The following is a 57,671-nucleotide window of genomic DNA, read 5'->3' as shown; positions in this document are numbered from 1 at the left end:
GGACAGCTTCGGTCCTCCTCAGCTGCCAAGGTGGGCGCATGCTCGCAACACCCGCCCGCTTCCTCCGGCTGCTGTCGCTGCTGCAGATGGGCCGTGACTGGTCCGGCACGGAACTCGCCGAACGCCTCGGAGTCACTACCCGGACCGTGCGGCGCGACATCGACCAGCTGCGCGAGCTGGGCTACCCGGTGGACGCCACGATCGGCCCGCACGGCGGGTACCGGCTCGGCTCCGGCGCCTCGCTGCCGCCGCTGCTGCTCGACGACGACGAAGCAGTCGCGGTCGCGGTCGGCCTGCACACCGCGGCGGCCGGACGCGTCACCGGAACCGAGGAAGCCTCGGTGCGCGCGCTGAACAAGCTCGAACAGGTCCTGCCGTCCAGGCTGCGCCACCGGGTGAGCACGCTGAAGAACGCGGTCGTGACGATGTCCCCCGGCACCGAATCAGGCGTGCGGGCAACGGTGCTCACCGCGATCTCGGCCGCCGTCAGGGCCGCTGAAACGCTGCGCTTCGACTACCTCGACCACCGCGGAACCGAGTCGCGGCGCAACGTCGAACCGCACCGCCTCATCTGCTGGGGCCAGAAGTGGTACCTGGTCGGCTGGGACGTCGACCGAGCCGACTGGCGCACCTTCCGGGCGGACCGGATGACGCTGCGCACCCCCAACGGACCGCGCTTCGCGCACCGCGAACCGCCGGACGGCGATGTCCTGGCCTACCTGCGCAGAACCGTGGGATTCGAGATGTGGCCGCTGCGCTCGCACCTGCTCGTGCACGCACCCGCCGCGGACGTCGAAGGCCGGATCGACGGCATCGTGACCCCGCTGGACGAGAGCACCTGCCGCGTAGAACTGGCCTCGGACTCCTACGACCTCGTCGCACTCGCGATGGGCATGCTCGATGTCGACTTCGAAGTCGAATCACCTCCAGAACTCGCCGAACACCTGCGGAAACTGGGCAACAGGTTCACCGCCGCCAGCACGCGCCGACGCTGAACCCCGGTGGGCCCGAGCGCGGCGTCGGTGGGGTTCACCGCGCTCGGGCCCCGGCGTCCTCGGACCGCGCCCGAGTGATGGCCGGATGCAACACCCTGGGAGGGAGTGGTGTTCGTCCGCTGCCGGTCGGGCCGGTCGACGCCGAGGTGGGTGGCCGCTGGTGAGCTTTTCAGCCTTGCTGGGGCCTCAGCCACGCTGAAGGACCGCCAGGAGACCGGAAACCTCAGTGGAAGTCGCGAGAGGTTGAGGGGATGCGGACTTCCAACTTCTGCAGCCGGTCAGCTCTCAGATTGATCACCCCTTCCGCTCGCTCCACGATTCCGCGCACCAGCAACGCCGCGCTGGAGCGCCCGACCTTGCGGTACCGCGCCCACAGGCCCGGAGAGCACATGACGTTGACCATGCCGGTCTCGTCCTCCAGGTTCAGGAACGTGATCCCGCCCGCGGTGGCCGGTCGCTGCCGGTGCGTCACCGCACCACCGACCAGCACCCTCGCCCCGTGCTCCACTTCGGACAGACGCGCTGCCGGGAGCGCGCCGAGCGAGTCCAACTTGGACCGCACGAACTGGAGCGGGAAGCTGTCCGGGGAAACGCCGGTGGCCCAGACGTCCGCCGCGGCCACGTCGATCCCGTCCATGCCGGGCAGGGCAGGAGCAGGAGCCGCGGCCGTGGTCCCCGGCAGCCGATCCGCTCGGTCACCGGCCGCCGCAGCCGCGTTCCACAGCGCCTCGCGGCGGGACAGCCCGAAGCAGCCGAACGCGCCGGCCGTCGCCAACGCCTCCATCTGCGCCGCGGTCAGCTCCACCCGTCGGGCCACCTCGGCCATGCCGGTGTACGGACCGTTCGCCGCCCGCTCGGCCACCAACTTCTCCGCCGCGCCATCGCCGAGCCCGCGCACCGCAGCCAGCCCGAGCCGCACCGCCTGCCGCCCCTCGCTGGCGGCATCGGGTTCCAGATCGGCCTGCACCCGACTCGCGTTGACATCCGGTCCGCGCACCCGCACGCCGTGCCGCCGGGCATCCGCGACCAGCGACTGCGGCGAGTAGAAGCCCATCGGTTGCGCCTTGAGCAAGGCGGCGCAGAACGCCGCCGGGTAGTAGTGCTTGAACCAGGCGCTGGCGAACACCAGCAGCGCGAAGCTCAGCGCGTGGCTCTCCGGGAAGCCGTAGTTGGCGAAGGCCAGCATCCGCTGGTAGATCCGGTCGGCCAGCGCCCCTGAGATGCCCTTGACCGCCATGCCCTCGAACAACCGGTCCTTGAGCCGGGCCATCCGCTCCTCGGACCGCTTGGCCCCCATCGCCCGCCGCAGCTGGTCGGCCTCCGCCGGGGAGAACCCCGCGACGTCCACCGCCAGCTGCATCAGCTGCTCCTGGAACAGCGGGACCCCGTAGGTCTTCGCCAGCGCCCCCGCCATCGACGGGTGTTCGAAGTCCCACTCCTCCTCCCCGTTGCGGCGCCGGATGTACGGGTGCACCGAACCGCCCTGGATCGGCCCCGGCCGGATCAGCGCCACCTCGACCACCAGGTCGTAGAACTCCCGCGGCTTCAATCTCGGCAGCGTGGCCAGCTGCGCGCGGCTCTCCACCTGGAACACCCCGACCGCGTCGGCCCGGCGCAACATCTCGTAGACCGCGTCGTCGGCCAGGTCCAGCCGGCCGAGATCGACCTCGCGCCCGTGGTGCTCGCGCACCATCTCGGTGGCGTACCGCAGCGCCGAGAGCATGCCCAGCCCGAGCAGGTCGAACTTGACCAGGCCGGCCTCCGCGCAGTCGTCCTTGTCCCACTGCAGGACGGTGCGGCCGGGCATCCGCGCCCACTCCACCGGGCACACCTCGCTGACCGGCTGGTGGCAGATCACCATCCCGCCGGAGTGGATGCCCAGGTGCCGCGGGAAACCCATCAGCTCACCGGCCAGCTGCCGCACCGGCCCGGGGATCTCGGACTCTTCCGGCAGCGGGCCCCAGTGCTCGATCTCCTTGCTCCAGGCGTCCTGCTGACCCGGCGAATAGCCGAGCGCGCGGGCGACGTCGCGCACCGCCGAGCGCGGCCGGTAGCTGATCACGTTCGCCACCTGGGCGGCGTGCATCCGGCCGTACGTGCGGTAGACGTACTGGATCACCTCTTCGCGGCGGTCCGACTCGATGTCCAGGTCGATGTCCGGCGGACCGTCCCGCTCCGGGGCCAGGAACCGCTCGAAGAGCAGCTGGTAGCGCACCGGGTCCGCGTTGGTGATGCGCAGCGCGAAGCACACCGCCGAGTTCGCCGCCGATCCCCTGCCCTGGCACAGGATTCCCTGGCTGCGGCAGAACTCCACGATGTCCTGCACGATCAGGAAGTAGCCGGGGAACTCCAGCTCCTCGATCACCGCCAGCTCGTGCTCGATCTGCTGGTAGGCCGCGGAGTTCTGCTGCGGCAGGCCGTACCGCTGCAGCGCGCCCTGGTAGGTCAGCTCCCGCAGCCAGCCCGCTTCGGTGCGCCCCTCGGGCACGCGGAACGGCGGCAGCTGCGGGGCCACCAGCTGCAGGTCGAAGGCGCACTCCTTGCCGAGCTCGGCGGCCCGCTGCACGGCTCCCGGGTAGCGCGCGAACAGCTCCGCCATCTCGGCCCCCGAGCGCAGGTAGCTGCCCGCCCAGGCGGGCAGCCAGCCGTCCACCTCGTCCAGGCTGCGGCGGGCCCGGACAGCGGCGACCACCCCGGCCAGCCGGGCCTGCTCCGGCCGGGCCAGGTGCGCCCCGGTGCTGGCCACGGTGGACACCCCGGCGCGGGCGGCCAGCTCGGTCAGCGCATCGTTGCGCGCGGAATCCGCGGGCAGTCCGTGGTCGGTCAGCTCCACCGCGACGTGGTCCGCGCCGAACAGCGCGACCAGCCCGTCCAGCTCCGCCGCGGCGGCATCGAAGCCGTCCGCCGCGAGCGCGGCGGGCACCGCACCCTTCCGGCAACCGGTGAGCACCTGCCAGTGCCCTCCGGCCGCGGCGGCGAGCTCCGCCAGCTCGTAGACCGGCCGCCCCTTCTCCTTCCCGGCCAGCTGCGCCTTGCTGATCTCCCGGCACAGGCTCGCGTACCCGGTGGGGTCCCGCGCCAGCACCAGCAGGTGCCGCCCCTCCGGATCGGGCACCCCGTTCTGCGGCGCGGTGAGCCCCAGGCTGAGCTCGGCGCCGAACACCGTGCGCATCCCGTGCTCGGCGGCGGCTTCGGCGAAGCGCACCACCCCGTACAGCCCGTCGTGATCGGTGAGCGCGATCGCCTCCAGACCCAGCCGCGCCGCCTCCGCCACCAGCTCCTCCGGGTGGCTCGCCCCGTCCAGGAAGCTGAAGTTGGAGTGCGCGTGCAGCTCCGCGTACGGGACCGGCGGCATCGCGGGAACGGCGTCGGACCGGCGCTCGGCGTGCTGCCGAGTCCGCGCCGGACCGTCGTTCCCGTCGTCGGGGCCCCGCTCGTCGCGGCCCCCGCGCCCGGTCGCGGAACCGGACCGGCCGGACAGCGCGGTCTCCAATTCCGACCAGGACTGGGGAGGGTTGAACCAACTCATGACAACAGTGAACTCCAGTTCGAAACGACGATGCCACCGAGAATCGGGCAAACCACTCGAACGAGTGTTCGCGCTCATCGATAGGCGCCCTGCACCCACCAGCGATCCCGCTCGTGCACCAGCAGCAGGGCCACCTCACCCGGATCGGGACCGGAATCCGGTCCGCCGGAACCCGCTTCGAGCACCACCTGGATCCGCACCGCCGACCGCGGCGGCACCTGCGTCGCCGGAGCCGTCTGCCCGGCGACCGCCAGCAGCTCAGCCCACCAGCGCTCGGTCACCGGCCATGGCCCCGCCCAGCCCGACACCGCGCGGGACCGGCCGCCCGACACCTCGACGCGGTGCGGCGCGGCGGTCAACCGATCCCGGTCGGTGATCCCCACCGGCCGGCCCTCGGCATCGAGCACCACCGCGGGCCACGGCGAATCCGGGACCACCGCGGGGGACGGCGCCGGGATCCGGCCCGGCCACGGGCGATCCGGTTCCAGCGCCGGGCGCCGCTCATCGCCCCACGGCACGAACCGCACCTGATCGCGCAGATCCCGACCGCCGTCGAGCACTCCGGTCAGCACCGCATCCGGCCCGAGCATGCCCTGCACCCGGGCGAACGCGCGGCCGGCGCGGGCATCCGCCTCACCGGTCGCGGCGCTGAGCAGGTCGAGCTGCAGCCCGCCCGCTCCGACGACTTCCTCCGGGTGCAGGCTCAGCACGCCCACCCCGGCCGTCGGGCGCTGGGACCCGCTGCGGCCGTTCAACCAACCGTCGAGCTGCCAGCGCACCCGGTCCGCGGTGGCCGACGGGGTCAGCGGCTCGGCGCACCGCCACACCCGGTGCAGCTCCTCCCCGTGCTCGGTGCTCGCCGAAATCCCCAGGCGCGTGCACGCCAGACCGAGCTCGCCGAGCCTGACGTGCAGCCGGTCCGCCAGCGCCTTGGCCGCGAAGGCCGCCCGGTCCACCCGGTCCACCGGCGGATCGAGCTGCTCGGAGACCACCAGGTCCGGCGGGGGCTGCCGCCGCAGCACCGGCCGCTCCTCCTGACCGCCCGCCGCGCGGTGCATCGTCAGCGCGAACTGGCCGAACCTCGTCGCGACGTCCGACGGGGCCAACGCGGCGAAGTCGCCCAGCGTGCGAATCCCCAAGCGCCGCAGCAGATCCACCAGCGACACCTGCTCCGCGGCCTGCCTGCCGCTGAGCCGGTCGGCGAGCTGGTCGATCTCGTCGACGGCCAGCGGCGCGAGGAACTCCGGGCTCAGCCCGGGCGCGACCAGCTGACCGCGCCGAGCGGCCAGCACCGCCGCGAACAGCCCGTCCGCGACGCCCACCTGGCACTCGACCCCGACGTGCGCGCCGATCTTGTCGATCACCCGCTCGGCGGCGCCCGCCTCGGAGCCGAAGTAGCGCGCTGGCCCCCGCGCCGCGACCGCCACCAGCCCCGGGCGGACGATCTCCACCCCCGGCATCATGTCCTCGATCGCGACCACCACCGGCTCGAACATCCGCGCGTCCCGGTCCGGATCGTGCTCGCGGACCACCAGTTCCGGGCAGCGGCCCTGCGCTTCGCGGCGGCGCATCCCGCGCCGGACCCCGCTGTCGCGGGCCGTCGCGGAGCAGGCCACCACCCGGTTGGACGCGAACACCGCGGTGGGCACCAGCGGGCCGAGTTCGGCCGCGCGGGCCGCGGCCACCACCGGCCAGTCCGGGCACCACACGACGAGTCGACGAGGCGGCATCGCTAATCACCCGCCACGGAACGCAGCCGGGGCCGCGCGCTTTCGTCCTCAGGAACCCCGAGAGCACCACCGGACCCCGGGAGCAGGAGCCGGCACGAACGCGGCCGGGACGCCGCACCGCGCCCGCCCGCGTGCACCGTGACCGCGCGTTCCCGCAGGTACCCGTGGCCCTGCCCGATCCCGCGCCAGCTGGCATCAGCGCAACGGAGCTGCACCTCGGCACCCGCCCACGGGCCGAACGGCAGCAGCACCGAACCGCGGTTGCGCGCCCGCGCCGACAGCCTCCGGGCATCGGAATCCGCGATCCGCCGAGCACCACCGACGACGACCAGGTCCACGCCGTCGAGCAGCGCGGCGACCACGCCGACCGGGTCACCGCCCGGCCGCGGAACCACCGCGAGCCTGGCGAGCTCCACACCGGTTTCGGCCGCGGCGACCAGGCTGATGCCCGCCAGCCCCACCACCGCGGCCCAAGAACCGCTGGCGGTCGCCTCGGCGAGCAGCGCGAAGAGCAACGAGACAGATCCGTGCACCGCCACCGTGCTGCCACGGCGCAAACCTGGCCATGGCAGCACGGCGGCGAGTTCTGCCCGCGTGGGCAGCACCCGGCCCGCACCAGGAACACCACCCGCTCCGACCACCGGCGCGCCCACGAACACCCCGTGAGCCGCGGACACGCCCGGCGCCGTCGAAGACGCCATCGCGGACATCGCTGCCTCCCCACATCGTGCGCGCGGATGCCCGACCCCGGAGCGGGCACCCACCAAGCCGCTGTGGGGAAGACAGCGGTGGAACCGACACTGCGCCTGCACCCGAACGCAGCGCCGGATCCAACGGATCGGTCGGCCCCGACACCTACCGATCCATCTCGAACCTCAGTTCGAACAAAGACAAGTAAACCCTGGCCCGAGCCCCCCGTCAAGGCCTGTAGCCGGATTGGGTGAACATTTGTTCGATCGCCCGAAATTCGGCTGAGGCAAACGGAAACAGCCGCTACAACTTGACCGGAGACCGCGTTCCAGGGCCGCCCCAGCAGCAGCCCGGACCCGCCTCCCGCCGGCCGCCGCGACGCCGGGCCCGACAGCCCGGTGCTCCGCACCTCCCAGCCGGGACGACCGCGCGGCGAACGAATTCCCAGACCACCGAGGAGGGCTTCCATGCGCACGTCACGACCGGACCGGTCCCACCGGCAGCTCGCCCGCACCGACCGGGAAAAGCAAGCGGTGCGGACGGCCGTGGCCGCCCGCACCGCTCGGAGTGCTCCTGGGTCAGTGCGCGAAGTGGCGCGTCCCGGTGAAGTAGAGCGGCACACCGGCCGCCTCCGCCGCCGCGATGGTGTCGGCGTCCCGGACCGAACCGCCGGGCTGCACGATGGCGCGCACGCCGGCGTCCAGCAGCACCTGCGGACCGTCGGCGAACGGGAAGAACGCGTCGGACGCGACCACCGCGCCCTTGGCCCGGTCACCCGCCCGGGAGACCGCCAGGCGAGCCGAGTCGACCCGGTTCACCTGCCCCATGCCCACGCCGACCGTGGCCCCGGCGTCGGCCAGCAGGATCGCGTTCGACTTCACCGCGCGGCAGGCGCGCCAGGCGAACTCCAGGTCCGCCAGCGTGGCCTCGTCCGCCGCGGTGCCGGCCGCCAGCGTCCAGTTGGCCGGGTCGTCGCCCTCGGCGTCGATCGCGTCGGAGCCCTGCACCAGCATGCCGCCGGAGATCGCCCGCATCTCGATCCGGCCGCTCTTGGGCGGCTGCGCGGTCAGGATCCGGATGTTCTTCTTCTTGCTCAGCACGTCCACCGCGCCGTCGGCGTAGCCGGGCGCCACGATGACCTCGGTGAAGATCTCCGAGACCTGCTCGGCCATCGCCACCGAGACCTCGCGGTTCGTCGCGATCACGCCGCCGTAGGCGCTGACCGGGTCGCACTCGTGCGCCTTGCGGTGCGCCGCGGCGATGTCGTCGGCCACCGCGATGCCGCACGGGTTGGCGTGCTTGATGATGGCCACGCACGGCTCGCTGTGGTCGTGCGCCGCCCGCCAGGCCGCGTCGGCGTCGACGTAGTTGTTGTAGGACATCTCCTTGCCGTGCAGCTGGGCCGCGGCCGCGAGGCCGGTCGCCTCGCCGCCGGAGACGTACAGCGCGGCGGGCTGGTGCGGGTTCTCGCCGTAGCGCAGCGCGGAGCGGCGCTCCCAGGTCTCCCCGATCCAGCCGGGGAACACCGAGTCGTCGCCGGTCGGCACCTTGCTCATCCAGGACGCCACCGCGACGTCGTAGGAGGCGGTGTGCCGGAACGCGGCGGCCGCCAGCTCGACCCGGTCGGCCAGCGTGAAGCCGCCTTCCCGGACCTGCTCCAGCAGCCACTCGTAGCGGCTCGGGTCGACGACGACCGCGACGTTCGCGTGGTTCTTCGCCGAGGCGCGCACCATCGCCGGGCCGCCGATGTCGATCTGCTCGATCACCTCGTCCGGCGCGGCGCCCGAGGCCACCGTCTGCACGAACGGGTACAGGTTCACCACCAGCAGGTCGAACGGGGCGATGTCCAGCTCGCGGAGCTGGTCGGCGTGCTCCGGGCGGCGCAGGTCGGCGAGCAGCCCCGCGTGCACCCGCGGGTGCAGGGTCTTGACCCGGCCGTCGAGCGCCTCCGGGAAACCGGTGAGCTCCTCGACCGGGGTCACCGGGACGCCCGCGTCCGCGATGGTGCGGGCGGTGCCGCCGGTGGACACGATCTCCACGCCGGCGGCGTGCAGCCCGGTGGCCAGCTCCAGCAGCCCCGACTTGTCCGACACGCCGATCAGCGCGCGGCGAACAGCACGCCGCTCCTGCGAGTTCGCGGTCACGGGATACTCACCTTCCGTCCCTGCACGGTCCAACCGTGCAACGCCAGCTGTTCCAGGGTGTCGACCAGCAACCGCCGCTCGACGGCCTTGATCCGCTCGTGCAAGCTCGCCTCGTCGTCATCGGGGCGCACCTCGACCGCCTCCTGCGCGAGGATCGGTCCGGTGTCCACACCGGCGTCGACGACGAACAACGTGCAACCGGTGACCCGCACCCCGTACTCCAGCGCGTCGCGAACCCCGTGCATGCCGGGGAACGAGGGCAGCAGGGCCGGGTGGCTGTTGAGGTACCGGCCGTCGAAGCGCGACAGGAAGTCCGTGCCGACGAGCTTCATGAACCCGGCGGAGACCACCAGGTCCGGCTCGTGCTCGGCGCAGGCCTCGGTCAGCGCGCGATCCCAGTCGTCCCGGCTCGGGTGGTCCTTGACGCGGCGGACGAAGGTCGGCACTCTAGCGCGCTCGGCGCGGGCGAGTCCTTCGATGCCGTCTCGATCCGCGCCGACCGCGACCACCCGCACCGGGTAGTCGGGCGAGCCGGTCGCGTCGAGCAGGGCCTGCAGCAGAGTTCCGGAGCCGGACACCAGCACGACCACGCGCGCCGGATCGGCGGTGGTGAACCGGGTGGGCGACGCGGCTGTGTTCGACTGGTCGGTCGTACTCGGGTTCAGCGTTCGCTCCTGACATGCCTGGGCACGATCTCTCCCAGAGCGTAAGCGCTGATGGCGGGGCGGACGCGGCCAGGGCCCGGGCGAGTGGCGCAGCACTCACCGGGGCGGCACCATCTGCCCGAACCGTCCGGATCCGCCGGCGCGGGCGAGCCGGTGCTAGTCGTTCCGGGTCTCCGCCGAGGAGCGAGGTTCGCTCCAGGGCTCGTCGACGGCGCCGTCGAACTCGCTGGGGTCGATCTCCGACCGTGCGGGCCCGGGTGAGCTCGGGGCGATGGGTTCACGCGCGTGCGGGATCTCCGGGCCGGAGCCCTCCGGGTCGAGCGCATCGAGCTCGTCTTCGGCATCCGAAGTGGACTGATCGGCGCCGTCCGCTTCGGCCTGGGGCTCGACGGCGTTCACCTCCGGGGCGGCGGAGCCGGCTTCCGGCTCATCGGCGTCCGGCGCGGCGACGGCGTCCTCTGCGCTCTCGGCCTCGTCCGCCTGCGTGGTCGGCGATTCGTCGAGGACGACCGGGCCGGCGAACCAGGTGACGGCGGCCGCGGGCAGCGCGATCCAGCACATCGTCGCCGCGGCCAGCGCGAGCGGCCGCAGCGTCACCGGGCTGAACGGCCCACCGCCCAGCTCACCGCCCGCCACGTACGCGAGGACCAGCACACCCAGTGCCGCGACGCAGGCCGCCACGCCGACCGCCAGCAGTCGACGGGCCGCACCACCGGGGACTCGGCGGCACGCAAGACCGACGAGCGCACCGACCGCCAGCGGCAGGGCCAGGGCCACGGCCGACCAGCCGATCCCCGGCTGCGACGGCAGGACCGCGAGCAGCGGCAGGTCGGGCAGCGGTCCAGGACCGGGCGTGCCGTGCAGCGGCTGGACCGCCAGTCCGCCCAGCGAAAGGCCGGTACCGACGGCGAAGGCCCAGCCCGCCAGCACACCGTTCGGCAGGTAGAGCAGCGACAGGAGGGAGGTCCCGAACGCGTCACCGGCACCACCGGACCGCGACATCGAGGCGACCATGTCCGGCGCGGACGCGCAGATCCCGATCAGCAGCACCACGCCACCAGCGGTGAACGCGGCGGCGAGCGCGAGGAGGCCGATGCGCAGACCCGACCACACTCCGGCCTCGACCCGTTCCCAGACCAGGTAGATCAGCCCGCAGCGGTTCGCCACACCTGCCGCCGAGGCGGCGGTGGCGGTCAGGCCGCAGCTCAGGAAGGCGTCGACCGGGACAGCGCTGAACGGGCCCGTCAGCACGAGGGCGATGCTCGCGCCGACGAAGGCGTGCACCAGCCCCATGGTCGCGATGAGCGGCCAGGCCTGGTCGGGCCGCCGCAGCCTGGAGCGCCTGGCGACCCAGGCCGAGGCTGCCGCGATCAGCACCACCACGATCGCGGTCGGGAGCAGCGGGAGCACGCTCAGCGGCGCGCCCGCGATCGTCAGCGCCGACTGGTGCAGGGCGAGCCAGCCGGGGAGAGCGGCCAGCAACACCGCGACCGGGTTGAACGCGGCGCTGGTGGCCGTGGCCGTGATCAGCGCGATCAGCCCGGCCGACACCAGGTAGCCGCAGATCAGGACTGCGCAGGTCGCGCCGACGAGCAGCCACCAGCGGAGGCCGAGCCTGCGCTCGCGGTGGCCGTCGGCGATGGCGTGGGGGATCGACTCCAGCACGGACATGCCGCCGAATGTCGCACCACAATTCCGCCGAACGGGTCACACCACGCCGCTGAATCCACCCATCGGGCGACCTCGAACGTCTACTTAGGACGTTCTGGGGCCCGCTGCACCGGCTCCCCGGCCAAAAAGAACGCACGGGCGGCCTCGGGCCGCCCGTGCGTCAACGGAGCTTCAGCGATCAGAATCCCGGCGGGTTGAGCCCGGGGTGCGGCATCTGCTGGGTGCCCTGCGGGCCACCCTGCCCGGACTGGCCCCCTTGACCGGACGAGCCGTCCTGCCCGGTCGGCCCCTGGTTCGCGGAGCCGCCCTGCCCGGCAGGCGCTTGCCCCGCAGGACCTCCCTGCCCGGCGAAGCCGCCCTGACCAGCGGGACTGCCGGGCCCACCCGGGCCGGGCTGGCCGACGGGACCGGACTGGTTCGGGGCCGGGGAACCACCCGAGGACGGGTTCCACCCGCCCGGCTGCTGCGGCTGGCCACCGGTGGCCGGGCTCCAGCCACCGCTGGCCGGCGCGAACTGCCCGGGCTGCGCGGGCGGCGCGGCGGGGCTCCACCCGCCGGGACCACCGGGCTTGCCGGGGCCGCCCTGCGGGCCGGGCTGGAACGGGCCGGGCTGCCCGCCGGGACCGGATGAGGACTTGCCGGAACCGAGGCTCTCCGGGGCGTTGATGAGGCCACCGTCGATCAGCAGGATGCCGAGCACGCCGCCGAGCTGCGCGATGGCCAGCAGCAGGAGCACCACGACGATGCCGCCGGAGCTGCCGCCGACGAGGTCCTGGAGCAGCGCGAGGGTCGCGTAAGCGGACAGCGGCGCGGCGGCGAACATCGCGTTCGGCGTCTTCGGGACGAACCGCAGTCCCGCCAGCGCCGCGGCGGTGATGAAGGAGAAGCCGGCGAGGCTGCCGAGGAGCACACCGGCGATCTCGCTGAAGAAGCCGATCAGGTAACCGACCAGACCGGCCCCGGCCGCCACCAGTGCCAGGATCTCCTTCAAACCGAGCGCGGGACCGGCCGAGCTGGACTTCCGCGACGGGGGATATGGGGCGGACATGCCTGGAGACACTCCTCAATGGACATTCGGGGACGAGGGCCGTCGAACCGACGGTATCCGATCAACCGAGCCCGGTGTACCGGCAAGAGCCGCCACCCGCCCGGGTCGGGACAGTCGTCGGGGCCGGACACCCGCAGGTGTCCGGCCCCGAGATGACCGTTCGAGATCGGGCTCAGCCCTTGATGATCTCGCGCATCAGCTTGGCGGTCTCGCTCGGCGTCTTGCCGACCTTGACGCCTGCGGCCTCCAGGGCCTCCTTCTTCGCCGCGGCGGTGCCCGACGAACCGGAGACGATGGCGCCCGCGTGGCCCATGGTCTTGCCCTCCGGGGCGGTGAAACCGGCCACGTAGCCCACCACCGGCTTGGTGATGTTGGCCTTGATGTAGTCGGCCGCCCGCTCCTCGGCGTCGCCACCGATCTCACCGATCATGACGATGGCCTCGGTCTCCGGGTCGTCCTGGAACGCCTGGAGCGCGTCGATGTGGGTGGTGCCGATGATCGGGTCACCACCGATGCCGACGCAGCTGGAGAAACCGATGTCCCGCAGCTCGTGCATCATCTGGTAGGTCAGGGTGCCCGACTTGGACACCAGACCGATCTTGCCCGGGCCGGTGATGTCGGCCGGGATGATGCCCGCGTTGGACTTGCCGGGCGAGATGATGCCGGGGCAGTTCGGCCCGATGATCCGGGTCTTGTTGCCGGTGGCGTTGGCGTGCGCCCAGAAGTAGGCGGAGTCGTGCACCGGGATGCCCTCGGTGATGACCACGGCCAGGCCGATCTCGGCGTCGATGGCCTCCAGCACCGCGTCCTTGGCGAACTTCGGCGGCACGAAGACGACCGACACGTCAGCGCCGGTCTCCTTCATGGCCTCCTTGACGGAGCCGAAGACGGTGAGCTGCTTGCCCTCGATCTCGACGGTCTGCCCGGCCTTGCGGGCGTTGACGCCGCCGACGATGTTGGTGCCGGAGCGCAGCATCCGAGCGGTGTGCTTGGTGCCTTCAGAGCCGGTGATGCCCTGAACGATGACCTTGCTGTTCTCGTTGAGGAAGATAGCCACGCCTCATGCCCCCGCAGCCAGCTCGGCGGCCTTGTCGGCCGCGCCGTCCATGGTGTCCACCACGGTGACCACCGGGTGGTTGGCCTCGGCGAGGATGCGGCGCCCCTCTTCGACGTTGTTGCCGTCGAGGCGGACGACCAGCGGCTTGGTGGCCTCGTCGCCCAGGATCTTCAGCGCCTGCACGATGCCGTTGGCGACCGCGTCGCAGGCGGTGATGCCGCCGAAGACGTTGACGAACACCGACTTCACCTCGGGGTCGCCGAGGATGACGTCCAGACCGGCCGCCATCACCTCGGCGGAGGCACCGCCGCCGATGTCCAGGAAGTTCGCCGGCTTGACGCCGTTGTGCTTCTCCCCGGCGTAGGCGACGACGTCCAGCGTGGACATGACCAGCCCGGCACCGTTGCCGATGATGCCGACCTCGCCGTCAAGCTTGACGTAGTTGAGACCCTTCTCCTTGGCCTTGGCCTCGAGCGGGTTCTCGGCGTCCTTGTCGACCAGCTCGGACTGCGCGGGCTGGCGGAACGCGGCGTTCTCGTCCAGCGTGACCTTGCCGTCCAGCGCGATGATCTTGCCCTGCGGGTCCTTGACCAGCGGGTTGACCTCGACGAGGGTGGCGTCCTCGGCGACGAAGGTGTCCCAGAGCTGAACGATGACGTCAGCGACCTGGTCGGCGACCTCGGCCGGGAACTTGGCGGCGGCGACGATCTCCTCCGCCTTCGCCTTGTCCACGCCCTGGATCGGGTCGATCGCGACCTTGGCCAGCGCCTCCGGCTTGGAGACGGCGACCTCTTCGATCTCCATGCCGCCCTCGACGGAGGCCATCGCGAGGAAGTTGCGGTTGGCGCGGTCGAGGAGGAACGAGAAGTAGTACTCGTCGGCGATGTCGGAGGCGGTGGTGACCAGCACCTTGCGGGTGACGTGGCCCTTGATGTCCAGTCCGAGGATCGCCTCGGCCTTGGTCTCGGCCTCCTCCGGGGTCTCGGCCAGCTTCACGCCACCGGCCTTACCGCGACCCCCGGTCTTCACCTGAGCCTTGATTACGACGGGCCCGCCCAGTTCTGCAGCGGCTGCCTTGGCCCCTTGGGGTTCTGTCACCACGGTGCCGGGCAGCGTCGGCACGCCGTGGGAGGCGAAGAGTTCCTTCGCCTGGTACTCGTACAGGTCCACTCGACTCTCCTGCGACGTCGGTGTCGGACTCGGTGACGATATCGACCTGCGACGAAGCATGGGGCGGCGCGTCCGGTGAACTGCCTCACCTGAGGTGGGCCATCACGCCTGGTCGAGCCGTCCGGCGCGGTGATTCGCCTGCTCGGCAGGTCGAACGTGGACGTTCGTGGTGACGAACGGAACAGCGCACCGTGACGGTGTCGGTCCGATTCTGGGCCAGGCGTGGCGGGCCGGACAAGGCGTCGATTCGGGTGATCCGGCCGTCCGCGGACGCCCTCCGGTGCGGCCGTTCGCTCAGGACGCCTTGGTCCGGATGGCCGCCACGGCGGACACGAGCAGCGCCAGCACCCCGGCGATGCCGAACCACAGCCCGGTGCCGGGCTCCGAGCCCGGCAGGCGTTCCGCGGTCAGCGGGTACTCCAGCACTCGAACGGCGACGACCACGGCCGCCCCGCAGAGCAGCGCGGCAGCTCGCGGCGGGCGGCACATCGGCGCCAGGACCGCCGCGGCCACCACCGCGGCGAGCGCGATCAGCAGGCCCCACGACGTGGTGCCGAACTCGGCGAACACGCCGGGCGCCGCGTAGTCGGGCGCGGTCACCACCGGCAGGCTGAAAGCGGCGGCGCCCAGGACCAGCGAGACCAGTGCCGGGATCAGCACCGGGCGGCGCATCGCGATCTCGGTGAGGTCCACCTCGTCGCGCTCCACCGCTCCGGCCACCGCGGCGACGATCGCGGCCGCGACGGCGAACAGCACCGCCACTCCCGCCGACCACGCACCGATCTCGGCGTCCGCACCCGCGGCTTGCACGGCGGTGAACACCGCGTCCAGCACGCTCGTCGCCGCGAGCGGCACCAGGACCCAGACCACCGGCAGCAGCGGGCGCACCCGGAGCGCGAGACGCGGCGCCAGCAGGCCCGCACCGACCAGGAGCAGCACGATCCCGGCAGGCCACAGCATCCGCGCCGGGTACGGGGAGGGGTCGCGCAGGCCGAACGGCATCTCCACCTGCGGCGCGAGCGCGGCCAGCACGGTCAGCGCCCCGGCGACCAGGGCCAGCACCGCCGAGGTGGTGATCAACCTGTTCAGCGCGGGCAGGTGCAGGTCTTCGCCCACCTCGCCGGAGCGGGTTCGCCCGCCCGGCATCGCCAGCGCCACCAGCGCGAACGCCGCGATCAGCCCCAGCATCGGGCCCCAGGAGAAGCTGACCTCGGCGAGCACGGCCGCGGCGATCAGCGGCGGGACGACGACACCGGTCAGGGCGGCGGCCAGGCCGAGCAGCCCGCCGCGCGTGAAGTCCTGGTCGACGGATCCGGCCAGGTAGCCGGCGGCAGCGGGCACCCCGACGGCGATCAGCACGCTGCCGATCAGCACCGCCACCGGAGCGTCGAGGGCGTGCTTGGGCAGCAGGTACGGATCTTCGGAGGAGAACGGGGCCATCATCACGCCGACCACGGCGGGGACGCTGACGCAGAAGACGAGCGTGAGCAGGCGCTGGTGCTGCCCGTCGGATTCCTCGCCGCCGGGCCCGACGCTGCGCACTGCCAGGAAACCCGCGGCGATCGCCGCCACGTGGCCGGTGAGCAGCAGCCACGCGCCGATCGACGGGGAGAAGACGTCGAGGCTCGCCAGCTTGAGCAGTTCCGGGCGCGCGGCCAGCGCGGGATCGGCGAGGACTTGCGCGTCGAGCGCGAGCCGTCCAGGTGCGAGCGCCGCGGGCCCGATCAGCACCGCCGCAGCGGTGACCAGCCGCCCGCGACGGATGAAGACGGCGGCGAGCCCGGCCGGGAGCAGCGCGAGGACCAGCAGCAGCGGCCAGGACAAGAAGGCGGCTGATGCGCTGGGAGCGACTAGGCCGATCAGCGGCCCGAGGCCGGTGAGCACCGCGCCGACCACGGACACCACCATCGCGGCGCGCAGAAGCGTGGGCACTGGCTGCGGATTCGTGGCCGGAGCCGAAGAACCGCCGGACGGGAGGTCGGGCCGCGCAGTCACCGCGCAGACGCTAGCAACCCCGGGGCGGCACGAGCGCACCGACCAGGGCCTGTCAGGGGCATCCCCGAGGTCGACCGCCCGAACGGAGCATTGACGATCCTCATCAAGCCGCTCTTGAGCTGTGACTTATGTCACTCATGACCACGGCGGGGTCACTGAATCGAGGCACCCGAGGTCGAGCCGTGGACCGATCGGGCCGCCAGCCGCCGATCACGAACCCGCAGGCAGCTCCACTGCGCGACGACCACTCCCAGTATCCGCACGGGTCTGACACCCGCGCCCGAAGGCGCGCATTCGAACACGCACCGTGCCCAACACGTCACGTACGGGGATTTGCCCCTAGGGGATCAGCTTGGTTACTGTCCCCCGGTCCGTTGTCACGGTCTGATCACGAAGGACAACCTCCGACCGGTTCCCCGACCGGCACCCGGAACCCCGACCCGGGATGCGTGATCCGACTCCCCGAGACGGAAGGGCAGGCATTGGCTCAGCACCGCTCCCCCGGCGGCGAAGAACGTCCGGATCACCCGGAGGCGTCCCCCGACGACCCCTCCAGTAGTCCGGGCAAGAACCGGGGTCCCTCAACTGCATCCGTCTGGCGCGGCCGCGTGGTCGTGGCCGCGGTTGCCGCCGGTGCTTTCGCAGCCGCCGGGCAATCGCTCGCCGCAGGTGAGGGGCACGCAGCCCCGGACCAGCGCGACGACTTCAACCCCGCGGACGCCTCGGCCTCCTTCAACACGGCGATGGCCGAGCAGGCCACCTACGACGGAGTCGGCGGCAGCGCCCCCGCGCCGGCGATGATCCCGATCGCCCAGGCCACCGACGTCAGCGCCGAGGTCGAGAAGCTCAACAAGAGCGAACGGTTCACCCAGGAGCGCGAGGCGGCCCGCCGCGCCGCCGAGGAAGCGGCCCGGGCACCCAAGTTCGTCCTCCCCACCAGCGGCATCTTCACCTCCGGTTTCGGCGGGCGCTGGGGCACCACGCACTACGGCATCGACATCGCCAACTCCAAGGGCACCCCGATCTATTCCGTCGCGGACGGAACCGTGATCGAAGCGGGCCCGGCGAGCGGCTTCGGCCTCTGGGTCCGGGTGCAGCACGAGGACGGGACGATCACCGTCTACGGCCACGTCAACACCATCACGATCGACGAGGGCCAGAAGGTCAAGGCGGGCGACCAGATCGCCACCATGGGCAACCGCGGCTTCTCCACCGGACCGCACCTGCACTTCGAGGTGTGGAACTCCAGCGGCAAGAAGATCAACCCGCTGCCCTGGATGCAGGCCCGCGGCATCTCCCCGGCGTGACCAGGTGGCACCGGCGGCCGGTCATGACGACCGGCGCTGCCGGTGCCACTTCTGCATGAGCGCCGGGACCTCCTCGCGGAGGAACTCGAAGAACTCGCGCGTCTCGGCCAGCCGTTGCGCTGCCGCCGAGCTCTCCCCCAGCGCCGCCTGACCTTCGGCCAGCGTCCGGTCCCAATCGGCCAGCCGCGCCTCCCGGTTCGTGATGCTGGCGTACCAGAGGTCGTCGAGCACGCGGTACTCATCGCGCCGCTGTCCCGGGACGGGTTCTCGCGCGACCAGGTTCACCTGCGTCAGGTACCGGACCGCGCCGGAGACCGCGGCCGGGCTCACCTCCAGGACCTCCGCCAGCTCCGCCGCCGTGCGCCGCCCTTCGTCGGCGACCAGCAGGCTCGCGAACACCCGCGCTGCCATGCGCGGCACTCCGGCGCCGGCGAGGTCCAGCGCGAACCGCTCGACGAACTGCCGGACGGCGTCCGGATCACGCTGCTCGGACATGCCCTGCCTCTCCCCGTCCCGCCTCTCCGCGATTTTCAGCGGTGGTTGCGTTCAGGAGTGATCTCACGTGTCGGGGTTTCTTGTGGCTGGGTTGCATCACGGTCCCCTGAGGTGCGGTTGAGCAGGGCTGGGGTTGACACAGGAGTGTCATGCTCTGTCCCGCCTCTCCGCGATTTTCAGTGGTGGTTGCGTTCGGACGTGATCTTGCGTGTTGGGGTTTCTTGTGGCTGGGTTGCATCACGGTCCCCTGAGGTGCGGTTGAGCAGGGCTGGAGTTGATACAGGGGTGCCGCGCTCCGATCCTCACCTGCTTCCTCGGTCACGAGGACAATTTATACGGTACTTTGATTTCACAAATTTGTGAAACAAGTGTAGCTTCGAGTTCGTGTCCGAACAGATCCGGTTGACCGGTGCGCAACGAACTCTCCTCGGTCCGCTCTACGCGCGGGCGCTCGACAACCGCAGACCCGACCCGGTGCTCGGCGACGAGGCCGCAGATCGGCTGCTGGACCGCATCGACTTCGACTTCTCCAGCCTCAAACTCGGCTCCGGCAACCAGATGGCGATCATCCTGCGCGCCAAGGAGCTCGACGCCTGGGCCACCGACTTCCTCGCCGAACACCCCGACGCCGTGGTGCTGCACCTGGCCTGCGGCCTGGACAGCCGGGCCTTCCGGCTCGCGCTGCCCGACGGCGTGCTCTGGTACGACGTCGACATGCCCGACGTGATCGAGCTGCGGAACCGGCTGTACCCGGAGACCCCGGCGAACTACCGCACCATCGCGAGCTCGGCGACCGACCCGGAGTGGCTCGACGAGATCCCCACCGGCCGGCCGACGCTGGTCATCGCCGAGGGGCTCACCATGTACCTGACCGAGGCGGACGGGGTCGCCATGCTGCGGCGGCTCGTCGAACGCTTCGAGGCCGGCGAGATGATGTTCGACGCCGTGCTGCCGTGGACCGTCAAGGCCTCCAGCGCTTCGCGCTTCCTGCAGAGCACCGGCGCCGAGTTCCACTGGGCCATCGGCGACGTGCACGCGCTCGAACTCCGGGTGCCCGGTCTCCGGCTGCGGTGCGAGCGACCGGTGGTGGGCCTGTCGGACGCGGCGAGGATGCCCGCCGCGGAGCGGATCATCGCGAAGGCGATGACCGCCGTCCCGTCCCTGCGCGACTCCATGCGGCTGCTGCGCTTCAGCTTCGAGCACCAGCCCCGCGAGCAGGTCGAGCTCACCGGAGCCGAGGCGACCATGCTCGCCACGGTCTACCTGCGGGCGCTGGACAACCGGTCCGAACGGCCGATGCTCGGCGACCGCTGGGCCGACGACGCGGTGCAGCGCATCGACTTCGACTTCTCGAAGTTCAAGATGAGCTCCCGCAACACCGCCTCGGTGGCGATGCGCGCGCGCATCATCGACGAGTGGACCGAGGAAGCCCTGCGGCCCGGCACGACCGTGCTGCACCTCGGCTGCGGTCTGGACAGCCGGTTCGAGCGGATCGCGCCGCCGGAGGACGTCGAGTGGTACGACGTCGACCAGCCCGACGTGATCGCGCTCCGCGATCGGTTCTTCCCCGCGTCGCCGCACCGCCGCACCATCGGTTCCTCGGTCACCTCGCCCGAGCTGCTCGACGGGATCCGCGGCGACCAGCCGGTGCTGGTGGTCGCCGAAGGCCTCGTGATGTACCTGACCGAGCAGGACGGCCTGGACCTGCTGCGCCGGATCACCCGGCACTTCCCGAGCGGTGAGCTGATCTTCGACGCCTTCAGCACCTTCGGCGTTCGGCTGTCCAACCGGTTCAACCCCGCCGTGGTGCACGCCGGGGCCCGCCTGCACTGGGGAATCGACGACCCGAGAGACCTGGAGGCCAGCGTTCCCGGCCTGCGGCTGGTGAACGAGTGGGCGTTCACCGATGCGCCGGAGATCGATCGCTACCCCATGCCGATGCGGACTGCCATCCGCGCTTCCGGGCAGATCACCGCCGTTCGCCGCATGGGCCGGATGCTGCGCTACCGCTTCTGAACCGGCGGTGCCGGGCTCGGCGCAGGAGCTTCGGGACCCGTTTGCTCCTGCGCCGCGGTTCAGCAGGACACCGCCGCGGCCAGGAGCCGTTCGACGCCCGGCGCTTCGACCGGGTCGTGCCCGGCCTCCGGCAGCACGACCAGCTCCTTCGGGCCGGCGAGGCGGTCGAAGAACGATCGGCTCAGCTCCACCGGGGCCCAGGTGTCAGCGGCGGGGTGGGCCAGCACCACCTCGGCCGAACCCGTCCTGGTCGCGACGTCGTACGCGAGCATGCCGCCCGCGCTCGCACCCATCAGCAGCGGGGCGCTCGAAGTCGCCTCGGAGCGCAGGAAATCGGCGGCCACGCCCTGCCAGTCCGGGTAGCGGATGCGATGCCGCCTCGGCACCCGGGTGCGTCCGCATCCCGGCAGGTCCGGGACTGCCACCTGGAAGCTGCTGCTCAGGTTTTCGAGCGCGAAGGACTCGAAGCGACCACCAACCGCATCGCGGAGCGCGCTGGCGTCTCCATCGGCTCGGTGTACCAGTACTTCCCGAACAAGCGCGCCATCCTGCACGCGCTCGGCGAACAGCACCTCCAGCAGGTCGAAGCCGATCTGCTGGAGGTGCTGCACGACGTTGCGCAGATTCCTCCACAGTGGAGCGATGCGGTGCGCGCTCTGGTGACCGGCGCGCTCAACGCGCACGAGAAGCACTCCGGCATGCACAACCTGCTCTACGAGCACACGCCGCGAACAGTCGAAGGAGTCGCGCAAGTCCAACGGCTTTTCAGCCGACTGGCACCGGGCATCGCACGACAGCTCCGGCGATGCTCCCGACCCCGAGTTGACCGCTGTGCTGCTGGTGCACGGGATAGACGCTCAGCTCCACCGCGTGGTGCTGGCGCCCGGCGACGACCGCGCAGCATCCGAGCGAGCCGACGCCTTGATCGCGCTGTGGAGCGCGCTCCCTGCGGATCGAGCGCGTTCGAGTCCCTGAGGCGATCTCTTCGCACCGAGGCCGCGACTCGACGCCGCGAGCCCATCGGCCCGGCCAGCGGTCTTGCACCGTCCGTGGCACGGTTTGGCCGAGGAGGTCGGGGTGATGATCAACGGTGCGCACTTGTTGTTGTTCAGCCGGGACGCCGAGCGGGACCGGGCGTTCCTCCGGGACGTGCTCGGGTTCGAGTCCGTGGACGCCGGTGGCGGGTGGCTGATCTTCGGGCTGCCACCCGCCGAACTGGCCACCCACCCCACCGACGCGGCCCCCACCTGCGAGCTCTACCTGATGTGCGACGACCTCTCGGCGACCATCGGTGAGCTGCAGGACCAGGGCGTCGAGATCACCCGCACGGTCAGCAACGAGGGCTGGGGACTGCTCACCGCGTTCCGGCTGCCCAGCGGCGCGGAGATCGGGCTCTACGAGCCCAAGCACCCGCGCCCCGGCACGTAGGCCAGGCCGTGCGCACCCGGCTCGCCGCGGCGCTCGACGGGCAGCGCGGCCAGGACCTCGTGGTTCTCCAGATCGACCACGGACACCGTGGACGACACCACCGCGGAGACGTAGGCGCGGGCGCCGTCGGGTGAGGACGTGATGGTGAGCGGGAATTCGCCCACCTCGACCGCGCCCAGCAGTTCGCAGCTGCCCAGCTCGAAGATCAGCAACCGGCCCGGCCGCTGCCTGCCCAGGCCCGATCCGCCACCGGACATCCGCAGCTCACCGGCGAGCAGCAGGCCGGTGCCGGTGATGTGCACCGGCATCACCTGCCCCTCGGTCGGGAGGGTGCGCAGCAGCTCACCGGTCACCGCATCGATCACCAGGACGCCGTTCGGCGCGCTGCGGTGCCCGCCGAACGCGGCGTACGGGGTCGCGACGCAGACCCGGGTCCCGTCCGGGGAGACCGCGATGCCCTCGCTTCCCGGCACCGGCACGCGCTGCAGCAGCCGTCCGGTCTCCAGGTCCACGGCGGAGACGAACGGAGCTTCCTTGTTGCTCGCGTATCCGCGACGGCCGTCCGGGGTGATGGCGAACCAGTGCGGACCGGGCGCCTCGGTGTCGATGCGCCCGATCTGCGTGCGGGTGCGCGTGTCGAGCACGACCACGCCGCCGGGCCCGGCCGCGCCTTCCTCGACGCTGACGTAGAGCCGCCGGTGGGCACCGTCCAGCGCCAGGCCGTGCGGGCCGTGCTCCGGCGACAGGTCGATGACGTCGACGATCGCGCGCTCGTCCGGATCCACGACGACGAGCTCGGCGGCCCGGCCGCCGTTCTCGTGGTAGTAGCCCGATCGGTAGGTGATCGTGCAGTACAGCACCCGGTGCTCCGGGTCGAAGCACAGCTCGTGCGGTTCTGCGGGCAGCTCGACCGTGTCGAGGTGCCGGTGGGTCGTGGCGTCGAAGAAGCCGACCGCCGGGCCGCTCTGCGCGACCACTGCCAGCACGTCTCCTGAGCTCATGCGGCTCTTTCCAATCTCGTTCGGCGCGGGTGGCGTGCTCATCGGGCGAGCACCGGCGCACGCTGCGCGGGTGGGCGACACGTGCCGAGCGCGTGCCGCGACTGAAGCCGGCAGCCAGGCGGGAACCGGTCCTCCGGCCTGCTGCCGCGGTGCCCGCGTTCGCGAGCTCGTGTCCCACCTTCGACGCCGAACGCCACCGCCGCCATGGCGGAATCGGCACGGAATCCTTGCCCAGCGCGCAATAATGCCGGTGGCCCAGGCACCCACGCCGGGTGTGAGCTGTGTCGCGCAACGGAGTTCGCGGAATGTCCACGATGGATCTGAACCTGCTGGTGGCGCTGGACGCCCTGCTCCGCGAGCAGAGCGTGACGCGCGCGGCGGAGCGACTGCGGACCTCGCCCGCGGCGATGAGCCGCACCCTAGGCAGGATCCGCCGAATCCTGCGCGATCCGCTCCTGGTGCGCGCTGGACAGCGCATGGTGTTGACGCCGCGCGCCGTGGAACTCCGCGACGAGGTGCACGCGGTCGTCGAGCGGTCCCGAGCGCTGCTCACGCCCGGCGACCAGTTCGACCCGGCGACCCTGACCCGCACCTTCACCCTCCAGAGCAGCGACCTGCTCTCCAGCGCGCTGACTCACGCGCTGCTGGGACGGACCGCCGGCACGGCTCCCGGAATGGTGCTGAGGTTCGTTCCGGAGGCCGCCGAAGGCACCCCGGCGCTGCGCGACGGATCGGTGGACGTCGAGGTCGGCGTGCTCGACCACCTGGATCCCGAGGCCCGCACCGCGCCGCTGACGACCACGCGCCTGGTCGGCGCCGTCCGGCCGGAGCACCCGCTGGCCCGGGGCCAGGTCAGCCCGCAGAAGTTCGCCGCAGCGACGCACATCAGCGTGTCACGGCGGGGCCGGGCCCGAGGGCCCGTCGACGACCGGCTCGCCGAACTCGGGTTGGAGCGCCGGGTCGCGGTCGTGCTTCCGAGCCACACCACCGCACTGCTGCTCGCGCGCGACACCGATCTCGTCTGCTTGGCAACGGAATCCGCCGCTCGGCACGCGGGCCTGCGCACCTTCGAGGTGCCGCTCGACCTGCCGCCGCTGAGCATCGGCATGGCCTGGCACCCGCGCAACGACGTCGACGCCGCCCACCGCTGGCTGCTGGACCTGATCCGCGGAGCGGCAGCAGACCTCGGCTGAACCAAGCCGGACCGCGACCACCGGAGGAGTCAGATCTTGGTCAGCGGGACGCTGCCGATCAGCATGAGGCGCACCGTTCCGGCGGTGCCGAAGTCGATGGTCGCGGTCGCCCGCGGCCCCTCGCCCTCGGTGGACAGCACCGTGCCCAGGCCGTACTTGTCGTGGGTGACCCGGTCACCGGCCGCCAGCTTGATGGAGACGGTGTCCTTCCAGCCCTTCATGCCGGTGCTGCGCATGCCCCGGGCGGAGAGCCCGGCCTGCGCCGAGTCGGAGCCGGTGCGGTCGAACCCACCGCCGCGGCTGCCCCAGGTGCTGCGCACCTGCGGGGCGGCGCGCTCCGGTTCGATCCGGCGCCAGTGCAGCAGCTCCTCCGGGATCTCGGTGAGGAACCGGGACGCCGGATTCGTCATCGGCTGCCCCCACGCCGACCGCATCAGCGCGCGGGACAGGTACAGCCGCTGCCGGGCGCGGGTGATGCCCACGTAGGCCAGGCGCCGCTCCTCGGCCAGCTCGGCCGGTTCGCCCAGCGCCCGCATGTGCGGGAAGACCCCGTCCTCCCAGCCGGTGCAGAACACCACCGGGAACTCCAGCCCCTTCGCGGTGTGCAGGGTCATCAGGGTGACCACCCCGTCGCCCGACTCCGGCAGCGAATCCGCGTCGGCCACCAGCGAGACCCGTTCCAGGAACGCCGACAGCGAGTCGTCCGCGGGCAGTCCCAGCGCAGCCTCCTCGTCGTCCTCGGCGGCCGGGACCGCAGCGGTGACCACGGCCTCCGCCGACGGATCGGCTTCGCCCTCCGCCCCGGTCGCGGGCACCCCGGCGCGCGCTTCGATGAACTCGCGCGCCACCGTGACGAGCTCGGTCAGGTTCTCCACCCGCGTGGCGTCCTGCGGGTCGTCGCTGGCCTCCAGTTCGGCGCGGTAGCCGGTGCGCTCCAGCACCTGCTCCAGGATCTCCGCGACATCGGACTCCGCCGCCACCTGCTGCAGCTCGTCGAGCAGCGCCACGAAACCCGAGATCGCGTTGCGCGCCCGGGTGTTCAGCAGCGCGACCCGGCCGTCCGCAGCTGCGCGCAGTGCCTGGGCGAACGAGATCCGCTCCTGCTCCGCGTGCACCGCGACCACGGCCTCCGCCCGGTCCCCGATGCCGCGCTTGGGCACGTTGAGGATGCGGCGCAGGCTCACCGTGTCGTCCGGGTTGTCCAGCACCCGCAGGTAGGCCAGTGCGTCCCGGACCTCGCGGCGCTCGTAGAAGCGCACCCCGCCGACGACGCGGTAGGGCAGGCCGAGCCGGATGAACACCTCCTCGAACACTCGTGACTGGTTGTTGGTCCGGTAGAACACCGCGATGTCGTTGAACGTCGCGTCGCCCGAGTCGACCAGCCGGTCGATCTCGCCGGCCACGAAGGCCGCTTCGTCGTGCTCGTTGTCCCCGACGTAGCCGACGATCTGCTCGCCGTCGCCCGCGTTGCTCCACAACCGCTTGTCGCGGCGGTTCGGGTTGCGCCGGATCACCGCGTTGGCCGCGGACAGGATGGTCTGCGTGGAGCGGTAGTTCTGCTCCAGCAGGATCGTCCGGGCCGCCGGGTAGTCCCGCTCGAACTCCTCGATGTTGCGGATCGTCGCCCCGCGGAAGGCGTAGATCGACTGGTCGGCGTCACCCACCACGCACAGCTCGGCCGGTTCGACGCCGTCCTCGGTCGCCTCGGTGCCCACCAGTTCGCGGACCAGCACGTACTGCGCGTGGTTGGTGTCCTGGTACTCGTCCACCATCACGTGCCGGAACCGCCGCCGGTAGTGCTCCGCGACGTCCGGGTGGTTCTGCAGCAGCTCCACCGTCCGCATGATCAGGTCGTCGAAGTCCATGGAGTTGGACTCCACGAGCCGGCGCTGGTAGGCGGCGTAGACCTGGGCGACCTTGCGCTCCACGTCGTTGCCCGCCTGCTCGGCGGCGGTCTCCGGGGACAGCAGCTCGTTCTTCAGGTTCGAGATGTGCACCGCGAGCGTGCGGGCCGGGTAGCGCTTGGAGTCGAGGTCCTGCTCCCGCGCGATCATGGTGATCAGCCGCCGGGAGTCGTCGGCGTCGTAGATCGAGAAGTTCGACGACAGCCCCAGGACCTTGGCCTCGCGGCGCAGCACCCGCACGCACATCGAGTGGAACGTCGACACCCACATCACGTTGGCCCGGCGACCGACCAGGTCGGCGACGCGCTCCTTCATCTCGGCCGCGGCCTTGTTGGTGAAGGTGATCGCCATGATCTGGCCCGGGTGCGCCCCGCCCGCGAGCAGGTAGGCGATCCGGTTGGTCAGCACCCTGGTCTTGCCCGACCCGGCACCGGCCACGATCAGCAGCGGCGATCCGGTGTGCACCACCGCGTCGCGCTGCTGCGGGTTCAGGCCGGCAAGCAGGGCTTCCGGGTCCGTGCCGCGCCGCCCGGCGTGGCCGGGTTCGGCGGGTGACAACGGATCGTTGTTCCACTGGAGGTCGAGTGGGGTGCTCATCGCTCATCCACGTTACCGGCCGCCCCGGACAAAGCCCGAATCCCGTGGCACCGCGCCCTCCCACGGCCCGGGTCCCGCCCGGCGCGACTCCGCGGAGCGCGCTCCCGCGACGCCGCGGCCTGCGGCGGGCCCGGCCCACCGGCCCGGCCCCAGCCGACCGCCACCGACCCCCGGTGAAGCCCGCCCCACCGACCCCGACTTGCGCACAACGGACATAAAGATCAACAATGAGCACTCGACCCACCGCAGAGCATGCTGCCGCGTGCGCCTGTCCCGGCAACCGGCCGGACGCGAGCCGGACCCGTGAGCCCGACCACCGACGTCGACGTCGACGGAGGACAACTCCGGGAGCGGCTCAGGGACTCCCCCGATCCGCAGCGCGGCACCGGACGGGACGGTGGTTCCGATCCCACCCGACCCACTGCGGAATGAGCCGTGCATGGACCTGATCAACCAGATCGACATCGCGATCCGGGCGTTCATCGCATGGGCCGCGACGCTCAACCCGTGGTTCTGCGTGCTGGCCGCGCTCGTTCTGCTCGTGCTGGAAACCTCCCTCTTCATCGGTGTGCTCGTTCCCGGCGAGGCCACCCTGCTGCTGACCGTCGCCGTCCTCGGCACCAGCTGGGCGCCCGCCCTGTTCGCCGCCGCGGTGCTGGGCAACCTTCTCGGGTCGAGCGGCGGCTACTGGCTGGGCCGCCTGCTCGGCCCCGGCCTCCGCGGCACCTGGCTGGGGCGCAAGATCGGCGACCGCCGGTGGCGGACCGCCGAGCAGGTCGTCCAGGAGTCCGGCGGGCGGGCGTTGATCACGATGCGCTTCGTCGCGGTGGTGCACGCGGTCGTGCCTGCGGTGGTGGGCACCCTGCGGATGCCGTACCGCCGGTTCCTCGGACTGGTGGCGATCGCGGCGATGCTCTGGGCAGGCGTGCAGACGACCGTCGCGGTGCTGTTCGGCGAAGCAGCCCGCGCGGTCGGCTACGGCTGGACGATGATCGCGCTGACCACGGTGGCCGCCGTCGCCACGGGCGTTCTGGTGTTCCGCGGCGTTCGCCGGAACGCCGCGCAGCGGGCGGCGCCGGAACCGGTCGAGGGCTGCGCCGGGCGGAATGCGTTCTGATCTTCACGGGGTCCTCCGAACTCGTCGTGGGCGGTGGCGCGGAAAGCGGTGCGTCGATCTCCATGGACCCCAAGATCCGGGCAACCCAGCGCGGATTCCACCGAAATAACTCGAACAAGTGATCGATACACCGATTTGTTCACCCTGTGGGATGAGTGGTCCACCTCATCGCTGTGCGCAGGCGAGTTGTGGCACACTGGAGCCGTGCGAGCGCAGACTTACGAGTTTTTCTACGGGCCCGGGACTCCGGCGCCCGTAGTTGCGTGAGCTCGAAAACCACTACGAACGCCCCGGAGTCCCTACGGACCCGGGGCGTTTCGCGTTCCCGGGCCGGGACTTGGGGCCGGAGCTGGAGGACAACGCCCGATGAACGCCACAGTGGACGGTGACCAGCCGCAGGCCGAGCAGACCGCGGCGACCATCGACGACTTCCGCGGGGAGATCGACCACCTGGACGCCGAGATCCTGCGCCTGATCAAGCGCCGCGCCGAGGTCTCCCGCCAGATCGGTCAGGCCCGCATGGCCGCAGGCGGTCCGCGCATCGTCTACAACCGCGAGATGGACGTGCTCGCCCGCTACCGCGAACTCGGCCCGGAAGGCCGCGAACTCGCGATGATCCTGCTCCGCCTGGGCCGCGGCCGCCTGGGCCACTGACCCGCGGGCTTCAAGCCCCACACCGCACGGCTGTTCTGCAGCGAGCGGACCGCTCACCCGCGAACGCTCCGCTCGCTCCAGAGCCGCACCCCGGGCGAACCCCGGGCAACGGCGTGATCGGCGGGTGGGCGGCCGGACCGGCCGCCCACCCCGGCCGTCAGACGCCGTGGTCGGCCGCCAGGTCGCGTTTGTGCGTCTCCGGGGACCGCACCACCGCGATGACGGTGACCAGCGAGCACAGCGCGACGTAGATCGAGATCGGCACGGCGGAGCCGAAGCCCGCCAGCAGCGCGGTCGCGATGATCGGGGCCAGCGAGCCCGCCACGATCGACGCCAGCTGGTAGCCGATCGACGCTCCCGAGTACCGCACGCGGGTGCCGAAGAGCTCCGCGAAGTACGCGGCCTGCGGGCCGTACATCGCGCCGTGGAGCACCAGCCCGACCGTGGTGGCGAAGGTGATCATGAAGAACGACCTGGTGTCGAGCATCGTGAAGAACGCGAACGCCCAGACGCCGGTGCCGATCGCACCCACCAGGTACACCGGCCGCCGCCCGATCCGGTCCGACAGCGCACCCCACAGCGGAATGCTGATGAAGTGCACGACCGCGGCGATCAGCGACGCGTTCAGCGCCAGCCCGCGCGGCAGCTCCAGGAACACCGCGACGTAGGTGAGCACGAACGAGGTCAGCACGTAGTACACGACGTTCTCCGCGAACCGCGCACCCATCGCCGTGAGGACCTCGCGGCGGTACCGGCGGAGCACCTCCAGGATCGGCGGTTTGTCCGCCTCACCCCGCTCCGCGGCCTTGCTGGCCGCCTCCAGGAACACCGGAGACTCCGCGACCGCCAGCCGCACCCACAGGCCGATCAGCACCAGCACCCCGGACAGCAGGAAGGCGATCCGCCAGCCCCAGGCCAGGAAGGCCTCCTCGGTCTGCACCGCGGCCAGGACCGCCAGCACCGCGGTGCCCAGCAGGTTGCCCAGCGGCACGCCCGCCTGCGGCCACGACGCCCAGAAACCCCGGTGCCGCGCGGAACCGTGCTCGGAGACGATGAGCACCGCGCCGCCCCACTCGCCGCCGATCGCGAAGCCCTGCACCAGGCGCAGCACGGTCAGCAGCAGCGGGGCCGCCACGCCTGCCGCCTGGTACGTGGGCAGCAAGCCGATCAGGAACGTCGCGCCGCCCATCATGATCAGGCTCAGCACCAGCAGCTTCTTGCGGCCGAGCCGGTCGCCGTAGTGGCCGAACACCAGCCCGCCCAGCGGCCGCGCGATGAACCCGACCGCGTAGGTGATGAACGCCAGCATGGTGCCCACCAGCGGGTCGTGCGCCGGGAAGAACAGCTTGTTGAACACCAGCGCGGCGGCCGAGCCGTAGAGGAAGAAGTCGTACCACTCGACGGTGGTGCCGACCAGGCTCGCCACCACCACCCGCGCGGTGGACGACCTCTCCGGAGGTGACTGGGTGGTCATCGCGACGTCCTCTCTGCCGAACCGGGATCCAGAGCTCAGTTCGCGGTCCAGCCGCCGTCGATCGAGAACGAGGCGCCGCTGACCGACGCGGTGCCGGGGCCGCACAGCCAGATCGCGAGGGCGGCGACCTCGTCGGGTTCCACCAGGCGCTTCACCGGGGTCCGGGACAGCAGGACGTCCTCGACCACCTGGGCTTCGGGCACCCGGTGCAAGCGGGCCTGCTCGGCGACCTGGCGCTCCACCAGCGGGGTGCGGACGAATCCGGGGCACAGGCAGTTCGACGTCACGCCGTACGCCGCGCCTTCCAGCGCGATCGACTTGGACAGCCCCTCGATCGCGTGCTTGGCGGTGACGTAGGCGCTCTTGTACGGCGAGGCCCGCTTGCCGTGCACCGAGGAGATGTTGATGATGCGCCCCCAGCCGCGGCTGTACATGCCCGGCAGCGCGGCGCGCACGATGCGGAACGGCGACTCCACCATCACCCGCAGCATGCTGCTGAAGACCTCCGCCGGGAACTCGTGGACCGGCGCCACGTGCTGCATGCCCGCGTTGTTGACCACGATGTCGGCGCCGGCGCCGAGGTCCGCCGCGGCCTCCGCGTCGTCGAGGTCGACCACCATGGCCTCGGCCCCGATCTCGGTCGCGAGCGCCTGCACCTTGGCCGCGGCCCGGTCGACGGCGACGACTTCCGCCCCGGCGTCGGCCAACCGCCGGGCCACCGCCGCGCCGATCCCGCTGGCCGCTCCGGTGACCAAGGCCCGTTTGCCCGCCAGACCCGTGGCGGGCGCAGTGTCGGTTCGATCCGATCCGGTCGAGCGATCACCCATAGCCTTAAGAACCTAGGCGTGACTCGGGTCTCAATCCAGGGGGTGAGCACAAGCAATTCCGGGGCTGCCCGCGCGGCGCCGGGCGCGGAAGCCAGCACTTCAGGCCCCGCCTTCGGCACCCCCGACCGCGCCTCGCGAAGACCGCGCGCGGACCCGGAGGAGGACATTCAGGGATATCACCCATACCGGGCAGCACCGGGACAAGGCAGACTGTGCCCATGGTTGCTCTAGTGGCGTTCCTCGTGACACTCGCCGCAGTGCTCGCCGCCGCCGGGCACGCGGGTTATCTCGCGATGCTGACGTCTGCGGCGAAGAAGCGGGCCGGCGGCCAGCCCGCCGCCGACTTCGCCAAGAAGCGGCTCCCCATCGCCGGGGCCGGCCTGGGCGTGACGCTGCTGGCGTTCCTGATCGCCGCGGGCGGCGGCTTCGGCGCGGACATCTTCGCGATGATCCTGGGTGCGGGCGGCGGCTTCGGCTCGCTCAAGGCGCTCCAGACCACGCAGAGCCGGTTCCGCAACGGCCAGTACTGATCGACGGCGCGAAGTTGGGCCGTTCGGGTCAGATCGAACCTCCGAACGGCCCGCGTCGATCACTCGCCGCACACGCACGACCCCGCTCCGGAGTTTTCCCAGCTGCACCGTAGGCTGTGACCATGACCACTCCGGCGGGCTCGGCTGCGGGGTTCCAACGCGCCCTCGTGGTCACCGCGCACCCCGACGACGTCGACTTCGGCGCCGCGGGCACCGTGGCCACCTGGACCGCCGCCGGCGTGGAGGTCGGCTACTGCATCTGCACCTCGGGTGACGCGGGCGGGTTCGACGACACCCCGCGCGAGGACGTGCCCCGCTTGCGGCAGGACGAGCAGCGGGCCGCCGCGGCCGCCGTCGGCGTCACCGACGTGCGCTTCCTCGGCTACCAGGACGGCCAGGTCGTCGCGGACCTCGGCCTGCGCCGGGACATCGCGAAGGTGATCCGCGAGTTCCGCCCGAACCGGGTGATCACGCACTCCCCGGAGATCAACTGGGCGCACCTGCCGGTGTCGCACCCGGACCACCGCGCGGTCGGCGAGGCCGCGCTGGCCGCCGTCTACCCGGACGCCCGCAACGCCTTCGCCTTCCCCGAGCTGCTCGAAGCCGGGCTCGAGCCGTGGACCGTCGACCAGCTGTGGCTGTCGGAATCCCCCGAGGACCGGGTCAACCACGCGGTCGACATCACCGACCGCTTCGAGGCCAAGCTCGCCGCGCTCGCCGCGCACCGCTCGCAGACCGCACACCTCGCCGACCTGGCGGGCATGATCAGGCGACACCTGACCCGCACCGCCGAGCGGCACGGCATGCCCGGCCGGTTGGCCGAGGCCTTCCACGTAGTCGACACGGCGTGACGCAGGAAGTCGAGGCCTCCGATGCACAGCGGCAGAACCCTCGGCTGGAGCGGTCAGCTCGACTGGCCGCCGGCCCCGGAACGCGGCAGGCACCGCCGGACCGGATCGGCGATCGACTGGACGCCCGCGGTCCCGCGCGCGCTCGCCGCGACCGATCCGCTGGTGGACACCGCGCCGGTCGGCGGCCTGCACAAGTTCGACCTGGGCATGGTGCCCGCCTCGGTGACGCCGCCGCGCAGCTGGCGGCAGGCGGCGTGGTTCGCGATCGCCTCGTCGGCGGCGGCGCTGGGCGGGCTGGTGCTGGTCACCTCGATGCTGTCCGGCACCACGCGGATCGACGGCATGGACCTGCCGACCGGCCCCATCCCGCGCGGTGGGGAGTACCCGCCGCTGCTGCCGGACGACGAGCGGGATCGCTACTTCCTCACCGGTGATCCGACGCGGCCCGAGGCGGTGCGCCCGATCGGCTCGGTGCACCCGCCACCTCCGTCCGACGCGGTCGGCCCGCACCCGGCCCCCGGAACGGCCACCACGCCCAGGCCGACCGGGTCGGCCAGCCCGGCACCGACGACCACGCGCCCCCGGACCACCGAGATGCCGCAGCTGCTGTCGTTCACCGACACCGAGGGGATGAAGCAGCGCAGCGACGACTACTACGCCGCGATCGGGCGCGGGGACCTGCGCTCCGCGTACGCGCTGACCACCGGGCGCCTGGAGGAGGAGGGCTACGAGGCCTTCGCCGCCAGGTACTCCGGCGCCGAGTCGATCCGGGTCGTCGACGTCTACGTCACCCCGACCAGCACCGTGCACACGCTGCGGGTGACCGATCCGGACGGCTCGGTGCGGACCCAGCGGCGCGAGTTGCGCTACGCGCGGGGCGCGCAGCCGTTGATCAACTCGGACGAGCGGCTCGGCTGACGAAATCCGGTCACGGATGGTGCTCGCCATTGCTCCGTTCGGGGACAGCACGCGGCCCCTTCCGGTGAACTCGGCAGAACCCCTTCCGGCCCGGGGGTGCGCCGGGGTACGTGTTCACGGCGTGGAGACTCCTTCGTCCGGTCGCCGGCGCGACCAGCACGGCCCGGACTCGATCAGCGTCGCCGAGCTGATGCGCCGCACCCCCATCTCGCTCAAGCACGAGCGGCTCGCCGACGAGCTCCTGCAGAACGACGACGCGGCCGACGTCCTGCCCCCGATCCGCCGGATCGCCTTCGGAACGGCGGGCGTGCTGCTGTTGCTGGGCGCGACCGCCGCCACCGCGACGATCGTCGCGCACCCCGCCGACGCGCCCCGCCCGGCCGCCGCCGCGCCGATCACCGGCGGACTCGCGCTCCGGCCGGACCTGGTGCGGGACGCGCGCTGGCCGTTCGCGGGCAACGGCGGCTTCGCCAGCACCGCGACGGGCGACACCACCGTCGAGCGGTCGGAAGCTCCGCAGCCGATGGCCGCCAACCCGGCGGCGGGCAGCGCGAAGTCGGCGCGCAAGGTGGTCGCGGAGTTCTACCGCCGCCTGGTCGGCGATGCCGGCGGCGCGATGTCGATGGTCGCCCCGGAACTCGTCGCCGGGCAGCAGACCTCGGTGGTGCGGGCGTGGCGGGCCGCCGAATCGGTGGTGGTGGACGAGAGCAAGATCCGCATCGAGCCGGGCGGGGCGGTGCTGGCCGAGGTCGAGGTGCGGTACCCGGCCGGCGACCGGGTGCGGCTGCAGCAGCGGCTGACCGTCGAGTCGGACTCCAACCCGAAGATCACCGGCGCCGAGCTGCTCGGGGCCAGGCACACGGTGTCGCGCTGAGTGACCGGCCCGCACCTCTGGAGACAACAATGCGGCAACGACCGGAGCCGCCGGAATCCCGCAGTGCGGACCGGGGCGTACCGGGCAACGCGGATATCGTTGCCGGGCGCAACCGGTTCGGTCCCCGCAACGGGTGGTCTTCCGGACCCGCCAATACCAACATCACCTGCGCAAACGGCTGTGAGAAGCGACCCGATCGGGCGACTGCCGTGATGCCGCGGAGTAACGTCGGGAAAGGTTGCGCAGATCTTTTCCAGTTCGGACCTACGCCGATTCGGCGTCGGCTAGGCTCCCGTAGCGCGGTTCGGTCACCGGCCCATCCGGCCAACCCGGCCCGCGCTGAGAACGTGTACATGTCGGAGGACCGGAGCCGGTCCGCCAAATCCGCTGATGTCCGGTGGGGGCGCGTTGCCCGGGATCATCATCCCGGATGCTCGCAGATCCCGCTGGGCATCGATAGCAGTACGGGGAGACGTCGGTGAGCGACGAAGGTCGCCTGGTCGCCGGACGCTACCGAGTGCAGCGACGCATCGGCAGTGGCGCGATGGGCGTGGTGTGGGAGTGTGTGGACGAACGCCTGCACCGCACGGTCGCGGTCAAGCAGTTGCTCCTGCAGCCCGGATTGGATCCGGGTGAGGCCGAGGAAGCGCGGCAGCGGGCTATGCGGGAAGGCCGGATCGCGGCCCGACTCCAGCACCCGAACGCCATCTCGGTCTACGACGTGGCCGAGGACGAGGGTCAGCCGGTCCTGGTCATGGAGTACCTGCCCTCCACGAGCCTCGCGGCGATGATGTCCGAGCACGGGCCGCTGCCGCCTCGCGAGGTGGCGCGGATCGGTGCGCAGGTCGCCTCGGCGCTGGGAGCCGCGCACGCGGCCGGAGTGGTGCACCGCGACATCAAGCCGGGCAACATCCTGCTCGGCGACAACGGTGACGTGAAGATCACCGACTTCGGCATCTCGCGGGCGCAGGGCGACGTGCAGGTCACCAAGACCGGCATGCTGGCGGGCACGCCCGCCTACCTGTCGCCGGACGTGGCGATGGGCCAGGAGCCGACGCCCGCCTCCGACGTCTTCTCGCTCGGGGCGACGCTGTACGCCGCGATCGAGGGCCACCCGCCGTTCGGCCTGAACGAGAACACCCTCGCGCTGCTGCACGCGGTGGCCGCGGGCCGGGTCGAACCGCCGCAGCAGGCCGGGCCGATGACCCACCCGCTGATGGCGATGATGGCCAACCGCGTCGAGGACCGGCCGGACATGGCGCAGGTCCGCGAGATGGTGCAGGCGGTGGCCGACGGCGGGTCGGCGAGCTCGATCCCGACCGTGGCCGCGCCGATCCCGCCCGCGCTGGCGCCGGAGCCCGGTCCCGACCAGCCGACCAGCGTCGTCGGCCAGGACGGCACCGCGGTCGCCTACTACGAGGACGACCCGTACTCGGAGCGGCCGTACGAGGACGCCACCTCGTACATGGGCGCCGACACCCGCGGTGACGCGGCGATCTACGAGAAGCCGCGCAAGAGCAAGCGGCCGGTGGTGATCTCGGGCATCGCGCTGGTCGCGGTCGCCGTGATCGCGGTGCTGGTGACCTCCGCGCTGATGAACGGGGAGAAGCCGGCGCCGACGGGCACCACCACGCCGACCAGCGAGATCGCTCCGATGCCGCCGCCGGTCGAGGAGACGACCAGCGAGGAGGCTCCGCCCAGCACGCGGCAGACCCGGACGTCGGAGGAGGAGACTCCGACCACCTCGGCCAAGCCGACGACGAGCGCCAAGCCGACGACGTCGGCCAAGCCGACGACCAGTGAGAAGCCTCCGACCTCGGACGAGGAGGAGCCGACTTCGCCGCCGACGTCGGGTTCCGACTCGGGTTCGGAGAACTAGTCCGGCAACGACCGCACCGGCCGGGGCGCGCACCGCGAGGTGGGCGCCCCGGCCGGTGTCGTTGGTCGCCCCGGTGTGTACCGGTGTGCGCGGTGCCCAGTAACGTTGCACCCCGTTGGGTGAAGCTGGCCACGGGGGTCCGGTCAGTCCGCAATTCGGAATAGGCAGATCAGGCAGCAGAGCCAGTACCAGGAGAACCGGTGAGCGCCGAAGGTCGTTTGATCGCAGGCCGGTACCGCTTGCAGCAGAAGATCGGCAGCGGCGCCATGGGAGTGGTGTGGCAAGCCGTCGATGAGCGTCTGCACCGCACAGTAGCGGTGAAGCAGCTGTTGCTGCAGCCCGGCTACACCCCCGAAGAGACTGAAGAAGCCCGTCAGCGGTCGATGCGCGAGGGCCGCATCGCCGCCCGTTTGCAGCACCAGAACGCGATCGTCGTGTTCGACGTCGCCGAGGACGAGGGCCAGCCGGTGCTGGTCATGGAGTACCTGCCGTCGCGGAGCCTGGCGTCGGTCATCGACGAGCAGGGCGTCCTGCCGCCGCTGCAGGTGGCCCGGATCGGCGTGCAGGTGTCCGGCGCGCTGGCCGCCGCGCACATGGCGGGCATCGTGCACCGCGACCTCAAGCCGGGCAACGTCCTGCTCGGCGACAACGACATCGCCAAGATCACCGACTTCGGCATCTCCCGGGCGATCGGGGACGTCGCGGTCACCAAGAGCGGCATCCTGGCGGGCACCCCCGCGTACCTGGCGCCGGAGGTGGCGCTGGGCCGCGATCCGGCTCCGGCCTCGGACGTCTTCTCGCTGGGTTCGACGCTGTACGCGGCGATCGAGGGCGGCCCGCCGTTCGGCACCGACGAGAACGCGATCAGCCTGCTGCACCGGGTGGCGCGCGGTCAGTTCGACCCGCCGCGCCAGGCCGGGCCCATGACGCCGGTGCTGATGCAGATGCTGCTGCCGGATCCGGTGGACCGGCCGACCATGGCCCAGGCCCGGGACCTGCTGCAGGCGGTGCTCGACGGCCGTCCGATCCCGACCGCCTCGCCGAGCGCGGGCTGGCAGCGCCCCGCGGCGCCGCACGCCCAGGCGGCAGGCACCCGCGTGGGTCCGCCGACCTCGGCGAACCCGCCGACGATGGTCGGCGGCGCGGTCCCGGCCGCCGCGGCCGCGCCCCGGCGCGGCTACAAGCAGGCGGCGCTGTGGGTGGTGGCGATCATCGTCGCGGTGCTCGTGGGCGTGCTCGCCGCGAGCGCCTTCGGCGACGGCTCCGAGCAGGGGCAGCAGGCTCCGCCCACGCCGTCCACGCCGCCCACCGAGGTCGCGCCGACGACGCCCGCCTCGGCCACGACCACCTCCGCCGCGCCCACCACCTCGGCGACCAGGACGACGACCGCTGCTCCGACGACGACCGCTGCGAAGCAGCCGTCCGATGAGGAGATCGTCGAGGTGGTGACCAAGTACTACTCGCTGGTGCCCAAGAAGGTGGACCAGGCGTGGAAGCTGCTCGGCCCGAAGCTGCAGGAGCAGGGCAAGGACAGCTACGAGGCGTTCTGGAAGACCATCGACGCGGTGCAGATCATCGGCAAGCCGGTGCGGTCCGGGACCAGCGTGTTCGTGACGCTGCAGTTCACCAAGGACGGCAAGAAGCTCACCGAGCAGCACTCGCTGGGCATGGTCACCACGCAGAGCGGCCAGCCGCTGATCAACACCGACAAGCGGGTCTGACCGTCAGCTCGCGGCTTCGCGCAGGGTGGCCAGCAGGGACTTGGTGACCGGGAGGTCGGCGACGGCGGCGCGAACCGCCGCGTAGAGGTGCCGGACGGGCTCCGGGCGGCGGACCGCGCGGATGACGACGCCCGGGTGCACCACGTCCAGGCCCAGGCGCGGCACGAGCGACACGCCCAGCCCGGCGGCGACGAACCCCTGCGCGGAGTAGCTCCCGTCGGCCTCCAGCGCGACCTTCGGCGTGAAACCGGCGCTGGCGTAGGCCTCTTCGAGCAGCACGCCGCAGATGTCACCGGTGTTCACCGCGCTGTTGACCCACGGTTCGGCGGCCAGCTGCGCCAGGTCGATGCACTCCTGGTCCGCCATCGGGTGGCCCTTCGGCAGCACCACCCGGTAGGGGTCGTCGGTGAGGTGCGCGAACCGCACGCCGCGCCGCTCGGGCTCCTGGTCGCCGGCCACCACGATCGCCACGTCCGACTCCCCCGCGGCCAGGTCGTCGAGCAGGCCCGCGTCCTGCAGCTGGAGGTCCAGCTGCACCTCCGGGTGCTCGGCGCGGAACTTGGCGACCGCGGCCGGGACCAGGCCGACCGACGCGGTGTGGAAGAACCGCATCCGGAGCAGACCGGTGCGCCCGGCGCGGATGTCGGCCAGCTCGACCTCCGCGCTGCTGAGCAGCTCGGCGATCTGCCCGGCCCGCTCGGCCAGCAGCACCCCGGCCGGGGTCGGCTTGAGCCCGCGGCCGACCTTCTCCAGCAGCGGGGTGCCGGCTTCGCGCTCCAGCGTGGCGAGCTGCTGGCTGATCGCCGACGGGGTGTAGCCGAGGTTGGTCGCGGCGGCGCTGACCGAGCCGCTGGTGACCACGGCGCGCAGGACCTGCATGCGGCGTACGTCCAACATGCCGCCGACACTACAGCAGATCTGAAAGGTTTGTTGATTTTAATTCACTTGTTCTAACGCGCGGTTGGGTGCACCGTTGAGGGCGAGCGAACGATTCGGCGAGCGCCGAAGGAATCGCGACCTACTGTCCCGGCGAACCCGACGCCCCGCGCACGGGGTTTCCGCGAACCCGGAGAGGCCATGAACAACCCGACGAACTACTTCCGGCTCGGCGCGCTGGCGCTGCTGTGGGGCTCCAGCTTCCTGCTGATCAAGCTGGCCCTGGCGGCGCTCGCGCCCACGCAGATCGCGCTGGTGCGCATCGTGCTCGGCGCGCTGGTGCTGCTGGTGCTGTGCGCGGTCCGCGGGTTGCAGGTCAGCCGCGATCGCACGCTCTGGCGGCACGTCGGCGTCGCCGCGCTGTTCGCCAGCGCCCTGCCGTGGGTGCTGTTCGGCATCGGCGAGCAGACCGTCGACTCCGGGCTGACCGGGGTCCTCAACGCGACCACTCCACTGTGGACCGTGCTGTTCGGCTTGCTGGCCGGTCGCGAGGCGCTGCCACCGGCCCGGATCGCCGGGCTGCTGCTGGGCTTCCTCGGCGTGCTGCTGATCTTCGCGCCGTGGCAGGGCACCAGCCTGCTGAGCTGGGGCGTGCTCGCCTGCCTGGGCGCGGCGGTCAGCTACGGCATCGGGTACGTCTACATCGGACGGAAGCTGACCGGCGCGCACGGTCAGCCGCCGCTGGTGCTGGCCACGATGCAGATGATCGCCGCCACCGGGTACGCCGTCGTGGCGCTGCCGCTGGACGGGCTGCGGCCGGTGCACTGGGACCTGCTGGCGCTGGTCTCGGCCGCCGTGCTGGGCGTCTTCGGCACGGGCATCGCGTTCGCGCTGAACTACCGGATCATCAGCGATGAGGGCGCCACCACCGCCTCGACGGTGGCCTACCTGATGCCGATCGTCTCGGTCCTGCTCGGCTGGCTGCTGCTCGGCGAGGAGCTGGGGCTGCGAATCCTGCTGGGCATGGCGGTCGTGCTGGTCGGCGTGCTGCTGACCCGTCGCTCGCCGTCGCCCGGAACCACCACTGCTGCGGAGGAGAAGAGAATGTCGGAGGACAACCGAACCGAGTTGCGCACCAGCGCCGAAGATCTCCCGCCGATCGAACCGCCGAAGGGCTGGGCCCGGATCCACCTCGCCCTGATGCGCGGTTCGCAGATCTACGCCGAGCTGGCCACCAACCACCCGATGAAGTGACAGCCGGCCCGGCGCTCCTCAGGGAACGCCGGGCCGGGCTCGTCAGGCGCTCACTCGCGGTAGGTCGCCGTGTAGGGCTCGAACGCGGTGCCTTCGCCAGGGCCGTTGCCGACGCCGAGAACGGTGCCGTCGTCCTGGACGGTCGCGCCGTGCACGCGGACCGCGGGCGGCGCGGGCAGTTCCTGCCATCCGGTGCCGTCCCAACCTCGCCGGAAGGACGCGTCGGACCCGACCACCCCGAACAGCTGGACCTGGTCGCCGACCTGGAGGAGCTGGGTGATGGTGCCCGTCCCGCCGAGGTCGAAGACCTTCCAGGCCTGGCCGTCCCAGTGCGCCGTGAAGGGCACCTCATCGCCCTGCACGCTGCTGTAGCCGCCGACCCACACGTCGTTCGGGGCCAGGGCGAGGACGTTGTCGAGCACCTCGCGCACCGCGGGGTCCTCGTTGGCGTCCGGAACCGGCATCTCCGTCCACGCGCTGCCGTCCCAGTGCAGGGCGATGGTGCGGTTGCCGGTGGGCCAGTCGCTGTAGCCGACGGACCAGAGGTCGTCGGAGGCCACGCCGTCGACGTCCATCAGCTTCCAGGCCTCGTAGTCGTGCTCGGCGAGGTCCGGGACCGGGACGTCGGTCCACGCCTGGCCGTCCCAGTGCTGCGCGATGCCGCGCCCGGCTCCGCCGACCGTCCAGACGTCGTCCGGGGCGAACGCCTTCAGCGCCAGCGCCTGCGGCGGGGCACCGGGCGGCCCGGCCAGGTCGACCCGCGTCCACCCCTGCCCGTCCCAGTGCGCCACGCCACCCGGCTTGGTCTTGGTCGGGATCCCGATCGTCCAGATGTCGTCGGGCGCGAGCACCGCGCCGTCCACCAGCTCGCCGATGTTCTCGATCGGCACCTGCTGCCAGCCCTGCTCGCCCTTGCGGTAGACCGCGCTGGTGGCGTCCGGGGAGGTCTCGCTGATGAAGCCGAAGGCCCAGGACTCCCCCGCCGCGCTGCCCGCGCTCGTCAGCATGCCGGAGTCGGGCGAGGTGGGAACCGGTTCCTCGGTCCAGCTCCCGGCCGCTGCCGCCTGCCCGACCGGTCCCGCGATCAACCCGGCCGCGGCGACCAAGGTGACTGCTGTTCGTCTCATCCGTTGCGTCTCCCCGTCTGCTCGATCAGCTCAACGGGAAGACGTCCCCGGTGGTCCCGGAGTTGGCCGCCGCTCGAAGGCGAGGCGGAAAGGGCAGGACATCAGGACTTTCGGGCAGCCGGGTTCACACCAGGCGGCGGTCGGAGGCCCAGCGGGACAGCTCGTAGCGGTTGGACAGCTGGGTCTTGCGCAGGACGCTGGACACGTGCGTCTCCACCGTCTTGACGGAGATGAACAGCTCGGAGGCGATCTCCTTGTACGCGTACCCGCGCGCCAGCAGCCGCAGCACCTCGCGCTCGCGCGGCGTGAGCAGGTCCAGCTCGGGGTCGCCGACGGGAGCCGAGTTCGGCCCCTCGGAGAAGGCGTCCAGCACGAATCCCGCCAGCCGCGGCGAGAACACCGCGTCCCCGGCGCGCACCCGCACGATCGCGTCGGCGAGCTCCCGCCCGGAGATGGTCTTGGTGACGTAGCCGCGGGCGCCGCCGCGGATCACCGCTATCACGTCCTCGGCGGCGTCGGAGACCGACAGCGCCAGGAACACCACGTCCGGCTGCTGCCCGCGCACCTGCCGCAGCACCTCGGCACCGCCGCCGTCGGGCATGTGCACGTCGAGCAGGACCACCTCGGGCTTGAAGTGCGCGATGCCGGCGACCGCCTCGGCCACCGACCCGGCCTCGCCGATCACCTCGACCTGCTCGGCGGCGGCCAGCTCCGCGCGCACCCCGGTGCGGAACAGCGCGTGGTCGTCGACCAGGAACACCCGGACCTGGTGCGGGGCGGTGGTGTCTTCACCGGTCACGATCAACATCCTCCATCGCTGGGCTCGTCCGCAGGGTACGCCAGTTCACGCCGCCCTCGGCATTTCCATCTGCACCTCGGTGCCCTCGCCCGGCGAGGTGCGCACCTTGACCTTCCCGCCGTGCCGCTGCATGCGGCCGCGGATCGAGTCGGCCAGCCCGTGCCGGTCGGCGGGCACGCTGGCCGGGTCGAACCCGGCACCGCGGTCGCGGACGAACACCGAGACCTGCGCGGCCTCCACCTCCGCGTACACGCTCACCTCGGCGACCTGGGCGTGCTTGGCGGCGTTGACGACCGCTTCCCGGGCGGCGGCGAGCTGCGCGGACAACCGCTCGTCCACGTCGCAGTCGCCGACCACCACCTGCTGGACCTTGATCGCGAAGCTGTCCTCGACCTCGCCGCAGATCCGGGTCAGCTCGGCGGAGAACGTGGTCGCGGGCGCGTCGTCGACGGCCTGCCGCTGCGAGCCGTAGCCGTCCGGGCCGTACAGCCAGTTCCGCAGCTCGCGCTCCTGCCCGCGGGCCAGCCGCCGCACCTCGCGCTCGGACTCGGCCTGCTTCTGGATCAGCGCCAGCGTCTGCAGCACCGAGTCGTGCAGGTGCGCGGCGATCTCGGCGCGTTCCTGGGAGCGGATCCGGCTGGCCCGCTCGATGTTGAGGTCCCGCACCAGCCGCACCCACCACGGCACGGTCAGGACCGCGACGCCGACCAGCGTCGCGCCCACCGCGAGCAGCGCGAAGCGCACCTCGTCCATCGAGGCCGAACCGGCCAGCACCGCCACGATGCCCACCACGACCAGCGCCGCACCGGCGAGCACGCGGACCATGGCCTTCCGGCCGCCGCCGCCGAGCAGCGCGCCGACCACGTTGGTCCGCGCGCCCTGCCGCCAGCGGCGGCGCTGCGACTCGTCGGCCTCCCGCCACACCACGGCGGCACCGATCAGCACCACCACCAGCGGCGCGCCCAGCCAGGGCGGCATCGAGATCAGCCCGCCGACGGCGACCATCGCGCCGAGGCAGAGCAGGATCACGCCGAAGCCCTGCTGCCGCTCCCGGGTCGTGACCGGTTTCTCCGCGCCGACGGACTGCGGCACGAACACCCACAGCAGCGAATAGGCCAGGATGCCCGCCCCGCCGCACACGGCGAGCACGGCGAACCCGCCGCGCACCCACAGCACCGGCACCCCGAGGTGTTCGGCGACTCCGCTGGCGACCCCGGCGACCAGACGTCCGCTGCGGCGCCTGCGCAGCTGCTCCACGCTCCGCGGGCGCTGCTGCGCCATCGGCTTCGTGGCAGCTCCCGGCCCGGTGTCGGCCTCGGCGGTGCGCTGCTGGTTCAGCTGGTCTCTCACGACGTCGATGGTCACACGCCCGCGCGTGCACGAGCATCAGGGACCGTCCCTGACATTCCGGGCCGGATCAGGGGCGTCCCTGATGCTCCGGGGTTCGGCGAGGACCGATAGTGGTGGGCATGAGCACGACGAAGCGCGCCGGAGCTGCGGCGTTCGAGGACACCATGCGGGACTTCTGGGCGACCCGCCCGGTCCGGCCGCGTTCCGGCGGCAAGGTCGGTGGCGTCTCCGCGGCGATCGGCCTCCGGTACGGCATCGATCCCATCCTGGTCCGGGTGGCGTTCATCCTGGCGGCCATCTACGGCGGCGCGGGCGTCGTGCTCTACCTGCTGGGCTGGTTGCTGTTCCCGAAGGAGAGCGAACCGGTCCCCGGCATGGCCAAGCCGAGGCCGGAACCGACCTCGGGCACCCTCGCGGTGATCCTGGTGCTGCTGCTGCTCCCCAGCGTGCTCTGGCTGATCAGCTCACCGGCGATCATCGGGCTCGCGGTGGGGCTGGGTGCGTTCTACCTGATCCACCGCACCTACGGGGACCGCAACGCGGTGCTTGCCGCCACGGCGCCGGCCACGGCGGCACCGGGCGCCACGGCACCGGGCACCGCGGCGCCGGTGCCCGAGGCGACGCAGGCGGGCGAGAACACCTGGGTCTACCCCGGCGCCGAGCAGACCGCGGCGGCCGAGCAGAAGTCGCCCCCCGCGTGGGATCCGCTCGGTGTCGCGCCGTTCGCCTGGGACCTCCCGGAACCGAGCGAGCCCGAGCAGCCGGAACCGGAGCAGCCGAAGCGGCGCTGGATCACCTGGGGGACGCTGCTGCTGGCGGCGTTCGCCGGTGGCCTGACCAGCGCGCTGGGCGCCCCGCTGCACATCTCGCTGACCTTCGCGCTCGGCACGATCGGGCTGGGGCTGATCCTCGGTTCCTTCCTGCGCGGCGGCCGCGGGCTGATCGCCGCGGCGGTTCCGCTGGCGGCCGCGGCGATGATCGCCGCGATGATGCCGGTGGACACCTACAGCGGCGAGATCGGCGAGCACGAGGTGCACCCCGATACGGCAGGCGAGCTGGCCTCCGACTACCAGCTGTCCGCCGGGACGATCACGCTGGACCTGCGGGGCATGGAGATCGCCGACGACGAGGAGGTCACCACCTCGGCCAGCGTCGGGGTCGGCGACATCCTCGTGCAGCTGCCCGAGAACGTGGACATCACCGCGCGGTGCAAGTCGGAGCTGGGCGACGTGCAGTGCCTGCACTCGGTGGCCAGCGGCGGCAGCGCGGACCAGACGGCGACGGACCTGGGCGCCGACGGCCCCGGTGGCGGCCGGTTGAACCTCGACCTGCAGGTCGGCATGGGAAGCGTGGAGGTCACCCGTGGCTGACGAGCGAAACCCCTCCCGCCGCCAGCGCGGCGGCCCGGACCTGGTCGCCCTGGTGAGCGGTCTGATCACCGTCGCCATCGCGGGCAGCGTGCTGGTCGGCCTGGGCGATCAGCTGCAGTGGCTGCTGGCGCTGGCCGCCGTGACGATCGGCGTCGTCATGCTGGTCGTCTCCCTGCGCACCCGCAGCTAGTCCAGAACTCGCCAATCCGCCCCACCGGTGGGCCGCACCGGAATACTCGATCGCTCAAGAAGCGGTTCTCCCCGAAGGAGCGGTGATGGCCCGGAACAAGTTGCTCGCGACCGCCGCCGCGCTAGCGGTGCTGACGGCGGTGCCGCTGGTGCAGGCCAGCGCCGCGCCCCGCGCCGAGGTGTTCTTCGACGACTTCTCCGGCACCGAGCTGGACCGCTCCAAGTGGACGGTCGAGGTCACCGGCGAGAACTTCGGCACGGTCAACCAGGAGCAGCAGGCCTACGTCGACTCACCCGAGACGATCTACGTGGAGAAGGACCCGTCGACCGGGGCGGAGAACGGCGCGCTCGCGCTGCACCCCCGGTACAAGCCGGGCACGCAAGCCCCGGACGGGCAGACCTACGACTTCATCTCCGGCCGGGTCAAGACCCAGGACAAGGTCGAGTTCACCTACGGCAGCTACTCGGCGCGCCTCAAGCTCCCGGAGAACGCGACCGCCAGCGGGCTGTGGCCGGCGTGGTGGTCGCTTGGCGCGAACATCGACAACGGCAAGCCGTGGCCGGACTGCGGTGAGATCGACGTGATGGAGCACGTCGGCGAGCCCTGGACCAGCTCGGCGCTGCACGGCCCCGAATACCACGGCGACACCCCGTTCACCAAGCGCCAGGAGTTCGCGGGCAAGGACCCGGCGGACTGGCACGTCTACCGCGCGGACTGGACGCCGGACGGGATCGCCTTCTTCGTCGACGACGCGGAGACCTACCGGGTCACGAAGGAGGAGATCCAGAGCAAGGGCTGGACCTGGGCCTACGACGACCCGCAGTTCCTGATCCTGAACTTCGCCCTCGGCGGCGGCTACCCGAACGGCGTCAACGGCGTCACGGAGCCGTACTTCGGCCTCCCGCAGTCCACGGTGGACAGGGTCGCCACCGGCGAGGTCCGCTACCTGATCGACTGGGTCCGCGTCGACCAGTGACGAGCACCCGCCGCTCAGGACTCAGCTGAGCGAATGGCACCGCGCGAGGGGCCTCGGCCGATCCAGGCCGGGGCCCCTCGCGCTGCTCGGACGAAGCCCTGACCGGGCCTTGTGCCCAAGACCACGAGCAGCAGCTTGCTCCGAGCTATCGATTAACGATAGATTTCCATCGTTAATCGATCCGAGGAGTTCCGATGGGAAATGCGGCCGTACTCGTGCTGCGCGTGGTGCTGACGATCGGGCTCGCCGGCTCGCTGTTCGTCCAGGCGGTGATGGTGCCGATGGCGATCCTCACCCCGGACGAGTTCCCGTCCGCCGTGCGCATTCCCGTCCTGGTCCTCGTGCTGCTCGGCATCGCGACCGTCCAGGTCACCATGATCTGCGTGTGGCGGCTGCTGACGATGGTGCGCCGGGGGACGGTGTTCTCCCCCGCCGCCTTCCGGTACGTCGACATCGTGATCGGTGCGGTGGCAGCGGCGTCGATCCTCACCTTCGCCCTCGGCGGCGCCCTCGCCCCGGGCGAGGCCGTCGCTCCGGGCATCGTCCTGCTGATCGGCGGCGCGGGCGTGCTGATCGCCGGAGTCGCCCTGCTCGTGCTCGTGATGCGGACCCTGCTGGCTCAAGCGATCGCTCGCGAAACCGAGGCCCGGCACCTCCAGGACGAGCTGGACGAGGTCATCTGATGCCGATCATCGTCGACATCGACGTGATGCTGGCGAAGCGCAAGATGTCGGTGGGCACGCTCGCGGAACGAGTGAACATCACGCCCGCGAACCTGGCGGTCCTCAAGAACGGTCGTGCCAAGGCGGTTCGCTTCACCACCCTCGCGGCGCTGTGCGAAGTGCTCGAATGCCAACCCGGCGACCTCCTGCGCTGGGAGCCCGACGCCGGTTGACGGCGATCCCGTTGAACGGCGAAGGGCACCTTTCGCCAACATAGTTGGTGAAAGGTGCCCTTCGTCTTTCAGCGTTGGGGGATCACTCCCACTCGATGGTGCCCGGGGGCTTGGAGGTCACGTCTAGGGTCACCCGGTTGACCTCGGCCACCTCGTTGGTGATGCGGGTGGAGATGCGCTCCAGGACGTCGTAGGGCAGGCGGGTCCAGTCCGCCGTCATCGCGTCCTCGCTGGAGACCGGGCGCAGGACCACCGGGTGGCCGTAGGTGCGACCGTCGCCCTGGACGCCGACCGAGCGGACGTCGGCCAGCAGGACCACCGGGCACTGCCAGATGTCGCGGTCCAGGCCCGCCGCGGTCAGCTCCTCGCGGGCGATCGCGTCCGCCGCGCGCAGCGTCTCCAGGCGGTCCGCGGTGACCTCGCCGATGATCCGGATGCCCAGGCCCGGGCCGGGGAACGGCTGGCGGTGCACGATCGTCTCGGGCAGGCCCAGCTCCAGGCCGACCCGGCGCACCTCGTCCTTGAACAGCGCGCGCAGCGGCTCGACCAGCTCGAACTGCAGGTCGTCGGGCAGGCCGCCGACGTTGTGGTGGCTCTTGATGTTCGCCGCGCCGGAGCCGCCGCCGGACTCGACCACGTCCGGGTAGAGGGTGCCCTGCACCAGGAAGTCGATCTGCTCACCGGCCTCGCCGGCCTCGGTCTGCAGGTCGCGGGCGGCCTGCTCGAAGACCCGGATGAACTCCCGGCCGATGATCTTGCGCTTCTCCTCCGGGTCGGTCACGCCGGCCAGCGCGCCGAGGAACCGGTCCACCGCGTCGATGGTGACCAGCCGGACGCCGGTCGCCGCGACGAAGTCGCGCTCGACCTGCGCGCGCTCACCGGAGCGCAGCAGGCCGTGGTCGACGAACACGCAGGTCAGCTGGTCGCCGATGGCGCGCTGCACCAGCGCGGCGGCCACCGCGGAGTCCACGCCGCCGGACAGCGCGCAGATCGCGCGGCGGTCGCCGATCTGCTCGCGGATCGCCGCGACCGTGTCGTCGACGATGGAGGAGGTGGTCCACTGCGGGCGGACCTTGGCGATGTCGTGCAGGAAGCGGCGCAGCACCTCCTGGCCGTGCGGCGAGTGCACCACCTCGGGGTGGTACTGGACGCCGGCGAGCTGCCGCTCGACGCTCTCGAACGCCGCGACCGGGGTGTCCTTGGTCGACGCCGTGACGGTGAAGCCCTCCGGGGCCTTGCTCACCGAGTCCCCGTGGCTCATCCACACCGGGTGGTGCCCGGGCATCTCGGCGTGCATCGTGCCGCCGTCGCCGCTGACCTCCAGCTCGGTGCGGCCGTACTCGCGGACGCCGGTGTGCTCAACCGTGCCGCCGAGGGCCGAGGTCATCGCCTGGAAGCCGTAGCAGATGCCGAAGACCGGGACGCCCGCGCTGAACAGCGCGGGGTCGACCTGGGGGGCGCCGTCGGCGTACACGCTGGACGGGCCGCCGGACAGGACCACGGCGGCGGGGTTGCGGCGCTGGATCTCCTCCACCGGGGTGTCGTGCGGGACGACCTCGGAGTAGACCTGCGCCTCCCGCACCCGACGCGCGATCAGCTGCGCGTACTGGGCGCCGTAGTCGACAACGAGAACAGGCCCCTGGGCGCTGTTGCTTGCGGAACCGGACACGTCGCCGCGACCTCCTAGCAGAACCGGTGAGCTGCGGCCATTGTCCCAGGTAACCGATGCCACAGCGGCATCGGCCCCGTCAGCCGCCCAAGTGCGCGAGCACCGCGAGCACCCGGCGGTGCCCGGAATCGCCGACCGGCAGGTCCAGCTTGGCGAAGATGTTGCCGACGTGCTTGAGCACCGCGCGCTCGGTGACCACCAGGCGCTGCGCGATCTCGCCGTTGGCGTAACCGGCGGCCATCAGCGCGAGGACCTCGCGCTCGCGGGGCGTCAGCGCGGCCAGCGGGTCGCGGCGGCGGGTCATCAGCTGCGACACGACCTCGGGATCCATCACCGTGGCGCCGTCGGCGATCCGGCGCAGCGAGTCGACGAACTCGTCCACCCGCGACACGCGGTCCTTGAGCAGGTAGCCCACCGCGCCGCGGCCGTCGGAGAGCAGTTCGCGCGCGTAGGTCTCCTCGACGTACTGCGAGAAAAGCAGCACCGGCAGGCCGGGGTGCAGTTCGCGGGCGCGCAGCGCGGCCCGCACGCCCTCGTCGCGGAACGAGGGCGGCAGCCGCACGTCCACCACCGCGATGTCCGGTGGATCCGCCACCACCGCTTCGAGGAACGACGCTGCTTCGGTGTGCACCCCGGCCACCTCGATCTCCGCCGCGGCCAGCAGCAACTTCAGGCCCTCGGCGAGGATGACGTTGTCCTCGACGATCAGAACCCGCACGGCAGGACCACCTCGATCCGGGTCGGGCCGCCCGCCGGGCTGCGCACCGAGGTGCGGCCGTCGAGCGCGGCGACCCGCTGCCGGATGCCGGTCAGCCCGGTGCCGCCTTCCTCCGTCGCGCCGCCAGCGCCGTCGTCGCCGACCTCGACCCGAAGTTCGCCGGCTTCCCTGGTCAGCACGACCGTGGCGCGCTCGGCGCCGGAGTGCTTGGCGACGTTGGTGAGCGATTCGGCGACCACGAAGTACGCGGCGGCCTCGACCGCGGCGGGCACCTCGCCGAGCTCGCCGACGGCGACCTCGGTGGTCACCGCGCAACGCGCGCCGAGCGCGGACACCGCCCCGGCCAGCCCGCGGTCGGCGAGGATCGGCGGGTAGAGCGTCCGCACGACGTCGCGCAGTCCGGCCATCGCCTCCTCAGCACCGCCGCGGGCCTCGCGCACCAGCCGCAGCGCGGCCTCCGGGTCGGTGGTGGCGGTCTTCTCCGCGATCCCCAGCCGCAGCGCGATCGAGACCAGCTGGGCCTGCGTGCCGTCGTGGAGATCCCGTTCGATGCGGCGCAGTTCCGCGCCGTGCGCTTCCAGCGCCCCGGCCCTGGTCTCGGCGAGCTCGTCGACCCGCTCCGCGAGGCGCTGCGCCTCGGCCTCCGCTGGAGGCGGGGTCAGCAACCGCAACGAGACCCGCGCCTGCGCCCTCGCCAGCCGGGGCACGCCCCACACGAACACCGCACCTGTCAGCGCGATCTGCCCGGCGGCGAGCCCGATCGCGGCACCCCATCCGGACGGGTGCACACCGAGCAGCGTGATGTCGGGGACGAAGGGCCAGAGCGCGAGCGACACCGGCGCCGCGGGCAAACCTGCCACCACGACCGGCCCGAGCAGCCCCACGAGCACGCCGAACGGCGCGTGCACCACCAGCCAGCGCAGGTCCCGCCGGGTCACCGGCGAGTGGATGACCTGCTTGAACCCGGTGGCCGAGCGGATCGGGTCGACCTGGACGCCCAGGTATCGCCCGGCCCGGCGCCGCTCCCACTCGGTCCAGCGGTGCAGGCCCGCCGCGGCGGCGGGAAGCACGAAGATCCCGATGCCCAGCACGACGAGCAGGCAGGTCACCGCGACCAGCGGCAGGGCGACGAGAGCCGCGAATGCCGTCACCAACGCGAGGAACAGGGCTCCCAGCCCGCGCATTCCGGCACGCACATCCATCGTCGTCACTCCTCCCGGTGCCCCACGAGCTCGGGGCCTCACGCCCACGATCTTGCCGAAGTCATCGCACGTGCGCGGTGGTGTTGGCGACACCTTCGCCCGGGTGCCGACGCCATCCCGCGCGCGCCCGCACCGACCTAGCTTCACCGGCATGAGAACGAAGATCGCAGCCCGACCGGTGCTGGCCTTCACCGCGCTCGCCTGGGCGGGGATGTGGATCGCCATGATGCCGTTGCTGATCAGCGGTTTCCAGCGCACCAGCAGCGACATCGACTTGAGCGTCCTGGAACTGGTCTGCATCAGCGCAGCGATGCTCACACCCGCGCTCGCGGCATTCGTCGTGCTGCGCCGCTGGGAACGCGGGACGCCGATCCGCGCGACGCTCGGGCTGGCCTGGAACCGGCGCACCGCGCTGGACTGCCTGGTGGCCCTCGTCTGCCCGCTGGCGCTGACCCTGCTGGCGCTCGCGATCGGCACCGCCGCGGGCGCCTACCACCCGGATCTCACCGACTTCTCCGGCTTCCGCCGCCAGTTCGCCCCGGAAACCACCGGGGAGCGGGGAGTTCCGCTCCCCGCGCTGGCGGTGTGGGCCGGTTCGCTGCTGATTCAGATGCTGGTCTCGCTGCCGCTGTTCTTCGGGGAGGAACTCGGCTGGCAGGGCTACCTGTTCCCGCGGCTGCGCCCGCGCGGACCGGTTTTCGCCGTGCTGGTCACCGGTGTCGTGTTCGCGCTCTGGCACCTGCCCACGCTGCTGATGGGCGGCCAGTACCCGGACACCCCTTGGCCGGTGGCGATCGGGGCCTTCCTGATCAGCTGCGTGCTGGTGGTGCCGATCTTCGCCTGGCTCCGCACCCGGTCGGCGTCGGTGCTCCCGGCCGTCGTCGCGCACACCGTGGTCAGCACGGCGGCGGTGCACCTGCCGTGGGTCCTGGCCGACGCCGGCAACCCGCCGCACCCGCTCACCACCGGCCTGACCGCCTGGCCCGGCTGGCTGGCCATGGCCCTGCTGCTGGCAGTGCTGGTGATCGTGCGCCGGCGCTCGAACCGCGGTCTCGGCTGAGACCGCGGTTCCCCGGGTCAGACGATCGGCAGGCGCAGGGCCGCCGGTGCGCTGGCCGGGACGGCCGGGGACTTCGGCTCGACCGGCGCCACCTCGCGGTAGGCCTCGCGCTGGCCCGGGCGGGTGTCGGTCTCGCCCTTGTTCGGCCACATCGCGAACGCCCGCTCCGCCTGGGCGGTGATGGTCAGCGACGGGTTCACGCCCAGGTTCGCGCTCACCGCCGAACCGTCCACGATGGACATCGTCGGGTAGCCGTGCGCCCGGTGGTACGGGTCGATCACGCCCCGCTCGGCGTTCTCGCCGATCGCGCAACCGCCCAGGAAGTGCGCGGTCATCGGGATGTCGAACAGCTCGCCCCAGGTTCCGCCCGCGATACCGCCGATCTCCTCGGCGACCAGCTCGTTGGCCTGCTCCCCGGCCCGGATGTAGGTCGGGTTGGGCGCGCCGTGGCCCTGCTCGGAGGTCAGCTGCGTGCGCCCGAACCGCTTGCGCAGCTTGGTGGTCAGCGAGTTGTCGAGGCTCTGCATGACCAGCAGGATCACGGTGCGCTGGCTCCAGTCCTTCACCGACAGCAGGCGCAGTGCGTGCAGCGGGTGCTCGCGCAGGTAGCGGAACCACTGCCGCAGCCGCGGTTCCGAGGTGCCGCCCTTGGTCGGCAGGGTCTGCAGCAGCCCCATCGCGTTGGCGCCCTTGGTGTAGCGCACCGGCTCGATGTGGGTGTCCTCGTCGGGGTGGAACGACGAGGTGATCGCCACGCCGCTGGAGAAGTCCTGCTCGGGGTCGACCCTCGGCATCTGCGCGCCGATGATCGCCTCGGAGTTGGTGCGGGTGAGACGGCCGAGGCGGTCGGACAGCTGCGGCAGGTCACCGCGTTCCTTGCTGCGGTGCAACAGGTTCTGCGTTCCCCAGGTGCCCGCGGCCACCACCACCTGATCGGCCCGGAAGATGCGCGGGCGGCGGTTCCACTTCGCGCCGGTGCGCGACGTGCCGATCCGCCACCGGCCGTCGGCGCCCTGCGCCAGCCGGTCGACCGTGGTCAGCGGGAACACCTGCGCCCCGCCCGCTTCGGCCAGGTACAGGTAGTTCTTCACCAGCGTGTTCTTCGCGCCGACGCGGCAGCCGGTCATGCACGCACCGCACTCGGTGCAGCCGGTGCGCGCGGGCCCGGCTCCGCCGAAGAACGGGTCGGAGTCGGTCTTGCCCGCCGTGCCGAAGTAGACGCCGACCGGCGTGGTGTGGAAGGTGGTCTCGGCGCCCATCTGCCCGGCGACCTTCCGCAGCACCACGTCCGAGGGCGTGGTGGTCGGGTTGTCCACCACGCCGAGCATCCGCGTCGCCTGGTCGTAGTACGGCGCGAGCTCGGACTCCCAGTCGGTGATGTGCGCCCACTGCGGGTCGTTGTAGAACGGCTTGAGCGGCCGGTACAGGGTGTTCGCGTAGTTCAGCGAGCCGCCGCCGACCCCGGCGCCGGCCAGGATCAGGACGTTCTGCAGCAGGTGGATGCGCTGCACGCCGTAGCAGCCGAGCTGCGGCGCCCACAGGAACTTCCGCAGGTCCCAGGAGGTCTTCGGCAGCTCGTCGTCGGTGAACCGGCGACCGGCCTCGAGCACGGCCACCCGGTAGCCCTTCTCGGTCAACCGCAGCGCGGCCACGCTGCCGCCGAATCCCGACCCGATCACGACCACGTCGAAGTCGGTGTCATCCCGGTGCGCCCGATCACGTCCAGCCATGCGCGACAGACTAGACGTAATTACTCACCAGTAGCTAGTCCCCGCTCGGGGTTGGGGCACCGATGGTGTTCAGCCTGCACAGGCCCCGTGAGCACTTTGGGGGGCTATAGCACCACAAACCACTCACGGGCGCTGAACAGCGGAAACCGTTCCTCATCGCGGGACCGCCCTGGAGACCGGAAACCCCGGTCCCGCAGCGGGACCGGGGTTTCGCGGAGTTCGCGCGCGGGCTCAGCCGCGGAGGGTGAGGCCAACCTTCTGGAACTCCTTCAGGTCGCGGTAGCCGGTCTTGGCCATCGCGCGGCGCAGGCCGCCGAAGAGGTTCAGCGTGCCGTACGGGTCGCTGCTCGGGCCGAACAGCAGCTTCTCCAGGTCGGCGTCCGAACCGGCGAAGCCGGTGATCTCGCTGCGCGGCAGGCTCGGGTGCGCGGCGGCCGCGGTCCAGTAGTAGCCCTGCGCCGGGGATTCCGCGGCCTCGGTCAGCGCCTCGCCCAGCATCACCGCGTCCGCGCCGCAGGCGATCGCCTTGGCGATGTCGCCGGAGTAGGCCAGCGAGCCGTCGGCGATCACGTGCACGTACCGGCCACCGGTCTCGTCCAGGTAGTCGCGCCGCGCCGCCGCCGCGTCGGCGACCGCCGTGGCCATCGGCACGCCGATGCCCAGGACCTGGGTGGTAGTCGTCGAGCGGGACTGGCCGAAGCCGACGATCACACCGGCCGCGCCGGTGCGCATCAGGTGCATCGCGGTGCGGTAGTCGCCGACGCCACCGGCGATCACCGGCACGTCGAGCTCGGCGATGAAGCGCTTGAGGTTCAGCGGCTCACCGTCGCGCGCCACGTGCTCGGCGGAGATGATCGTGCCCTGCACGACCAGCACCTCCACCCCCGCCGCGAGCAGGTCCGGGGTCAGCTCCTCGGCGTGCTGCGGGCTGACCCGCGCGGCGACGGTGACGCCGGAGTCCTTGATCTGCTTGAGCGAAGCGGCGAGCAGGTCGAGCCGGATCGGCGCGGAGTGCAGCTCCTGCAGCAGGCGGATGGCCGCCTCCGGGTCGCTGTCCTCCTCCGCGGCGCGCACCACGTCGAACAGCTTCTGCTCGACGTTCTCGTGCCGCGCCCACAGCCCCTCGGCGTTGAGCACGCCCAGGCCGCCGAGCTCGCCGATGCGCACCGCCGTGGCGGGCGAGACGACCGCGTCGGTCGGGTGCGTGACCAGCGGGATGTCGAAGCGGTACGCGTCGATCTGCCACGCCAGCGACACGTCCTTGGAGGAGCGGGTGCGCCGGGACGGCACGATCGCAACGTCGTCCAAGTCGTAGCCGCGCATCGCCGTGCGGCCCATGCCGATCTCAACCTGATCCCGCACGGTCAGTCCCTCCTCGTGGCACCGCTGTCCAACACGACATTCTCTCTACGACACCCGAGTGACGCGCAACGGGGGCACCTAACGTTCAGTGATCTCCCGAGCACAGCGCCGCGGAGGGCCGCGTCAATTTCGTACGAAATTGACACACCACCCCCGGACGCGACGCGGCCGCCGCGCTGGGGAGCGCGGCGGCCGGGTCGGCGGGTGTCAGCGGCCGGTGTAGTTCGGCGCCTCGACCGTCATCGTGATGTCGTGCGGGTGGCTCTCCTTGAGGCCCGCCGCGGTGATCCGCACCAGCTTCGCGTCCTGCAGCTCCGGGATCGTCGTCGAGCCGGTGTAGCCCATGCCCGAGCGGAGACCGCCGACCAGCTGGGCCACGACCTGCGACAGCGGGCCGCGGAACGGCACCCGGCCCTCGATGCCCTCCGGCACCAGCTTGTCCTCGGAGAGCACGTCGTCCTGGAAGTAGCGGTCCTTCGAGTAGGACTTGCCCTGGCCGCGCGACTGCATCGCACCCAGCGAACCCATGCCCCGGTAGACCTTGAACTGCTTGCCGTTGACCAGCACCAGTTCGCCCGGCGCCTCGGCGGTGCCCGCCAGCAGGCTGCCCAGCATCACCGAGCTGGCACCGGCGGCGATCGCCTTGCCGATGTCCCCGGAGTACTGGATGCCGCCGTCGCCGATGATCGGCACACCGGCGGGCCGGCAGGCCATGCTCGCCTCGTAGATCGCGCTGATCTGCGGCACGCCGACGCCGGCGACCACGCGGGTGGTGCAGATCGAGCCCGGCCCGACGCCGACCTTCACCGCGTCCGCCCCGGCGTCGATCAGCGCCTGCGCGCCCGCGCGGGTCGCGACGTTGCCGCCGATCACGTCGACCGAGTTGCCCAGTTCCTTCTTCAGCGTGCCGACCGTCTCCAGCACCGCGCGGGAGTGACCGTGCGCGGTGTCCACGATCAGCACGTCGACGCCGGCGTCGACCAGCGCCATCGCGCGCTCGTGCGAGTCCGCGCCGACGCCCACCGCGGCGCCGCACAGCAGCCGGCCGTCGGGGTCCTTGGTGGCGCTGGGGTACTGCTCGGTCTTGACGAAGTCCTTGACCGTGATCAGACCGCGCAGCTTGTCCGCGCCGTCGACGATCGGCAGCTTCTCGATCTTGTTGCGGCGCAGCAGCCCGAGCGCGGCCTCCGCGGTGACGCCGACCTGCGCGGTGATCAGCGGCGCCGGGGTCATCACCTCGCGCACGCGGCGCGTGAAGTCGACCTCGAAGCGCATGTCGCGGTTGGTGATGATGCCGACCAGCGTGCCGTCCGGGTCGGTCACCGGGACGCCGGAGATGCGGAAGCGGGCGCACAGCGCGTCCACCTCGGCGAGCGTGTCCTCCGGCGAACAGGTCACCGGGTCGGTGACCATGCCCGCCTCGGAGCGCTTGACCACCTCGACCTGGGAGGCCTGCTCCTCCACCGAGAGGTTGCGCTGCAGGATCCCGACGCCGCCCTGGCGGGCCATCGCGATCGCCATCCGCGCCTCGGTCACGGTGTCCATCGCGGCCGACAGCAGCGGGACGCGCAGCCGGACGTTGCGGGAGAGCTGCGTGGAGGTGTCGACGCCGCTCGGGATGACGTCGGACTCGTCGGGCAGCAGGAGCACGTCATCGAAGGTCAGCCCCAGCGTCGCGAACTTCGATGGGAGGCCGGGTGCGGTGAGTTCGCTGGTCATGGCGAGGGATGTGCCTTCCTTCACGCTACGGTCCACACACGGAGGATGCGGCTGGATTGTTCCCCGGCGATCGCGTCGTCGACGGTTACGTCTGGTAACGCGGCATCGGCTTCGGGGATTCCCCCAATGATAGAGACCACAGGTCAGCGGCCGGTTGTCGCGTCCTGGCAGTCGTGCGCCACGCCACCCCGCCACCGGACATGCGGTGGACAAGACCGCCCCGACAGCCCCACGAGGTGGACGCAGCCGGTACCGTGCGGGCCGTGCCGCACGATCCGATGCCCCCAGACCCGTTCGCGGGCGACCCGGAAGATCCGAGCATGGCACTCGGCGATCACGACGACGCCGACGGCCCGCCACTCGGTGACGAGGAACGCGCCGAGCTGCTCGCCGATCTGACCGACCTCGCGGTCTACCAGGCGCTGCTGGAACCCCGCGGCATCCGCGGCATCGTGGTCGACTGCGCCGACTGCGGCGAGTGCCACTACCACGACTGGGAGCTGCTGCGGGCCAGTCTGGAGCAGCTGCTGCACGACGGCCGCATGCGCCCGCACGAGCCGGCCTTCGACCCCAACCCCAGCGAGTACGTGACCTGGGAGTACTGCCGCGGCTACGCCGACGGCGTCACCGAGAGCGAAACCACCCGCTGATCAGGACGTGAAAGAAGGGGCTCCCGCGCGGGAGCCCCTTCTTCGCGTTCGATCAGGGGTGGCTGGTGCCGCTGCTGTTGTTCGGGATCAGGCCGCCCCAGCTGCTCGACGGGTTCTCCGAGCTGCCGCTGGTCTCGCTGGGCGAGGTCGTCGTCTCCGTCGGGGTCGACGAGGTCGGCGGGACCGACGAGCTGTCCGTCGGTTCCGGCAGCTCCGAAGGCTGCGACGGCGACGGCGTCGAGGTCGGCGGCGTGGTCTGCGGCGTCGATTCGTTGCTGCTGGGCTGGTCGCCCTCGTCGATCCGCCTGGTCAGCGAAGCGTGCGCGGCCTGCAGGTCGGACAGGCCGTGCTCGTCGTCGATGATGCGCATCTGCTGCTGCGCCGCTTCCAACGCCGCCTGCGCCGCCGGCCGGTTGCCGCGCTCTATCGCGCTTTCCGCCGTGTCGAGGTCTTCCTGCGCCAGGCTCGCGGCCTCCACCGCGCGGGTGTGGTCGGAGTAGAGCACCTGCGCGACGCCCCACAGCATGTCGCCGGGCTGGGCATCGCGAGCGGCCACGCCGACCCCGGTGAAGCCGATCATCAGCACGGCCGCCGCCGTCGCGACCGGCACCAGGTGCCGGCGCTTGAGCCAGCGGCGCGGGCGCGCGCCCGACGAGATCGCGGTCGCCGCGGTCTCGACGTCGACCAGATCACCGATCGGCGAGGAGTCGACGTCCTGCCGCCAGGCCACCAGCAGTGCTTCCAAGCTGGGGCGTTCGCCGTCCGCGGGCACCGCCACGTCCGGGTTGGTGCCGCCGAGCGCGTCCAGCAGGGCGTCGTCGTCCTGCAGCGCGGCCAGGTCGATCGGCTCGTCCAAGTCGTCGTGGTCGACCAGCTCGCCGGAGTCGTCGGCACTGTCCCGGTCTTCCGGCCGCGACCGGAAGGCGAGCACCGCGGCGCCGTCCGAATCGGCGTCGCTTCGGGTGGTTTCGGACTCGCCCGAGTCGGAATCCCGATGGTTTTCGCTCAGTTCCGTTCCCTCGTCTGCGGGCTCCGCCGCGGGCACCACGTCCCGCTCGTCCGCCCGGGTCGAACGGTCTTCGTGCTGGCCGGACTCGACCGGGTCGCGTCCTTCCCGCTCCCCCTCGGGCCCCTTCCGCTCAGCCATTCAGACCACCTCCTCCGCGGACAGCGTCTTTCGCAGCCGGGCCAACGCGCGGTGTTGAGCCACGCGTACCGCGCCCGGCGTAGAACCGACCGCTTCG

General features: G+C 71.7%; 48 protein-coding genes and 1 pseudogene (1 of these 49 cut by a window edge). 22 read left to right on the top strand and 27 right to left on the bottom strand.

Going from position 1 to position 57,671, the window contains the following annotated elements; all coding sequences use genetic code 11:
• The first annotated feature begins 38 nt into the window (after positions 1 to 38).
• Positions 39 to 995, top strand: coding sequence for a helix-turn-helix transcriptional regulator (locus OU416_RS25405; RefSeq protein WP_270929518.1), 957 nt, complete (start codon positions 39 to 41; stop codon positions 993 to 995).
• Positions 996 to 1,218: 223 nt separating this feature from the next.
• Here the strand turns inward: OU416_RS25405 and OU416_RS25400 are convergent, their stop codons facing one another.
• From OU416_RS25400 to OU416_RS25355, 10 genes are all read right to left on the bottom strand, one after another.
• A complete protein-coding gene (locus tag OU416_RS25400) occupies positions 1,219 to 4,524 on the bottom strand; it encodes an error-prone DNA polymerase (RefSeq protein ID WP_270929517.1) in 3,306 nt (1,101 codons plus the stop codon).
• 74 nt (positions 4,525 to 4,598) lie between these two features.
• Positions 4,599 to 6,254, bottom strand: a complete 1,656-nt coding sequence (locus tag OU416_RS25395; RefSeq protein WP_270929516.1) for a DNA polymerase Y family protein — start codon at positions 6,252 to 6,254, stop codon at positions 4,599 to 4,601.
• 2 nt (positions 6,255 to 6,256) lie between these two features.
• Positions 6,257 to 6,964 (bottom strand): hypothetical protein, encoded by a 708-nt coding sequence (locus OU416_RS25390; protein ID WP_270929515.1) that lies wholly within the window; start codon positions 6,962 to 6,964, stop codon positions 6,257 to 6,259.
• Between the two features lie 558 nt (positions 6,965 to 7,522).
• Positions 7,523 to 9,088: a bifunctional phosphoribosylaminoimidazolecarboxamide formyltransferase/IMP cyclohydrolase gene (gene purH, locus OU416_RS25385; RefSeq protein ID WP_270929514.1), complete on the bottom strand. Its 1,566-nt coding sequence runs from the start codon at positions 9,086 to 9,088 to the stop codon at positions 7,523 to 7,525.
• On the bottom strand, positions 9,085 to 9,678 hold the full coding sequence (gene purN / locus OU416_RS25380; RefSeq protein WP_270929513.1) for a phosphoribosylglycinamide formyltransferase: 594 nt from the start codon (positions 9,676 to 9,678) through the stop codon (positions 9,085 to 9,087). The genes purH and purN overlap by 4 nt, the downstream gene beginning before the upstream one ends.
• Before the next feature lie 231 nt (positions 9,679 to 9,909).
• The gene (locus OU416_RS25375) at positions 9,910 to 11,424 is read right to left on the bottom strand and encodes a cell division protein PerM (RefSeq protein WP_270929512.1); all 1,515 of its coding nucleotides are present in this window, start codon (positions 11,422 to 11,424) and stop codon (positions 9,910 to 9,912) included.
• A 178-nt stretch (positions 11,425 to 11,602) separates the two neighbouring features.
• On the bottom strand, positions 11,603 to 12,472 hold the full coding sequence (locus tag OU416_RS25370; RefSeq protein ID WP_270929511.1) for a DUF5336 domain-containing protein: 870 nt from the start codon (positions 12,470 to 12,472) through the stop codon (positions 11,603 to 11,605).
• A 172-nt stretch (positions 12,473 to 12,644) separates the two neighbouring features.
• A complete protein-coding gene (sucD, locus tag OU416_RS25365) occupies positions 12,645 to 13,529 on the bottom strand; it encodes a succinate--CoA ligase subunit alpha (protein ID WP_093155036.1) in 885 nt (294 codons plus the stop codon).
• A gap of 3 nt (positions 13,530 to 13,532) precedes the next feature.
• A complete protein-coding gene (gene sucC, locus OU416_RS25360; RefSeq protein WP_270929510.1) occupies positions 13,533 to 14,699 on the bottom strand; it encodes an ADP-forming succinate--CoA ligase subunit beta in 1,167 nt (388 codons plus the stop codon).
• A gap of 294 nt (positions 14,700 to 14,993) precedes the next feature.
• On the bottom strand, positions 14,994 to 16,631 hold the full coding sequence (locus tag OU416_RS25355) for a hypothetical protein (protein WP_270929509.1): 1,638 nt from the start codon (positions 16,629 to 16,631) through the stop codon (positions 14,994 to 14,996).
• A gap of 671 nt (positions 16,632 to 17,302) precedes the next feature.
• Between OU416_RS25355 and OU416_RS25350 the strand changes: the two genes are divergently transcribed.
• Complete coding sequence (locus tag OU416_RS25350; protein ID WP_270929508.1) at positions 17,303 to 18,001, top strand: M23 family metallopeptidase; 699 nt, start codon at positions 17,303 to 17,305, stop codon at positions 17,999 to 18,001.
• Between the two features lie 21 nt (positions 18,002 to 18,022).
• Here OU416_RS25350 and OU416_RS25345 read toward each other — a convergent pair whose 3' ends face one another.
• Positions 18,023 to 18,496, bottom strand: coding sequence for a GbsR/MarR family transcriptional regulator (locus tag OU416_RS25345; RefSeq protein ID WP_270929507.1), 474 nt, complete (start codon positions 18,494 to 18,496; stop codon positions 18,023 to 18,025).
• A 384-nt stretch (positions 18,497 to 18,880) separates the two neighbouring features.
• On the opposite strand from OU416_RS25345, the gene OU416_RS25340 reads away from it, so the two are divergent.
• From OU416_RS25340 to OU416_RS25330, 3 genes and pseudogenes are all read left to right on the top strand, one after another.
• On the top strand, positions 18,881 to 20,512 hold the full coding sequence (locus tag OU416_RS25340) for a class I SAM-dependent methyltransferase (protein ID WP_270929506.1): 1,632 nt from the start codon (positions 18,881 to 18,883) through the stop codon (positions 20,510 to 20,512).
• A 371-nt stretch (positions 20,513 to 20,883) separates the two neighbouring features.
• A pseudogene (locus OU416_RS25335) lies at positions 20,884 to 21,012 on the top strand (TetR/AcrR family transcriptional regulator); the annotation flags it as partial.
• A 580-nt stretch (positions 21,013 to 21,592) separates the two neighbouring features.
• Positions 21,593 to 21,940 carry a VOC family protein gene (locus tag OU416_RS25330; protein ID WP_270929543.1) on the top strand — a complete coding sequence of 116 codons (348 nt, stop codon included), beginning with the start codon at positions 21,593 to 21,595 and terminating at the stop codon, positions 21,938 to 21,940.
• Here the strand turns inward: OU416_RS25330 and OU416_RS25325 are convergent.
• The gene (locus OU416_RS25325; protein ID WP_270929505.1) at positions 21,907 to 22,941 is read right to left on the bottom strand and encodes a YncE family protein; all 1,035 of its coding nucleotides are present in this window, start codon (positions 22,939 to 22,941) and stop codon (positions 21,907 to 21,909) included. The two genes, OU416_RS25330 and OU416_RS25325, sit on opposite strands and share 34 nt — an antisense overlap.
• A 314-nt stretch (positions 22,942 to 23,255) precedes the next feature.
• On the opposite strand from OU416_RS25325, the gene OU416_RS25320 reads away from it, so the two are divergent.
• The gene (locus OU416_RS25320) at positions 23,256 to 24,134 is read left to right on the top strand and encodes a LysR family transcriptional regulator (RefSeq protein WP_270929542.1); all 879 of its coding nucleotides are present in this window, start codon (positions 23,256 to 23,258) and stop codon (positions 24,132 to 24,134) included.
• A gap of 29 nt (positions 24,135 to 24,163) precedes the next feature.
• Here the strand turns inward: OU416_RS25320 and OU416_RS25315 are convergent, their stop codons facing one another.
• On the bottom strand, positions 24,164 to 26,635 hold the full coding sequence (locus OU416_RS25315; RefSeq protein ID WP_270929504.1) for a UvrD-helicase domain-containing protein: 2,472 nt from the start codon (positions 26,633 to 26,635) through the stop codon (positions 24,164 to 24,166).
• A gap of 439 nt (positions 26,636 to 27,074) precedes the next feature.
• Between OU416_RS25315 and OU416_RS25310 the strand changes: the two genes are divergently transcribed.
• Positions 27,075 to 27,752: a DedA family protein gene (locus OU416_RS25310; protein ID WP_270929503.1), complete on the top strand. Its 678-nt coding sequence runs from the start codon at positions 27,075 to 27,077 to the stop codon at positions 27,750 to 27,752.
• A gap of 366 nt (positions 27,753 to 28,118) precedes the next feature.
• Complete coding sequence (locus tag OU416_RS25305) at positions 28,119 to 28,406, top strand: chorismate mutase (RefSeq protein WP_093155052.1); 288 nt, start codon at positions 28,119 to 28,121, stop codon at positions 28,404 to 28,406.
• A gap of 157 nt (positions 28,407 to 28,563) precedes the next feature.
• Here OU416_RS25305 and OU416_RS25300 read toward each other — a convergent pair whose 3' ends face one another.
• Both OU416_RS25300 and OU416_RS25295 read right to left on the bottom strand, forming a co-directional pair.
• A complete protein-coding gene (locus OU416_RS25300) occupies positions 28,564 to 29,880 on the bottom strand; it encodes an MFS transporter (protein WP_270929502.1) in 1,317 nt (438 codons plus the stop codon).
• A gap of 35 nt (positions 29,881 to 29,915) precedes the next feature.
• Entirely contained in the window at positions 29,916 to 30,707 is a 792-nt protein-coding gene (locus tag OU416_RS25295) for a 3-hydroxybutyrate dehydrogenase (protein WP_270929501.1), read from the bottom strand.
• A gap of 218 nt (positions 30,708 to 30,925) precedes the next feature.
• On the opposite strand from OU416_RS25295, the gene OU416_RS25290 reads away from it, so the two are divergent.
• From OU416_RS25290 to OU416_RS25265, 6 genes are all read left to right on the top strand, one after another.
• Complete coding sequence (locus OU416_RS25290) at positions 30,926 to 31,237, top strand: hypothetical protein (protein ID WP_270929500.1); 312 nt, start codon at positions 30,926 to 30,928, stop codon at positions 31,235 to 31,237.
• Positions 31,238 to 31,359: 122 nt separating this feature from the next.
• The gene (locus OU416_RS25285; RefSeq protein ID WP_270929499.1) at positions 31,360 to 32,088 is read left to right on the top strand and encodes a PIG-L deacetylase family protein; all 729 of its coding nucleotides are present in this window, start codon (positions 31,360 to 31,362) and stop codon (positions 32,086 to 32,088) included.
• A 21-nt stretch (positions 32,089 to 32,109) separates the two neighbouring features.
• Positions 32,110 to 33,006 carry a hypothetical protein gene (locus OU416_RS25280; protein ID WP_270929498.1) on the top strand — a complete coding sequence of 299 codons (897 nt, stop codon included), beginning with the start codon at positions 32,110 to 32,112 and terminating at the stop codon, positions 33,004 to 33,006.
• 121 nt (positions 33,007 to 33,127) lie between these two features.
• Positions 33,128 to 33,880, top strand: a complete 753-nt coding sequence (locus OU416_RS25275; RefSeq protein WP_270929497.1) for a hypothetical protein — start codon at positions 33,128 to 33,130, stop codon at positions 33,878 to 33,880.
• Positions 33,881 to 34,358: 478 nt separating this feature from the next.
• Positions 34,359 to 35,759, top strand: coding sequence for a serine/threonine-protein kinase (locus OU416_RS25270; protein WP_270929496.1), 1,401 nt, complete (start codon positions 34,359 to 34,361; stop codon positions 35,757 to 35,759).
• A 200-nt stretch (positions 35,760 to 35,959) separates the two neighbouring features.
• On the top strand, positions 35,960 to 37,480 hold the full coding sequence (locus OU416_RS25265; protein WP_270929495.1) for a serine/threonine-protein kinase: 1,521 nt from the start codon (positions 35,960 to 35,962) through the stop codon (positions 37,478 to 37,480).
• 3 nt (positions 37,481 to 37,483) lie between these two features.
• Here OU416_RS25265 and OU416_RS25260 read toward each other — a convergent pair whose 3' ends face one another.
• Entirely contained in the window at positions 37,484 to 38,377 is an 894-nt protein-coding gene (locus OU416_RS25260; protein WP_270929494.1) for a LysR family transcriptional regulator, read from the bottom strand.
• Positions 38,378 to 38,557: 180 nt separating this feature from the next.
• On the opposite strand from OU416_RS25260, the gene OU416_RS25255 reads away from it, so the two are divergent.
• Complete coding sequence (locus OU416_RS25255; protein ID WP_270929493.1) at positions 38,558 to 39,610, top strand: DMT family transporter; 1,053 nt, start codon at positions 38,558 to 38,560, stop codon at positions 39,608 to 39,610.
• Between the two features lie 50 nt (positions 39,611 to 39,660).
• On the opposite strand, the gene OU416_RS25250 is transcribed toward OU416_RS25255, so the two are convergent.
• The 3 genes from OU416_RS25250 to OU416_RS25240 form a co-directional block, all read right to left on the bottom strand.
• A complete protein-coding gene (locus OU416_RS25250) occupies positions 39,661 to 40,737 on the bottom strand; it encodes a hypothetical protein (RefSeq protein WP_270929492.1) in 1,077 nt (358 codons plus the stop codon).
• A gap of 124 nt (positions 40,738 to 40,861) precedes the next feature.
• On the bottom strand, positions 40,862 to 41,545 hold the full coding sequence (locus OU416_RS25245; RefSeq protein WP_093155071.1) for a response regulator: 684 nt from the start codon (positions 41,543 to 41,545) through the stop codon (positions 40,862 to 40,864).
• 36 nt (positions 41,546 to 41,581) lie between these two features.
• Entirely contained in the window at positions 41,582 to 42,895 is a 1,314-nt protein-coding gene (locus OU416_RS25240) for an ATP-binding protein (RefSeq protein ID WP_372907266.1), read from the bottom strand.
• Positions 42,896 to 43,005: 110 nt separating this feature from the next.
• On the opposite strand from OU416_RS25240, the gene OU416_RS25235 reads away from it, so the two are divergent.
• From OU416_RS25235 to OU416_RS25215, 5 genes are all read left to right on the top strand, one after another.
• Complete coding sequence (locus OU416_RS25235) at positions 43,006 to 44,256, top strand: PspC domain-containing protein (protein WP_270929491.1); 1,251 nt, start codon at positions 43,006 to 43,008, stop codon at positions 44,254 to 44,256.
• Entirely contained in the window at positions 44,249 to 44,446 is a 198-nt protein-coding gene (locus OU416_RS25230; protein WP_270929490.1) for a hypothetical protein, read from the top strand. The genes OU416_RS25235 and OU416_RS25230 overlap by 8 nt, the downstream gene beginning before the upstream one ends.
• An 85-nt stretch (positions 44,447 to 44,531) precedes the next feature.
• Positions 44,532 to 45,422 carry a glycoside hydrolase family 16 protein gene (locus OU416_RS25225; protein ID WP_270929489.1) on the top strand — a complete coding sequence of 297 codons (891 nt, stop codon included), beginning with the start codon at positions 44,532 to 44,534 and terminating at the stop codon, positions 45,420 to 45,422.
• Between the two features lie 194 nt (positions 45,423 to 45,616).
• Positions 45,617 to 46,105 (top strand): DUF2975 domain-containing protein, encoded by a 489-nt coding sequence (locus OU416_RS25220; RefSeq protein WP_270929488.1) that lies wholly within the window; start codon positions 45,617 to 45,619, stop codon positions 46,103 to 46,105.
• The gene (locus OU416_RS25215) at positions 46,105 to 46,317 is read left to right on the top strand and encodes a helix-turn-helix domain-containing protein (protein ID WP_270929487.1); all 213 of its coding nucleotides are present in this window, start codon (positions 46,105 to 46,107) and stop codon (positions 46,315 to 46,317) included. Before OU416_RS25220 ends, OU416_RS25215 begins: the two co-directional genes overlap by 1 nt.
• Before the next feature lie 82 nt (positions 46,318 to 46,399).
• On the opposite strand, the gene guaA is transcribed toward OU416_RS25215, so the two are convergent.
• The 3 genes from guaA to OU416_RS25200 all read right to left on the bottom strand — a co-directional run bounded on the left by guaA (position 46,400) and on the right by OU416_RS25200 (position 49,906).
• Positions 46,400 to 47,986, bottom strand: a complete 1,587-nt coding sequence (gene guaA / locus OU416_RS25210) for a glutamine-hydrolyzing GMP synthase (RefSeq protein ID WP_270929486.1) — start codon at positions 47,984 to 47,986, stop codon at positions 46,400 to 46,402.
• 79 nt (positions 47,987 to 48,065) lie between these two features.
• A complete protein-coding gene (locus tag OU416_RS25205; protein ID WP_270929485.1) occupies positions 48,066 to 48,704 on the bottom strand; it encodes a response regulator in 639 nt (212 codons plus the stop codon).
• Positions 48,692 to 49,906: a sensor histidine kinase gene (locus OU416_RS25200; protein WP_270929484.1), complete on the bottom strand. Its 1,215-nt coding sequence runs from the start codon at positions 49,904 to 49,906 to the stop codon at positions 48,692 to 48,694. Before OU416_RS25200 ends, OU416_RS25205 begins: the two co-directional genes overlap by 13 nt.
• 151 nt (positions 49,907 to 50,057) lie before the next feature.
• Between OU416_RS25200 and OU416_RS25195 the strand changes: the two genes are divergently transcribed.
• A complete protein-coding gene (locus tag OU416_RS25195) occupies positions 50,058 to 50,966 on the top strand; it encodes a CPBP family intramembrane glutamic endopeptidase (protein WP_270929483.1) in 909 nt (302 codons plus the stop codon).
• A 17-nt stretch (positions 50,967 to 50,983) separates the two neighbouring features.
• On the opposite strand, the gene OU416_RS25190 is transcribed toward OU416_RS25195, so the two are convergent.
• From OU416_RS25190 to guaB, 3 genes are all read right to left on the bottom strand, one after another.
• Complete coding sequence (locus tag OU416_RS25190; RefSeq protein ID WP_270929482.1) at positions 50,984 to 52,696, bottom strand: GMC family oxidoreductase N-terminal domain-containing protein; 1,713 nt, start codon at positions 52,694 to 52,696, stop codon at positions 50,984 to 50,986.
• Between the two features lie 231 nt (positions 52,697 to 52,927).
• Positions 52,928 to 54,058 carry a GuaB3 family IMP dehydrogenase-related protein gene (locus OU416_RS25185; protein ID WP_270929481.1) on the bottom strand — a complete coding sequence of 377 codons (1,131 nt, stop codon included), beginning with the start codon at positions 54,056 to 54,058 and terminating at the stop codon, positions 52,928 to 52,930.
• A 207-nt stretch (positions 54,059 to 54,265) separates the two neighbouring features.
• Complete coding sequence (guaB, locus tag OU416_RS25180; protein WP_270929480.1) at positions 54,266 to 55,777, bottom strand: IMP dehydrogenase; 1,512 nt, start codon at positions 55,775 to 55,777, stop codon at positions 54,266 to 54,268.
• Between the two features lie 254 nt (positions 55,778 to 56,031).
• On the opposite strand from guaB, the gene OU416_RS25175 reads away from it, so the two are divergent.
• Entirely contained in the window at positions 56,032 to 56,427 is a 396-nt protein-coding gene (locus tag OU416_RS25175) for a DUF5319 domain-containing protein (protein WP_170210508.1), read from the top strand.
• A gap of 52 nt (positions 56,428 to 56,479) precedes the next feature.
• On the opposite strand, the gene OU416_RS25170 is transcribed toward OU416_RS25175, so the two are convergent.
• Entirely contained in the window at positions 56,480 to 57,574 is a 1,095-nt protein-coding gene (locus OU416_RS25170) for an anti-sigma-D factor RsdA (protein WP_270929479.1), read from the bottom strand.
• Positions 57,575 to 57,671 carry the 3' end of a sigma-70 family RNA polymerase sigma factor gene (locus tag OU416_RS25165; RefSeq protein WP_093155087.1) on the bottom strand. The gene runs 476 nt beyond the window's last position, so only the last 97 of its 573 coding nucleotides appear in the window; its start codon lies off the right edge, out of view; the stop codon is at positions 57,575 to 57,577.

The sequence above is a fragment of the Saccharopolyspora indica genome (assembly GCF_027853965.1).
Lineage (GTDB): Bacteria > Actinomycetota > Actinomycetes > Mycobacteriales > Pseudonocardiaceae > Saccharopolyspora > Saccharopolyspora indica.
The sequence above is the reverse complement of the archived record's forward strand: the minus strand, read 5'-3'. Positions and strand labels throughout refer to the sequence as shown.

Coding starts and splice junctions, on each gene's coding strand:
- OU416_RS25405 (WP_270929518.1), top strand. CDS start 39: ATGCTCGCAACACCCGCCCGCTTCCTCCGGCTGCTGTCGCTGCTGCAG.
- OU416_RS25400 (WP_270929517.1), bottom strand. CDS start 4,524: ATGAGTTGGTTCAACCCTCCCCAGTCCTGGTCGGAATTGGAGACCGCG.
- OU416_RS25395 (WP_270929516.1), bottom strand. CDS start 6,254: ATGCCGCCTCGTCGACTCGTCGTGTGGTGCCCGGACTGGCCGGTGGTG.
- OU416_RS25390 (WP_270929515.1), bottom strand. CDS start 6,964: ATGTCCGCGATGGCGTCTTCGACGGCGCCGGGCGTGTCCGCGGCTCAC.
- OU416_RS25375 (WP_270929512.1), bottom strand. CDS start 11,424: ATGTCCGTGCTGGAGTCGATCCCCCACGCCATCGCCGACGGCCACCGC.
- OU416_RS25370 (WP_270929511.1), bottom strand. CDS start 12,472: ATGTCCGCCCCATATCCCCCGTCGCGGAAGTCCAGCTCGGCCGGTCCC.
- OU416_RS25345 (WP_270929507.1), bottom strand. CDS start 18,496: ATGTCCGAGCAGCGTGATCCGGACGCCGTCCGGCAGTTCGTCGAGCGG.
- OU416_RS25330 (WP_270929543.1), top strand. CDS start 21,593: ATGATCAACGGTGCGCACTTGTTGTTGTTCAGCCGGGACGCCGAGCGG.
- OU416_RS25325 (WP_270929505.1), bottom strand. CDS start 22,941: ATGAGCTCAGGAGACGTGCTGGCAGTGGTCGCGCAGAGCGGCCCGGCG.
- OU416_RS25320 (WP_270929542.1), top strand. CDS start 23,256: ATGGATCTGAACCTGCTGGTGGCGCTGGACGCCCTGCTCCGCGAGCAG.
- OU416_RS25315 (WP_270929504.1), bottom strand. CDS start 26,635: ATGAGCACCCCACTCGACCTCCAGTGGAACAACGATCCGTTGTCACCC.
- OU416_RS25310 (WP_270929503.1), top strand. CDS start 27,075: ATGGACCTGATCAACCAGATCGACATCGCGATCCGGGCGTTCATCGCA.
- OU416_RS25305 (WP_093155052.1), top strand. CDS start 28,119: ATGAACGCCACAGTGGACGGTGACCAGCCGCAGGCCGAGCAGACCGCG.
- OU416_RS25300 (WP_270929502.1), bottom strand. CDS start 29,880: ATGACCACCCAGTCACCTCCGGAGAGGTCGTCCACCGCGCGGGTGGTG.
- OU416_RS25295 (WP_270929501.1), bottom strand. CDS start 30,707: ATGGGTGATCGCTCGACCGGATCGGATCGAACCGACACTGCGCCCGCC.
- OU416_RS25290 (WP_270929500.1), top strand. CDS start 30,926: ATGGTTGCTCTAGTGGCGTTCCTCGTGACACTCGCCGCAGTGCTCGCC.
- OU416_RS25285 (WP_270929499.1), top strand. CDS start 31,360: ATGACCACTCCGGCGGGCTCGGCTGCGGGGTTCCAACGCGCCCTCGTG.
- OU416_RS25280 (WP_270929498.1), top strand. CDS start 32,110: ATGCACAGCGGCAGAACCCTCGGCTGGAGCGGTCAGCTCGACTGGCCG.
- OU416_RS25260 (WP_270929494.1), bottom strand. CDS start 38,377: ATGTTGGACGTACGCCGCATGCAGGTCCTGCGCGCCGTGGTCACCAGC.
- OU416_RS25255 (WP_270929493.1), top strand. CDS start 38,558: ATGAACAACCCGACGAACTACTTCCGGCTCGGCGCGCTGGCGCTGCTG.
- OU416_RS25250 (WP_270929492.1), bottom strand. CDS start 40,737: ATGAGACGAACAGCAGTCACCTTGGTCGCCGCGGCCGGGTTGATCGCG.
- OU416_RS25245 (WP_093155071.1), bottom strand. CDS start 41,545: ATGTTGATCGTGACCGGTGAAGACACCACCGCCCCGCACCAGGTCCGG.
- OU416_RS25235 (WP_270929491.1), top strand. CDS start 43,006: ATGAGCACGACGAAGCGCGCCGGAGCTGCGGCGTTCGAGGACACCATG.
- OU416_RS25225 (WP_270929489.1), top strand. CDS start 44,532: ATGGCCCGGAACAAGTTGCTCGCGACCGCCGCCGCGCTAGCGGTGCTG.
- OU416_RS25220 (WP_270929488.1), top strand. CDS start 45,617: ATGGGAAATGCGGCCGTACTCGTGCTGCGCGTGGTGCTGACGATCGGG.
- OU416_RS25215 (WP_270929487.1), top strand. CDS start 46,105: ATGCCGATCATCGTCGACATCGACGTGATGCTGGCGAAGCGCAAGATG.
- OU416_RS25200 (WP_270929484.1), bottom strand. CDS start 49,906: ATGGATGTGCGTGCCGGAATGCGCGGGCTGGGAGCCCTGTTCCTCGCG.
- OU416_RS25195 (WP_270929483.1), top strand. CDS start 50,058: ATGAGAACGAAGATCGCAGCCCGACCGGTGCTGGCCTTCACCGCGCTC.
- OU416_RS25190 (WP_270929482.1), bottom strand. CDS start 52,696: ATGGCTGGACGTGATCGGGCGCACCGGGATGACACCGACTTCGACGTG.
- guaB (WP_270929480.1), bottom strand. CDS start 55,777: ATGACCAGCGAACTCACCGCACCCGGCCTCCCATCGAAGTTCGCGACG.
- OU416_RS25170 (WP_270929479.1), bottom strand. CDS start 57,574: ATGGCTGAGCGGAAGGGGCCCGAGGGGGAGCGGGAAGGACGCGACCCG.